Genomic DNA, 57,671 nt, shown 5'->3' on the forward strand with positions numbered 1-57,671 from the left:
TTCGTTCCGAGGGTGCAGGAGTTGGAGCTGAGGGAGTGGGCGGCGCGTGGTCCGGGGAGTTCGAATGTTCATCTGTCGATGGCTGATGGTACGACTCATGCCCATGTTTCGGAGATGCCTCCGGGTTCGTACAAGAACGGTCATCGGCATGGGCCTGACTTCCATATCTTCCCGATGTCCGGGAGTGGGTACTCGCTTTTCTGGTATGAGGGGGAGGAGGGGTTTCGGCGGTTCGACTGGAAGCATGGCAGTGTGTATGCGCCGGCTGACCAGATGTTCCATCAGCACTTCAATACCAGTGCTGGTCCCTCTCGTTATCTTGCCATTGCCTTCGGGAGTATCCGTTACCCGGTGACCCATGAACGGAAGGCGCATTTCGACGAGGTCGACAAGAGCGTCAGGAACGGCGGGTTGCAGATCTCCACCGAGAACGAGGACCCCCGCATCCTCACGATCTTCGCCGAAGAACTCAAGAAGCAGGGCATCCCCCTCGCACCCGAATTCGCACGCAGATGGGAGCAGACGCAGAAGAAGCCGCACTGACCCTTGCGCTGTCCTGGGTACCTGGGCAGCTCGCCCATGTCGCCAATTCCTCTCCCTGGAATGCCGACCAGTTGGAACCCCTCACCGTGGGGATCGACATCGGCTCGTCCACCTCGCACCTGATGTTCGCCCGGGTGCACCTGCCCGCCAGGTCCAGGACCTGTCCAGCAGATTCATCGTCGTCGAGCGTGCGGGGCCCTGGCGCTCGCCGGTGCTGTTCACTCCGTACCTGCCGGACGACACCGTCGACGCGGGAACGCTCGGCGACTTCGTCCGCGGCTGCTACGAACAGGCGGCATCGCGAGGTCCGCCGTCGACAGGCGGCGAACTGGTCCACCCCAGCAGGGTCGTCCCCCTGGTGATCAAGTCGCTGCTCTTCTCTGACGGCGAGCAGGCCGCTCCCGACCTCTGAACCGGCCGTCCGCTGCCCCAGGCCCAACGGAGGGCCCTGTGGCCGACAGCCCTAGGCCCTGACCGAAACCAGTCACCAATCCCGATGAGAGGACTTGACCCCGATGGATGATCGCCGAGGAACGGACAGAGCCGAGAACGGTGCGAGGACCCGGGCAGCGGGTGTACCACGATGACCCTTCTGCTGCGCAACGACGAGGTGTTGGAGCTGATGGACCTCCCGAAGGCGATGGAGGTCATTCGGGAGACGGCGAACGCCCAGGCCAAGGACGCGGTCGACGCCAAGGCCCCCATGATGCTCCCCATGGCCGACAGCGCGCTGAGGGTTGTTCTCGGAGCCGTCGGCGAGCCGAGGCGGGCCGGCGCTCGGGTGAATCCCGCGGGCCGGGGCAACGCCAAGACCGTGCCCGCCATCGCCACCGTCTACGACGAGCCGACGGGTGAACTGCTGGCGGTGATGTCCTATCCGTTCGGCACACTGCGCATCAGCGCGACGATGGCGCTGGCCACTCAGTTGCTCGCGCCCGCGGATGCCGACACGATCGGGGTCATCGGCAGCGGACACAACCTACGCGCGGTCCTCGCCGCCGTCGCACGGCAGCGACCGGTCTCCGAGATCCGGGTCTTCAGCCGTAACGCGGCAAGGCGCTCGGCGTTCGCCGAGGACGTCTCCGCACAGCTCGGCATCTCGGTCAGGGCTGTTGGATCGGCGGCCGTCGCGGTCGGCAACGCCCCCGTCGTGCTCGTCGGCACGTCGTCCCTCGAACCAGTCCTGCACGCCGATCTGATGAAGGAGAGGGGCTCGCTGCTGCTCAGCTACGGGCACCCGAACGAGATCGATCCATCGGTGCACAGCGCGAGCGACAAGATTGTTGTCGGCTCGAAGACCCATGAGCGGGGATGGGTCGACCCGTGGCTTCCCGATGATCGCGGGCACCCGCTACTGAGCCTCACCGAGACCGGCGATCTCCGTTGGGAGAGCGTCGCAGAGCTCGGCGACCTCACCTCAGGCAAGGTGCCAGGCCGGACATCGCAGGACGAACGGATCGTCTTCAAGGACTCCGAGGGCGGATTCTGGGATATCGCCCTCGCGTCCGCGATCTACGACAGTGCCCGTATGCGAGGTCTCGGCACCGACTTCACGTTCGCCTGATCCGAGGCGCACAGGGACATCCGCGACGGGGCAACGGCCAGGCCACCCGCGGCCACTGCGCATCTGGAGGGAAGCGACGCCGCTACCCGCGGTCACTCCAGGGGCCGAACCTCGACCGGTCCGCCCCAGGCCGCAGCGGCGATCGCCGCGCTCATCACGCTTCGCCCTGGTGACAACCGCTGCGCCGGTTAGCGGCCCCAAGCCGAGCCAGCGCACCCGCAAGCCAGCGCACCCGCAAGCCAGTCAGAAGAACCGGAAACTGACGATCGATGCATAACAATTCGTGAGCATCTGTCGTAGTGGTGTTAATTCCATAGCCCGCAGCACGTCGAAGCAGACGCTCTCGACAACGGTTGGAAGGACAAGACATGAATGTGTCACCCTCACCACGCGGTGCGGCCCTCACTCGTGCGTCGAAGACCGAGCGAACCCTCGTCTCGGCGATGGTCAGCGTGGCCCTGCTCGCCCTCAGCGCGTGCGGATCGGACGCGGATTCCGGCCAGGACAGACCAGGCAGCAAGCCGAAGGCGAAGTCGATGACCGTCGGCTACCTGCCGCTCGCCGACTATCTGCCGATTTTCGTCGCGGTCGAGGAGGGATACTTCGCCGCCGAGGGGCTGGACGTGAAAACCAAGCAGATGCCGCCGGGATCGCCCGTCGCGCCGACAGTGGGTGGCTCGTTCGACGTCGGGGGCATCCCGTGGTCGGCGTACCTGCTCGCCGCTGACGGCAAGGTCCCCCTGACCCCGATCATGGGGGCCACCAGCGGTGTCCCGACCTACGCCTCATTCGTCGTGCCGAAGTCTTCCACCATCAAGAAGCCGGCTGATCTCGTCGGCAAGACCGCGGCGGTGACCGGAGCCCCGGGCATGTGCAACATGCTGCTGGACACAACGCTGGAGAAGCAGGGCTTCAAACGGGACAAAGCCAACACCAAGTACGTACAACTCGCACCCGCTGAGATGAAGCACAGCCTCGACGACGGTGAGGTCGACGCCGCCTGTGTGCCGCAGCCGGTGCTCGGCGGGTTGCTGGCCTCGGGCGGCTACCGCATCGTTTTCGACGCGTTCTCCGGCCCGTTCGAGGGATTCCCCCTGGTCGGATACAACACCCGCACCGCGTACGCCAAGGCGAACCCCGACACGATCGCGGCGTTCCGCCGGGCTGTCGTCAAGGCCACCGAAACCATTGAGGCCAGACCCGAAGTGGTCACTCGCGTACTCCCCACCTACACGAGCTTCAAGGCCGAGCAGATCAAGAGCCTTGTGCTGCCCGACTTCACCCCCGACATCGATCAGAAGGACCTTGAGGAACTGGCGGGCATCATGCGCGACCTGGGTGTTGTGGACCATGAGATCTCCGTGCCGAAGATCGGCAACTGATGCACGGGCCATTCCACCGAGACGACCGAGCATCGAAATGGTGACGAGAGTGCCCGATACCAGTTCACACGGCGTCGCCACGGGGACCAGCACCCCCACCTCGGTGGCCGGGCCCGTCCGCCGGAACGTCGACCGGCAATCCGCGCGACAGAGGGCACGGAAGTCAATGCGCCCGGTCGTACGGGGAGCGGCCGGGGTGGCGATCTTCCTCGCGATCGCTCAGATCGCAACGTCAGTCGGATGGCTGGGGGACTCGTTCCCCACGATGCTCCAGATCCTCGACGCGGCCTACGGGTTGCTCCGAGACGGCGAGTTCGCCACTGCCATGGGCTGGACCATGGCGGCGTGGAGCCTCACCATGCTCCTGACGGTCCTGATCGCCGTCCCGCTCGGTATCGCCATCGGCTCCCTGCCGATCGTCGCCCGGGCCGTCGTGGTTCCGATCGAGATACTGAGGAACCTGCCGGCCGTGGCGCTCATCCCGATCTTCATGCTCGCGGCGGGGACCGAGACGAGGATGAAGGTCATCCTCGCGCTGCTGGCGGCTCTGTGGCCGACCCTGCTCAACACGCTGTACGGGACGAAGGACATCGATCCAGTCGGAGTCTCCACGGCGAAGAGCTTCCGTATGCCGCGCCGCGCCATCCTGCGCTGGGTGGTGATGCCCAGCATCGCCTCCTTCGTGTTCACCGGCATCCGCATCTCGGCCGGCCTGGCCCTGGTCGTCGTTGTCGGCGCCGAGTTGGTGGCCGGATCGCCCACGGGCATCGGCTCCTACATCCTCGGTGCCAGCCTGGTCGGCGATACGAGGCTGGTGCTCGGCGCATCCGTGCTCGCCGGAGTACTCGGAATCGCCATCAACCTGGTTCTGACCCTCGTCGAGAACAGGTTGTTCGCGTGGCGCCACGGAATGGACGGGGTATCGCGATGACGACCAGAACCCAAGAGGCCGGCCCAGCGGAATCGCTCGCGCCGGTGAAGCCTCCGACGTACGCCCGGGTGGCCGGGGTCGCACGCGACCTGGTCGTGCGCTGGGGCGTCCTGGTCGTAGCGGTGGTGGTCTGGCACCAGTTGGCCCGGTCCTCCACCTCCGGTTACTTCCCCGTGCCGACCGACATCCTGGATACCACCCGCACACTGTGGTTCTCCGGTCAACCGCCCTTTGTGACGGACCTGTTCACGGAGAACGTCGGCTCAAGTCTTGGCCGTCTCCTTCAGGGGTGGGCCCTCGCGGTCGTCATCGGGATCGCTGGTGGCGTGCTGATCGGCTCCTCCGCACTGGCCGCGGACATGGTCAGACCGCTGCTCGACTTCATGCGCTCGATCCCCAGCCCCGCAGTCCTTCCGGTGTTTCTCGTGCTGCTGGGAATCGGCGACAACATGCGTGTGTCCCTGATCGCCTTCGTGAGCCTGTGGCCGGTGCTCCTGAACACGGTGGAGGGCGTTCGGACCGTCGACCGGGTCAAGCTGGACACCGCGCGTGTGTTCGGCTTGGGCCGGGTGGCACGACTACGTCATGTCGTGTTCCCGGCCGCGAGTCCCAAGATCCTGGCCGGCATGCGGGTGGCACTCTCCTTGGGCCTGAACCTCATGGTCATCAGCGAACTGGTCGCCGCGAACAACGGCGTCGGCCACTTCGTAGACGCGTCTCAGGACTACTTCAGGATCGTCGACATGTGGTCGGGAATCATCATGATCGTCATCATCGGCATCCTGCTCAACCTGTCATTCATGGCGCTGGAGAAACGGCTGCTCCGCTGGCACATCGGAGAAAGGGCGTGATGAGAGTGCGCGAACCCAAGACTGTTCTCGAAGTGGAGGATCTCCACTATGAGTACCTTCCGGGAAAAGCGGCGATCGACTCGATCAGCTTCAAGATCGGTGAAGGAGAACTCGTCTCGATCGTGGGCCCGTCCGGCTGCGGCAAGACGACGCTGATGAAGTCCGTCGCGGGTCTGCTGCGTCCGACGAGCGGGACCGTGCGGATGCACGGAGTGGCCGTGTCCCAGGTCCCCGATGACCTGGCCATGGTGTTCCAGGAATACGAACGCTCGCTCTACCCCTGGCTGACGGTGGCCGAGAACGTCAAGCTGCCGCTGCGCTATGTGAAGGTCGACAAGGGCCAGCGCGCCAGGCGAGTGGAGAGAGCGCTGGCCGAAGTGGGCCTTTCGCGCGATCACGCCAAGTATCCCTGGCAGTTGTCAGGTGGGATGCAGCAGCGGGTGGCGATCGCACGCGCTCTTGCCTATCGGCCGAGTCTGCTGCTGATGGACGAGCCGTTCGCCTCCGTCGACGCGCAGACGCGCGCCGAACTCGAAGACCTCGTCGCCGCCGTGCAACGCAACCACGGGGTGACCATCATGCTCATCACCCATGACATCGACGAGGCCGTCTACCTCGGCGATCGCGTGATCGTCCTGACCGGCTCACCGAGCCGGACCATGCGGGAGATCGACGTCGATCTCCCTTCCGAGCGCGACCAGATCGAGACCAAGGCGAGCAGGGAGTTCGTCGCCCTGCGTTCGGAGGTCGCGCACTTGATCCGGCGGGCAACGCGAGGGACAACCGAGACCGTGGAGCCGCCCCCGGAGGGCGCCGCAGCCCCGGAGCCGACCGCGAAGCCGCGCCAGGAACGGATACTGCCGTGACCCCGAAGCGCAACGACCACTCAGGGCCGAGCCGGCCCGTGGCCGACCCGACCCCCCTTGGCCATCGGGTGGTCCAGGTCATCGCGCGGACCGTGGCCGGGCGGGTGTTCGCCATGGACTCGCTGCTCTACGTCAAAGACCCCTCGATCGGTCATGACGACGTGGTGATCGCGGCGTCCTACTGCGGGGCCGGTACGGTCGCGCACGCGCTCTCCAAGGGCGTCAAAGGTGTGATCGCCCATGACGCCGGTGTGGGCAAGGAGGCAGCGGGAATCGCGGGTCTTCCCCTCGCCGATCGCTACGGGGTGCCCGCCGCGGCCGTCGCGGGGGAGACCGGGGGAGTCTCCAACGGGTTGTCCCTGGCCGCGGGGGAGATCGGAAGTGTCAACGCGGCGGCGGCGGCCCTGGGCGTGCGGCCAGGGCAACCAGCGCTACGGGCGGCACAGCTGATGTTGGCGGCCGAGCGCGGACAGGCCCGTGAGATCGACATCGACCTGGACAACACCATCCACGAGATCGTTGGCACCCGCGGTCACCGAATCCTCGTCGTGCGCACCCTGACCTCCCTGCCCAAGGACCAGGACTTCAGCTCGGACGTGGTGGTGACCGGTGTGCACTCGGGCGGCACGAAGGCGGCCCTGCTCAAGACCTGGCCGGTGCGGGGCTGGATAGCCAACGACGCGGGCATGGCCAAGAACCGGTCCGGGATCGCCGGCTTGCGGGACAGCGACGAGATCGGCGTCGCAGCGGCGTCTGTCTCCTGCTTCAGCGCTCGCATCGACGATGCGATGAGCACGTATCACGAAGGGTTCGTCTCCGCCGCCAACGAAACGGCGCGTGCGATGGGCGTGACCATCGGCATGAGTGCCGCGTCGGCCGCCGGATTCATGGCCGGGCTCAGAGACCTTTCGGCCGGTCAGTAAACCAACGTTCAACCGAACTGAGGACGTCATGAGTACAACTGCCAGGACCAACCTCCCGAACAACACGCTGTCCCTCGCGGAGCGCGACCGTCGTCATGCACTGGTCCGCAAGTATCTGCGGGCCGCAGGCGCCGAAGCGATCATCGCCAGCGGGCACAACGCGTTCTATCTCACCAACGGGATCCCGGGTGAGAACTACGCCGTGCTGACAGCCAACGAGGCGCCGGTGACGTGCTTCGTCAACGGTCGGCACATCATCGACATCCCGGTTGCGTACCTCCTGGACGCTCAGGAGTGGATCGAGGACATCCGCCCTGCCAGCGACCACATTCACTCCCCGCGACAGGTGGGCGACACCTCGGAGATCGTCGCCCGCATCAGGGAGCTGGGGCTTGCGAAGGGAGCGAGGGTCGGTGTCGACTCCGGACTGAACCACCTGGTCGTCGAACAGCTCACGGCGGCCATGCCGGACGTGGAGCTCATCCAACTCGCCGATGTCTTCGCCAGCGCTCGCACAGTGAAGAGCGCCGAAGAACTGGCCATCATCGAAGAGGCCTGCCGCATCTGGGACAGCGCCGTGCAGACGATCCGCGGATTCGTGCGGCCGGGGATGCCGGGCGCGCAGGTCGTCCAGGAAGGCATCCGCGCCATGTGGGCCGAAGGCGCCGATGTGGACACGAGGTTCTATCTGTCGTTCGGCAAGCACGCCTCGCAGAACCCGGCGGTCGCCGAGTTGTGCCTGTCCCGTCCGATCGAAGCGGGCGACATGCTCACACTGACGTCAATGGCCCGCTACCGCGGCTACATCGGCCACACCGATCAGCAGATCTCGATGGGTGAGCCCAGCCGACTGCACGCCGACATGTTCGCTTCCATCCTGGAAGTCCGCAGGCATGTGCTGAGTCACGTCAAGCCGGGCGTACTGCACTCGGATCTGGCCGTGGCCTACCGCGAAGCGGCTGAGCAGACCCCGTTCAAGTTCTCCAAGCACTCCCAGATCCATCAGTTCGGCATGGACGCTCCCGAGTACCCGGGCGGCAGCCACCGAATCCAGCAGGAGTTCGTGCCAGGCCGGGAGGAGCAGCCGGACTTCGTCCTCGCACCCGGGATGGTCTACTCGATCTCGCCGACCCTCATCTCTCAGGACGACAGGGATGTGCTCCTCGGCGGCACGGACCTGACGGTCACCGAATCCGGGTACCGAGAGCTCCAGGCCGTTCCCGTCCAACTGCTCGTTGCCTGATCGGAGGGCCCCAGAGCTGGAATCCGGTGTGGCGGTCCGGTCCCCGTGGAGATGGCTCGGTGGCGTCAGCCGTACGCCGCTGCACATGGCGAGGAACTCGCCCTGGAGACCGCTGGGATGGACCTTGTCCGCGCGGCCGTCCGCCTCGGGGGCGGTGTCGGGGTCGGTGTCGGGGTCGGTGCCGGTGTCGGTGTCGGCGAGGACGGCGTCAAACCCCTACCGTACGGGGTGGGCCCGGCGGAAGTCCGCCGGGCCCGAAGCCGTGTTCCTGAACCCTGGGGCAGGTCCGGGGCGGGGAGGGATATGTCTGTCGAAGCCCGAGACCATGCCGCATGGGAAGACGGAGGGCTGCCAAAGCCGGTGTCGCCGCCAGCCCCTTCCCGCTCTCGTCGCAGGCCGCGCAGTTCCTGAGGGGGCTCGCGTTCGACATGGTGGCTCTACGTCTGCAACAGGATCGCCGAAGACCCCCAACGCCTGCTCCAGGCACGCATCGACGCCGCTTCCCAGAACCCATCCCTGCCACCCGCCGCGCCCTCGCCCGTTCCGCGGTTCCGCTTCCCGGTACCACGGTCGGGCAGTCACCGCGCGGGTCGGCCGGCGGATGAGAGCGAAGCCGCGGCCGTTTGTACCGTCCGGTGCCGCGGGCAGAATTGCCCGTGGTACAGGGATGGCGGTAGAGGCGGGAAACAGTCCCCGGGTTGCCTGCCCTGACGACTGAGGAGCGGCATGGACATCGGGGTCTTCCTCCCCATCGGCAACAACGGCTGGCTCATCTCGAAGAGTTCTCCGCAGTACATGCCGACCTTCGAACTGAACAAGACCATCGTGCAGCGGGCCGAAGTGTACGGACTGGACTTCGCGTTATCGATGATCAAGCTCAGGGGATTCGGCGGCGAGACGGAATTCTGGGATCACTGCCTTGAGTCGTTCACTCTGACGGCGGCACTGGCTGCCGTGACCGAGCGGATCAGGCTGTACGCCTCCGCACCCGTTCTCGCCCTTCCCCCGGCGATCGCCGCCCGGATGGCGGTGACCATCGACTCGATCGCCCCCGGCCGGGCCGGCGTCAACATCGTCACCGGCTGGGCGCCCGCCGAATACGCCCAGATGGGCCTCTGGCCCGGCGACGAACACTTCGCCAACCGCTACACGCGGGCTGCCGAGTACGTCACCGTGCTGCGGCAGTTGTGGGGTGAGGGCACCAGTGATCTGCGGGGCGAGTTCTACACAATGGACGGCTGCGTGCTGTCGCCGCGCCCGGCGAACGGGCACATCGACATCCTCGCCGCGGGGCAGAGCGGCACGGGAATGAGGTTCGCCGCCGAGTACGCCGACGGGAACTTCATCCTGGGCAGCGGGGTCAACACTCCGCTCGCACTCTCCGACGCCACCGCCACGCTCGCCGAACAAGCGCGTACGAGCGGCCGCGACGTCGGCGCACTCGCGCTGTTCATGGTCATCGCGGACGAGACGGACCGGGCCGCGCAGGCGAAGTGGAAGGACTACCACGACAACGCCGACCTCGCCGCGCTGGGGTATTTGACGGCACAGACGGCGACGGACCAGGGCGCCGACGATTCCTCGACCGCGAAGACCGTAGCGCTGCCCGAGGGCGCGGTGAACCTCAACATGGGAACGCTCGTCGGGTCCTACGAGACCGTCGCGCGGATGCTCGACCAGATCAGTGAGGTCCACGGCGTCAAAGGGATCATTCTGGTGTTCGACGAGTTCCTCGAAGGCATGGAGAACTTCGGCACACGCATTCAGCCGCTCATGAAGTCCCGTACCTCCGTATCGGCGAAATCGTAGAAGAGCACGAGTTTCCTTCGCGCGGGCCCGTGTGCTCTGAGGTTGCCGGGGGCGGTCGCTACCGGGTCAGCCGGACGGGAGTCCGGAAGTCAGGGCGGACAGTTGAGCAGGAGACGCTGCCCGTGCCGCCCCGGTAGGTGGTGGCGAGCGCGTCCTGCTGGTCGGCGGGGAGCGGACGGGGCGGACCGTCCGGCCCGGCCCGGGCCGCGGGTACGCCGGTCCGTTCGCGTGGGAAGGCGCCCCGGGCGAGGGGAGGTTGGGGCTGGGGAACCGTGCGGGCGGCCCGGGGCGTTACCTGTTGTGCCGGTCCTGTCACGGCATGTTGTGGCGCGTGGTGTGGGAGTGGCGGTTGGCGATTGTCGCCGTACCGCCGGTCTCGGTGGTCCGCCGCGGGGGCTGGGATGGGTTGGTGTGTCCGGGCAGGGCCCGGGCATGGGAGCGGAGAGTCGGGAGTAGGGGTTATGGCGGGTGAACTGCTGGGTCAGGCGTTGCCGGCGCTGGCTGCGGCCGGTGGTGCGGCGGTGGTGCAGGCCGCGGGCACCGATGTGTGGACTGCCTTTCGGGCCAGGGTTGCCCGGCTGTTCGGGCGGGGGGACACCGCCCGGGAGAGCGCCGAACTGGAGCGCCTCGACCGGACTCACGACGCCCTGGCCCCTGGCGGGCCGGGGGAGGGCGCGGTGAGGGATCGGATGGTTCAGGAGGGGGTGTGGCAGGCCCGGTTCGAAACACTGCTCGAAGACCTGGACGACACCGACCGGGAGCGGGTGGCCGGGGAGTTGCAGGCCTTGATCGTGCTGGCGGCCTCGGTCCCGGGCGGTGTTGTGGCGGCCGGGACCGGGAAGGCCACGGCCCGGGACGGCGGTACGGCCACCACCGGCATCCACCAGACCGGCGGCAGTAGCGGGGGCGGGGGGCCGGTGATCGCGGTGAACACCGGCGAGGCCGAGGCCACCGGCACCGGCTCGTCGGCGACCTCGGGCATCGTCAAGTCCTGAGCGCCGCCGTCGGCGCCGGCCTTCACGCTGGCGCCGACGGCGGAAGTCCTGGTCGGTGGCATCTACGGGAAGCGGCGGTCCCCGGGGGCGGGCATGGACGAAACAGAACACCACCGCGCTGCGGAGGCGGGTGGCGAGGAACTGTCCGGTGGGCCGGCTGCGGCGGCTCCTCCCTGGCAGACCGTCATCAACAGCGGCCCCGCGACCGCGACCGGCGGCGGGACAGCGGTCAGCGGCATCTACAACGACCACTCCACCACCATCCTGCCGCCGGACGCCCTGACGGCCGCGGCGCAGACGGAAGCGCCCGCGGGGCTGGACAACCTGCCGTTCCTCACCGGCAATTTCGTGGGCCGTGCCGCGGACCTGGACCGCCTTGACACCGCACTCGCCGCGCCCGGAGCAGTGCTCGTACAGGCCGTGAGCGGGCTCGGGGGCATCGGCAAGAGCACGCTGGCCGCCGAGTGGGCCGCGACTCGCGCTCACGGTCGTCGGCCGGTGCGGTGGATCACCGCTGACAGCCCCGCCGCCGTCCAGCAGGGCCTGGTCCAGCTCGCCACCGCCCTGCGGCCCGCCCTCGGCAAGGCGCTGACCGTGGAGGCCCATGCCGAGTTCGCGCTTCAGTGGCTCGCGACCCACACCGGTTGGCTGATCGTGCTCGACAATGTCAGCGACCCCGGCGACATCGCCCCTCTGATCAACCGGGCGCCGGGCGGCCGGTTCCTGATCACCAGCCGTCTCGCCAACCCCTGGACCGACCCGACGACCCTGGTCCGCCTCGGCATCCTCACCCCGTCGGAGTCCCTCGATCTGCTCACCCTCATCGTCACCGGCCGAGGGCGCCGGGATCTGGAGGGTGCGGCCGAGCTCTGCGAGGAACTCGGGCATCTGCCGCTCGCGGTGGAACAGGCCGCCGCCTACATCGCCGAGGCCGGCATCACCCCCCGCGCCTATCTGGGCCTGCTGACGGAGTATCCGGCCGACATGTTCCGCGACGGCGAAGAGGGGCGGGCGCCGGAGCGGACGGTGGCCCGGATCTGGCACCTCACCCTCGACCGGCTCACCACCACACCCCACGCGGGCCGCCTGCTGCGCACCCTCGCCTGGTACGCGCCCAACAACATCCCCCGTACGCTCCTGACCTCGCTCGGCACGCCCCCCGAGGTCACCGGCGCGGTCCGGCGCCTGGTCGCGTACAGCATGATCACCGCCACTCCGGACACGGTGTCCGTCCACCGTCTGGTCCAGGCCGTCGCCCGCACCCCCGATCCGGACGACCCTCACCGCGGGGCCGACGACATCGACACCGCCCGCGACACCGCCACCACCAGCCTGTACACCGCAATCCCGGACACCTGCGACGACCCGGCCCACTGGCCTGCCTGGCGCACCCTGATCCCCCACCTCGACACCCTCGCCGACCGCCTTCCGCCCGATACCGGCACCGACACCCTCGCCCGACTCCTCGGCGAGGCGGGACTGTTCCTTCACGGGCAGGGGCTCCTCACCCGCGCCACCAAACACCTCAAGCGCGCCCTCACCGACCGGGAACGGGCCCTGGGGCCCGACCACCCCGAGACCCTCAACGCGCGCAACAACCTGGCCTACGCCTATGAGTCGGCGGGGAACCTCGGCCAGGCGATCCCCCTGCATGAGCGGAACCTCGCCGACTTCCAGCGGGTCCTGGGCCCTGACCACCCCGACACCCTCGCCGGTCGCAACAACCTGGCCTACGCCTATGAGTCGGCGGGCAGTCTGGGCCAGGCGATCGCCCTCTACGAACAGAACCTCGCCGACTCCCAGCGGGTCTTCGGCCCTGACCACGCCCACACCTTCACCGCGCGCAACAACCTCGCCAGTGCCTACCAGTCGGTCGGGAACCTCGACCTGGCCACCCCCCTGCACGAACAGACCCTGACCGCCCGGGAGCGGGTCCTGGGCCCCGACCACTCCGACACCCTCAGCTCACGCAACAACCTCGCCTACGCTCATCAGGTGGCGGGGAACCTCGGCGAGGCGATCCCCCTGCATGAGCGGAACCTCGCCGCCCGGGAGCGGGTCCTGGGCCCCGACCATCCCCACACCCTCAACTCACGCAACAACCTCGCCAGTGCCTACCAGTCGGTGGGAAACCTGGACCGGGCCGTCACCCTGCATGAGCGGAACCTCGCCGACTTCCAGCGGGTCCTGGGTGCCGACCACCCGGACACCCTCACCGCACGCAACAACCTCGCCTACGCCCACCAGTCAGCGGGGAACCTCGGCCAGGCGATCCCCCTGCATAAGCGGAACCTCGCCGCCCGGGAGCGGGTCCTGGGCCCCGACCACCCCCACACCCTCAACTCACGGCACAACCTTGCCGGCGCCTATGCGGCGGCGGGGGAGCTCGGCCAGGCCATCCGGTTCTACGAACAGAACCTCGCCGACTCCCAGCGGGTCCTGGGCCCTGACCACCCCGACACCCTCACCGCACGGGAAGCCCTGGCCTGGGTGTACGAACAGCAGCGGAAGTAGGAGATGTCAGGGGCCGGAGCCGGAGCCGCCGTTGCGGGAGCCCGGGTTTGGCGCGGATGCGCCCTTGTCCGGGCGGCGGTTGTACGGGGCGCCATGGGCAGGACGTCAACCGTGCTCGGACCGGTTTCCGCCGGCGTCGCGGGCCCCGGTCGCCCCCTCGGTTCCTCGCCCACTACGGGGTGGGGATGAGCTTCGGGTCGCTCCGGTTCCGCGGTTGCCTTCCGACCGGAGTGCGTGACCGGATCTCGGCCATGGTCGTTGGGCCGGGTGTTCATGTGCACGAGGCAGCCCTGGCGAGCCCTGGCCCATGGCGGGGCGCGGCTCCACCACCTGCCCGACCGCATTCCCAACAGCCACGGAGACAGCAATGACCATCCCCCTTGACGGGTTGACCCAACCCGCGGTGCGCGCGTTCGTCGGCGCGCTGAACGCTGGAGACCGACAGGCGTTCGCCGAGTCCCTGGCACCGGGCGCCACGATGTCCGACGACGGCAGCGACCGTGACCTCGTCGACTGGACCGAGAAGGAGATCTTCAGCTCCGGCGGCCACATGGATGTCGAGACCCAGACCTCCGATGGCCTCGGCCTCGTCGCGAACTTCCGCAATGACACCTGGGGCGAGATGCGAACGGCGTGGCGGTTCACCACGGACGAGGGCAAGGTGACGCGCTTCGAGACCGGCCAAGCCTGAGATCTCGTCCTGACCGCCCCGAAGCGATCGGGTGTCCCGGCAGCCGGCGCCGGCGCACCCGACCACTCCTCTTGTCGGCCCGGTACGGGCTCTGCCCTCCCGGTGCTCTGGAACCACACTCCACTTCCCCTGCCTGTCGCCCAACGGCGGAGTGCCCCTGACGGGCTGATCGCCGAGGCGGCCAAAGGCAGTGGGGCTGCTCTGAGGCCTTCGGGCAGGAGTTCAGCAAGGCCTCGGTCGCTCGGGCGCCGGCCTCGGAGCGACGCCCCCGCCGCCTTGGACGCAAGCGCCTGGCCGAGCCCGGCGATCGCAAGCCGCCCAGCGGCTTCCTGATGGCTGTCGGCGGCTTGCCGTGGGAGCCCTCCCACCACTCCATGGGGCATTCGCCGTGTTTTCCCTAGACGAGCCCCTGTTTCGTGCCGTAACCTCACCGCAACGCGCACTCAATGTGCGCACTGCGCACATTGAGGTGTGAAGCATGGTTGAGGCTCAAGAGAATCCCGGGCTCCTGAGGCATGTCGTCGTGGTGGAGACCGGTGCCCGTACCGCCGTCGCAGCGTGCGGGGGACTACTCGCACAGCTCGGCGCGGAGGTCGTGCTCATAGAACCGGCACACCCACGGGCAGACCACAAGTGGACGGACAGAGCGGCGACGGCGGCCGGTAAGCGGAGTGTGGTCATCGATCACAGGACTCCCGAGGGCCGAGAGATCTACGCGGAGTTGATGCGTACCGCGGACGTCGTTCTGCGCTCCAGCGACCTCGACGGCGAAACCGGGCGCGAGTGCTACGACGAACCTCACCGCCATGGCGGTGAGGAGGACGCGGACGTGTCGACGGCAACGCGGCCCGGGCATTCCGCGCGACAGATCTCCTGCGACATCACCGCTTTCGGGCACAACGGGCCACTCGCTGGAGTCGGCGGTTCCGAGGCGCTGGTCGAGGCGGTCACCGGAGTCGCCGAGACCACCGGGCGACGGGACGGGCCGCCCGTACTCCTCGGCGTTCCGCTCCTGGAGATGGAGGCGGCGGTCTACGCCGCCTCGGCCGTCATCGCCGCACTGCGCGCCCGCAGGCTGCACGGATTCGGCCAACGCCTCGACATCGCCCTGTACGACGTCGCGGTGAACGCGCTCGCGGCGTTCCTCCCACTGCCCCTCACCGGGCGGGTGGCGACCCGCAACGGCAACCGGCACCCCACGCTGTCGCCATGGAACTCCTACTCCGCCCGTGATGGCTGGGTGGTGATCTGCGCACCGACGGACGAACAGTGGGGTCGGCTCTGCGGGGTGATGGCCCGTCCGGAGCTCATCCACGACCCCCTGTTCGCAACGACCACCCAGCGGATGGAGAACGTCGACGCCATTGACACGGCGGTCGGTGCCTGGACCGTCTCCCGCTCGGTCCAGGAGTGTGTCGACGCACTCACCGAGGCGGTCATCCCCAGCGGCCCGGTGGTTCCCCTGGCAGAGCTGGCGGACGAACCCAACCTGCGGCACCGCTCGATGGTGCGGACCGCGCACGACCCCGGGGCCGACCGCCCGGTCCTGCTGCCGGGATGCCCGGTGCGGTGGAGGGCGGACACACCGCCCCCGCGGGTCCCGGCACGCGATGGGGACCGGGAACACATCAGGAACCTCGTGGTGAATCCCGACGCCGCGCCCGGCCAGCAGCAGCCCGCGCAGACTCCATGGGCGCGCCCAGCGGGTCCAGACGACCTCGCAGGCTCCACGCCCCCTGGGCCCTCGGCCCCGGCGCGACCGCTCGACGGCATCCGGGTGATCGAGATCGGAATGAACACGGTCGGACCCCTCGCGGGCAAGCAACTGGGCGCACTCGGCGCCGACGTCATCAAGGTGGAACCACCCCGAGGGGACTCCAACCGCCACAACGCCCCCTTGCGCCCGGACGGCCAGTCGTATGTGTTCGCTCTGCTCAACACGGACAAGAGGGGGCTGGTCCTCGATCTGCGCGATGAGCACGACCGTCAGTCGCTCTGGGACCTCCTCGCGTCCGCCGACGTCCTCATCGAGAATCTGAAACCGGGCTCACTGGCGCGGCTCGGCTACGGGCCGCAGCAGGTGCGAGCCAGCCTGCCGCACCTCGTCTACTGCTCGATCAACGGCTTCGGCCACCATACGGTCTACCCCGGGCGGCCCGCCCTGGACACCGTGGTGCAGGCGATGTCGGGTCTGATGAGCACGACCGTGGTGGAGGGGGTGCCCACCAAGGCCGGGATATCCGCATCCGACCAACTCGGCGGGCTGTTCGGAATGCTCGGTGTGCTGGCCGCCATCGAAGACCGTGAGACGCACGGCGGGCCGGGGGCCACCCTGGACCTGGCCATGCAGGACTGCACGGCATGGGCAACACACCGAAGTTGGAACACACCGGCCACCTCAGGGTCCCTGATCGTGGCCGGCGAGGCCGGGGCGGTCCTTGACGAGGGCGGCCGACACACGCCGATCGCCACGGTCGATGAGGTCCTCGCCCAGCAACAGACCACCGCACGGAACCTGATCATCGAACGCCCGACATCCGACGGCGACCACTGGACCGTGCTCGGCTCCCCACTCCGGTTGGAATCCACACCCGCCGAGGTCCGAACGGTGATGCCCAGGCTCGGATTCCCCGACCCCGGCCTACTCGCCGAGTTCGGCCCGCGAGCCGGTTCCGCCTCCAACAGCCCCGCGGGAAGGGGACGCTGACCATGCCCGACCCCCAACGCCTGGCCGCACTGCGGGACGAGATCGCCATCGTCGGCGTCGGCGAGAGCGACTACTCCCAGGACTACGCCCTGGCCCGCCGCGGTGAGCGCTACTCGGACGCCTACGGGTACGCCGCCACCGCGTTCCGCCGAGCCCTGGACGACTGCGGACTGACCCGCGACGACATCGACGGCCTCATCGCCGGACCGGCCACCGCGAGCGAACGGCTCGGTGAAGTGCTCGGTATGGACGTGCGTTGGGCCGACCAGGCAGACGCCGTCCAAGCCGTACTCAAAGCAGCCATCGCCATCCACGCGGGCGTGGCCGAATGCGTGGCCCTCGTCTACGGCAACGATCAACGCACCGCGGGGACGGCCTACGGAGGCCGCGACGCCATGGGCGGTGAGCGCCATCTCGCGTACACCTACTACGCCCCCTGGGGCCTGACCTCCCAGGGAGCGCTGTACGCGCTGCTCGCCAACCGCTACCAGGCCGTCACCGGGCTCACCGAACGTGAACTGGGCCAGGTGGCCGTGGCCCAACGCGCCTTCGCACGGCTCAACCCCAACGCCGTCATGCGCGGCCCACTCCACATCGACGACTATCTCTCCGCCCCCTACATCTGTGAACCGCTGCGGCTCTACGACTACTGCCTGGTCAATGACGGGGGAGTAGCCCTGATCGTCACCACGGCCGAGCGGGCGGCCCGGCTCGGACGCCCCGCGGTGCTGCTGAGCGGGATCGGGCGCGCGGACCACAACCGGGACGCGACGAGCCTGCGGCCACGGTTGGTCGACTTCTACCGCCCGGCGCAGCGCACGGCAGCCGAGCAGGTCTACACCATGGCGGGAGCGGGCCCATCCGATGTGGATGTGCTCCAGATCTACGACAGCTTCAGTGTGCATGTGCCCCTCGCCCTGGAGGGCTTCGGCTTCTGCCCGCAGGGCGGTGCCGGGGAACTGCTCGCCGACGGCGCTCTGGGACCGGGCGGCCGGCTGCCGGTGAACACCGCCGGCGGCCATCTCTCCGGCAGCTATATGCAGGGCTGGGGCCACCAGGCCGAATGCGTGCGACAGCTCCGCGGAGAGGCCGGTGAACGGCAGATCCCGCACGCCAGGACCGCCCAGTACGTCTCCGACGTCGCGGGCAAGGTGACCTCGCTCATCTACCGGAGGGCGGACGCATGACCCCACCACAACGCCCCGCGCCGCAGCCGGGCATCTACGACACCCCGTACTGGCGGTACACGGCCGCGGGCGAGTTGCGCTTGCAGCGCTGCGGCGGGTGCGAACGCTTCCGCTATCCGCCGGGGCCGGTCTGCCCCGACTGCCTGGCTCAGGAGAGTTCCTGGGAACGCCTGTCCGGCGCGGGCACACTGCTGGCCTGGACCGTGTTCCACCGGCAGTACTTCCCCGCGATCGAGGTTCCCTACCTGGTGGGCGCGGTTCGCACACCGGAGGGACCGATCCTCATCGGCAACCTCATCGACACCAGCGCGGCCGAGCTGAGCCATGACATGCCCCTGCGGGCCGTGTTCGAGACCCTCCCCACCGGCCGACCAGCCGACGCCGACACCCACACCGACTCTCCCGGCGAGGGCTGGCGCCTGTGCCAGTGGACCCCGCTGGAGACCCGTCCACTCCACAAGGAGCGAGCATGAACGCAGTCAGCGCACCGGAGTCCACCACTGTCGAGGGCATATCGCGGGGACGTGACTTCGGCGTCCGCGACCGGGTCGTCGTCATCACCGGCGGCGGACAGGGCATAGGCCGTGCCTACGCACGGGAGTTCGCCGCGGCGGGCGCCATCACGGTGATCGCCGAGATCAACGGGGACTCCGCCCGCCAGGTGGCCGAGGAGATATCCCTCGCGGGTGGCACCGCCCTCGCGGTGGAGACCGATGTCGCCGACCCCGACTCCGTAGCGGCACTCATCGAGAAGGTCGTCCACCAGTTCGGCCGTGTCGATGTGCTGATCAACAACGCGGCGATCTTCTCCAGCCTCGCGATGCGCCCCTTCGACGAGATTCCGCTCGACGAATGGGACACGGTGCTCGCGGTCAATGTCACCGGCGCCTTCCTCTGCGCCCGCGCCGCCGCACCGCATATGCGCGCAGCGGGATGGGGTCGGATCGTCAACATCGTCTCCGGTGCCGTGCCCCTGGGCGTCAGGAACTATCTGCACTACGTGACATCGAAGGCCGCCCTCGTCGGTATGACCAACTCCCTCGCCAGGGAGTTGGGCGGTCATGGCATCACCGTCAACGCCGTACAGCCCGGTGGCACATTCACCGAGGTGCCCCGCGAGACGGTCACCGAGGAGGGCAAGGCACGGCTCATCGCCTCCCAGTGCATCCAACGCGAAGAAGTGCCGATGGACCTCGTCGGGCTGGTGCTCTTTCTGAGCACCCCCGCGGCGGGCTTCATCACCGGGCAGACGATCGCCTGCGACGGCGGCCTCACCCACACCTGACGCGGCCGGACCACCCGAACACTCGATCCCGGAGGAACTTCCATGACATCCCAGCCCCCTCACCACCGACTCTGGCTCGGTGGTACCGACCGAACGGCCCTGTCCGGCGCGGTGTTCGAACGGCTCAGCCCCTTCGACGGCACGCCCGCCGGCGTCTTCGCTGACGGTGACGAGAACGACGCCGCCATGGCCGTCGACCTCGCCCGTGACGCGTTCGATCGCGGACCGTGGCCCACCGCTCCCGCCCGTGTCCGCTTCCAGGTGCTGAGCGCGACGGCCCGGCTGCTCACCGAGCACGCGGGAACGGTGGCCGAGCGCATGGTCCTGGAGTCCGGCAAGCCCATCACCCTGGCGCTCGGTGAAGTGGCCGCCGCGGCACGGTGCCTCGACTACTACGCGGGACTCGCCCTGTCCGCCGAGGGCTCGGCCGTCAGCGACCGCAACCCGAACGCGCTCGGGCTCGTCCTGCGTGAACCGATCGGGGTCGCCGCGCTCATCACGGCCTGGAACTTCCCGCTCCTCGGCGTGGTGTGCAAACTGGCCCCGGCGCTGGCCGCCGGCTGCACCGTCGTCGCCAAGCCCTCCCACCTCTGCCCAGGCCCGGCGCTGCTGCTCGCCCGCTTCCTCACCGAGGCGGGACTGCCTGACGGTGTCTTCAACGTCATCACCTCCCAGCGCGAGCGCGGCGCGGTGGTGGGCCGCCATCTCTCCGCCTCGCCGAAGGTCGACAAGATCGCCTTCACCGGTTCGACCGCCAGCGGGCGGGACGTGATGCGGTCGGCCGCGATCAACACCAAACGGGTCGCCCTCGAACTCGGCGGCAAGTCCGCGAACATCGTGTTCCCCGACGCCCCCTTCGAGGACGCGGCACAGACCGCCCTCACCGCCTTCACGTTCAACAGCGGGCAGCAGTGCTCGGCCGGCAGCAGGCTGCTGCTGCACCGCGACATCCACGACGAGTTCCTCGCGGCACTCACCCGGCACGCCCGCGCCCAGGTACTGGGCGATCCGCGAGATCCCGCGACCACCATGGGCCCGCTCATCAGCGAGCAGCAGCGGGAGCGCGTACTCGGCTACATCGACCTCGGACGGTCCGAGGCCCATCTCGTCACCGGCGGCGGGGTCCCAGGCGATCCCGCACTCAAACAGGGCCACTTCGTGGAGCCGACGGTGTTCGACCAGGTCGACAACTCCTCCCGGCTCGCACAGGAAGAGGTCTTCGGCCCGGTCCTCGCGGTCATCCCGTTCGAGACCGAGGAGGAGGCCGTCGCGCTCGCCAACGACAGTGCGTACGGACTTGCCGGAGGGGTCTGGACGCGCTCCCTGGACACCGCGATCCGAGTGGCGAAGGGCATCCGCACCGGCAAGGTCTTCGTCAACAGCTACAACACGGCCGGCATCGACGACATGCCGCACGGAGGCTACAAGGACAGCGGCACCGGCCGTGAGTTCGGACAGATCGGTCTTGAGGAGTTCCAGGAGCTCAAGACCGTGCAGATCCTGCTGCGATAGGGAGGTCACACAGATGAACATCGCGCACTGGCTCGCCGCCACGGCCCTTCGCACCCCCGCCGCCCCCGCTCTGCTCACCGGCGACCGCATCGTCTCCGACTACGCATCCTTCGCCGCCTCCTCGGCGTCCGTGGGCGCCTGGCTCAGGACCGAACACGGTGTGGCCCCAGGTGACCGGGTCGCACTCCATCTCACCAACTCGGCCCGGTACCTTCAGTGCCTGTACGGCATCTGGTGGTGCGGCGCCGTCGCCGTGCCCATCAACCGCAAACTCACCGCCGGTGAGACCGCGGCCGTCGTCGAGGACGCGGGCGCCACCGTCGTCTTCACCGACTCCGATGCCACCGACGGGAGCGCCACCGGCACCCCGGACATCGAAACCACCGCATCCGATGTCGGCCGCGCGACCGTGGTACCGGTGGCGGACGCCCCTTGGCGCGACGTCCCAGGGCCGCGCGAACCCGTCGAGCGCGGACCGGACGACCTCGCATGGCTCTTCTACACCTCGGGCACCACCGGCCGCCCCAAGGGCGTCATGCTCACCCAGGGAAACCTGCTCGCCATGGCCCTGTGCCAGGTCGCCGACGTCGACCCGGTCGGCCCCGGTGAGGCGGTGCTCTACGCGGCCCCGCTCTCCCACGGCGCCGGACTGTCCGGCCTCATCCACGTCCGAGCGGGCTCCCGCCATGTCTTCCCCGCCACCGGGAGGTTCAACGCGGACGAGGTGCTGACCCTGGCCGAGAAGCTGGGGCAGATGTCCCTCTTCGCCGCGCCCACCATGGTGCGCAGGTTGGTCACCGCCGCCCGGGGGCGGCGGACGGACGGCAGGGGCATCAAGACCGTGATCTACGGCGGCGGGCCCATGTACCTGGCCGACCTCCATGACGCCATCTCCGTCCTGGGGCACCGCTTCGTACAGATCTACGGCCAGGGCGAGTCACCCATGACCATCACCAAGCTGTCCAGGGCCGACCACCAGAACACCGAACACCCCCGATACGAGCAGCGCCTGGCCGGTGTGGGCACCGCGCACAGCGCCGTCCGCGTACGGGTCAGCGGCCCCGACGGCCAAGCTCTGCCACCCGGCCGCACCGGTGAGATCGAGGTCAAGGGCGCCACCGTGATGGCCGGCTACTGGCGCGACCCCGGGGCCACGGCCGCGGCTCTGCACGACGGCTGGCTGCGTACCGGCGACCTCGGAGTGCTCGACGAAGACGGCTATCTCACCCTGGCCGGCCGCTCCAAGGAACTGATCGTCTCCGGTGGTTCCAACATCCACCCCCGTGAGGTCGAAGAGGCGCTGGTCACCCACCCCGGCGTCGCCGAGGCCGCCGTGGTCGGCGTCCCCGACCCCGAATGGGGGGAGCTCGTCGTCGCGTTCGTCGTACCGGCCGGCGGTGACCACGCCGACCCGGCCGCCCTCGACGCCCACTGCCGCGGCCTGATCGCCAATTTCAAGCGTCCCCGCCGCTACCACCTGGTCCCAAAACTCCCCAGGAACGCCTACGGCAAGGTCGACAAGAGCGCCCTCCACCCGATCCTCGCCACACCATGACACCCGCCTGCCCCCGCCCACACCAACACCAACACCAACACCCCGGAGAAGGCCATGACCCAGGACCAGCAAGAGGACATCGTCTACGAGGACATCAGCTACGAGGAGAAGGACCATGTCGCGACCATCACCTTCAACCGCCCGTCCAAGCTGAACGCGTTCCGAGGACACACCTACCGCGAGGTGACCGACGCCCTGCAACGTGCCGGCTGGAACCGTGACATCGGCGTCATCGTGCTCACCGGCGCCGGGGACCGCGCCTTCGCCGTCGGCGGAGACTCCACGGAGAAGAAGTCCGACCGGGTCGGCCGGGGCCGAGGCGTCCTCGGTATCCCGGTGGAGGAGATGCAGAGCGCGATCAGGGACGTGCCCAAGCCCGTCATCGCGAAGGTACGCGGCTACGCGATCGGCAGCGGCAATGTGATCGTCACCCTCTGCGACCTCGCGATAGCCGCTGAGAACGCGGTGTTCGGACAGGCCGGACCGAAGATGGGCTCGGTCGACCCGGGCTTCGGGACCGCGCTGCTGGCCAGGACCATCGGTGAGAAGAAGGCCCGGGAGATGTGGTTCACCTGCCGCAAGTACCCGGCCGCGGAGGCCCTGCGCATGGGGCTGATCAACCAGGTGGTGCCCGACGCTGAACTGGACGAAGAGGTCGACCGGTGGTGCCGCGAGATCAACGCGCTGAGCCCAACGGCCCTGGCCATCGCCAAGCGCTCCTTCAACGCCGACAGCGAGAGCATCAGGGGCATCGGACTCCTCGGATTCCAAGCCCTCGCCCTGTACTTCGGTACGGACGAGGCCAAGGAGGGCGGCGACGCGCTGCGCGCCAAGCGCCGGCCGGACTTCCGCGGGGCGATGGCGTGACCACCCGGACACCACCGCGCCCCAAAGACCCCGACGACACCGGCGCGCATCCGCCCGAGCGTCCCCAGCGAACCACCCCCGAAGGCGACACCGCAGCGCCCCCGCGCATCGCCTTCCTCGACGACGACCACGTCCTGACCCTGGTGCGGCGGCTACTGACCGCCCGGAACACGTCCCAGTGGCAGGAAGTCGCAGACTTCTTCGCCCCCGACCTTCCCGATATGACCGCCGTACGCGCGCTGCGCTCCGGGCTCGACCCGCACGGCGACGCATCCATCGTCTGCCGCCCCGAGGACGCCGACGTCCTGATACTGCGGCGGGGAACCGCGGACCGAGCCCTGCTCGAAGCGGCACCCCGGCTGCGCATGGTGCAGCGACTGGGCACCCGCTCCGCCGGGATCGACCTCGATGCCGCCCGCGAGCGCGGCATCGAAGTGTCCTGCCTGCCCAGGCCGAGCCTGGTGCGCACCGCGGAGCACACCCTGCTGCTGATGCTCGCCCTGGTCAAGCGGCTCCCGGCCGCGGACAGCGCCGTACGCGCCGGCAGCGGGCGGCCGGGCAGGGAGGTCACCTACAACTGGGCCGGGCTGAGCGGGCTCGGCGGTCTGGAGGGCCGCACCCTCGGTATCGTCGGCCTCGGCGAGGTCGGCTCACTGGTCGCCGAACGAGCCCGAGCCTTTGGGATGCGACTGCTCTACACGGGCCGCGCCCGGCAACCCCGCACCCGTGAAGAAGAGCTCGGGGCCTCCTACCGCACACTCCCCGACCTCCTCGCCGAAGCGGATATCGTCACCCTGCACATACCCGGGCCAGGCATCCACGCACCACTGCTCGGGCCGGCCGAGATAGCGATGATGCGACCGGGAGCGCTGCTCATCAACACCGGCCGCGGCCGGCTCATCGACGAACGCGCCCTGTGCCAGGCACTGGCCGATGGACGGCTCGGCGGTGCGGGACTGGATGTGCACCAGGTGGAGCCCCGCCCCGGCGGCGATCCGCTCTGTGCGCTCGACAACGTCGTGCTCACCCCGCACATCGCCGGAGGCTCCCGGTTGGGAGTGCTCGACGAGGTGGGGCAGATCCTCGACAACGTACGCGCCGTACTCGCCGGAGGCACGCCGCCGCACGGTCGGGTGGTGGGCGCGTCATGACCTCGCCGAACCATGCCCGTACCGCCACCGCTCTGGACCACGCCCGCGTCACCACCCTTGACGCCGTGGACTTCACCGCGATCGTGCGGCCCGGTGACACCGTGCTCTGGACCCAGGGAGCCGGCGAACCACTGCCACTCATCGAGCGGTTGCTGGCACAGCGCCATGCCATCGGCGGCTTCCACGTGGTCTTCGGCGGCGCCGGTTTCACCGATGTGGTCCGTCCCGGACACGCCGATGTGCTCAGCTTCACCGGCCTGGGCGCCGTCGGCTCCCAGCGGGCGCTGTGCCGTGCCGGGGCGATGGAGATCCTGCCCATCCATCTGTCCGAGCTGTCCCGGCTCATCACCTCCCGTACGCTGCGGATCGATGTCGTACTGGCACAGGTCAGCGAGAACGCACGGGGTGAACTGAGCCTCTCCGCGGCCGGTGGATGTGCGGCGGCGGCGCTCTCCTCAGCGCGTACGGTGATCGCCGAGGTCAATGAGCAGGCCCCGTGGACCTTCTCCCAGCACCCTCTCGACGCGGGGCTCATCGACCTGGCGGTACACACCTCCCGCCCGCTGGTCGAGGTACCGAGCCGCCCCCCGTCCACCGTGGACCTGGCGATCGCGGCCCAGGTGGCCGGACTGATCTCTGACGGTTCCACCGTGCAACTCGGGATCGGCAGCGTGCCGGGGGCCGTCGCCGGACTCCTCACCAGCCACCGGGACCTGGGCCTGCACAGCGGAGTGATCGGCGATGCGGTGGTCGACCTGATCGAGTCCGGAGCGGTCACCAACACCGTCAAAACGGTGGACCACGGGGTGAGCGTGACCGGGGGCCTGCTCGGCACCCGGCGGCTCTTCGACTTCGCTCACCACAACGACCGGTTGAGGGTGGACCCGGTCAGTCACACCCACGACCCGAACGTCCTGCGCCGGCTGCCCCGCTTCACCGCCATCAACTCCGCACTGGAGGTGGACCTCACCGGCCAGGTCTCCGCCGAGGTCGCCGGATCGGCCTATGTGGGCACGATCGGCGGACAAGTGGACTTCGTACGAGGCGCCCTCGCCTCGCCCGGCGGCCGTTCGATCATCGCACTGCCGTCCCGCACCACGTCCGGAACGAGCAGGATCGTGCCCCGGCTCTCCTCCGGGATCGTGACCACCGGCCGGGCCGAAGCGGACGCGATCGTCACCGAGTACGGCGTTGCGGAACTTCGCGGCAGCCCCATCAACGAACGGGTCCGCCACATGATCGAGATCGCACACCCGGACGACCGAGAGGCGCTGCGCCGACAGGCGTACGACCAGGTCGCTGGCTACTGGGAGAAGCAATGACAGTGAAACTGCACGTCCTCGACGGAGGAACCATCGAGATCCTGGACTGGGCCCTGTTCCAGCCGGACGCGGGCGAGCGGGTCCGCCGCACCCTCGCCGACTCCTGCTATCTGATCGTCCATCCACACGGAACCCTGGTCTGGGACACCGGACTGTCCGATGCCTTCGCCAAGGAGCCGGACGGGCACACCGTCGGGGACATCGCGGTCTTCCATGTGAACGACTCATTGGAACGACAACTCATCGAGGCCGGACATCCGGCCGACACCATCGACTTCCTGGCGCTGTCCCACTTCCACCCCGACCATGTCGGCAACACCCCCCTGTTCTCCGGGGCGACCCTGCTCGTCCAACAGGACGAGTACGCGGCCGCCTTCTCCGCCTCACCCGGCGACCACGGATTCGACCCCGGAACGTACGCCTGTCTGCGGGAGCACACCGTGACCGCGCTGGACGGCGACCACGATGTGTTCGGCGACGGATCGGTGGTGATCCTGCGCCTGCCAGGACACACCCCCGGAAACCAGTCACTGCTGGTGAGGCTGCCGGACACCGGGCCGGTACTCATCTCGGGCGACCTTGTGCACAGCCTGGAGAACTGGACACAACGCACGGTCCCCCCACTCAACGCGGACCACAACGAGTCCCTCCGCAGCATGGACCGCGCCGCGGCGCTGCTCGCCGAGGAGAACGCGGTCCTGTGGGTGCAGCACGACCACACCCAGCAATCAGCGCTGCGCCGCTCCCCGCACCACTACACCTGAACCGGAGATCCCCATGAAGACAGACACCCTGGGCGTCGCGGTGGTCGGCGCCGGCGCCGACCACTGGAGCGGCGCGGCGCACATCCCCGCGATCACCGCGCTGAACGACGTACGACTGAAGGGCCTGGTGACCTCATCGCCCGAGTCCGCGTCGGCCGCCACCGCACGGTGGGGGGTGCCCGCCACCCATGACCTCGACCGGGTCCTGGACGACAAGGACGTGGACATCGTGGCGGTCACCGTCCGGGTGCCCCGGCACGCGGAGATCGTCAAGGCGGCGATCGGGGCGGGCAAGCACATCTACTGTGAATGGCCTCTGGCCACCGGCTCAGGCCAGGCCCGTGAACTCGCGGAACTCTCCGCCGCCCACCCGGAACAGGTCCATGTCACCGGCCTTCAGGGGCGCTACTCACCGCATCTCGGGACGGCCGCCGCGCTGCTGTCCTCGGGGCGCGTCGGCAGGCCCCTGTCAGCGAACCTGCGGCTGCACCTACCGCACGGGCTGCTACCGAGGCCCGCCCACCGGGCGCATCTGCGCCACCGTTCAGTCGGCGCCAATGTGCTCACCATCCAAGCCGGCCACACGCTCGACATGTTGGGTGTGATCCTGGGCAGACCTCGGGTGGACAGTGCACGATTGTGGTCCGCGGTGCCGGAGTTCCTGGTGGACACGGGGGAGCGGTTGCCACGTGACGCACCGGACAGCCTGATCACGGTGCTCGACCACGCGGGCGTCGTCACCGTCGCCCATATCTCGCAGACCGGCCCGCGCGAGACCTTCGCACTGGAGATCCTCGGTACGGAGGGGGCCCTGTCCCTCACCGGCACGAGTCAGCCGCAGTTCGGCGGGTTGACCCTCGCCATCACCCCGCTCGGCGGAACGAGCGAGGAGATCGCGCCGCACGACGGTCTGCCGTACCCCTCGCCGCTGCCCGCCTCCCACCCCGGACACAATGTGGCCTCCGCCTATGCCGCCCTCACCGCCGCGGTGCGCGACGGACACCGGGACAGCCTCATCCCGGACTTCCAGGCAGCCGTCGACCTGCATGTACTGCTCGAAGAGATCGAGCGGACCGCTGCGGGGAAGCGTTGACACTCCCTGCGTTAGTACTGATACTGAGGCACTTTTACGCACGCGGTAGGCGCAATGCGCTCAAGGAGTTATTGATTCCACCCTGATTGACCTCGTGAACAACGCGGACGGTGCATATGACCCCGATCCTGGAATTCCACGACATATCCAAGGTCTTCTTCAAGGGCAGCCAACAGATACACGCGCTGTCCCAGGTGACCGCCGAGGTCGGCGACGGTGAACTCCTCGCCATCGTCGGCCCCAGCGGCTGCGGCAAATCGACCTTGCTCAACCTCGCCGCCGGACTGATGAAACCCGGCACCGGACGGCTGCTCTACCGGGGCCACCCCCTCACCGGGGTCAACACCGAGGTCGCCTACATCACCCAGAAGGACAATCTGCTGCCCTGGCGCACCGTCGAGGACAACATCGCCCTCCCCCTCGGCCTCGGCGGACGTGCCCGTCTCGGCAAGCACGAGCGGCGCGAACGGCTCGCCCGCCAGATCGAACTGGTCGGCCTGAGCGGCTTCGAGAAGCACTACCCGAGCGAACTGTCCGGCGGCATGCGCAAGCGGGCCCAACTCGCCCGCTCCCTCGTCTACGAGCCCGACGTCCTCCTCATGGACGAACCCTTCGGAGCGCTCGACGCCCAGCTCAAACTGGTGCTCCAGGCCGAACTGCTGCGCACCTGGGAAGGCACCGGCAAAACACTCGTCTTCGTCACCCACGACCTCACCGAGGCCATATCGCTCGCCGACCGAGTGATCGTGATGTCCTCCAGGCCAGGCCGGATCAAGGCCGTCGAACGCATCGAACTACCCCGGCCACGCGACCCCTTCACCATCCGGTTCGAACCCGGCTTCGGGGAGTACTTCGACCGGCTGTGGTCGGCGCTCCGCGAGGACATCCACCAGGGAAGCGAGGCATAGCCATGATCGAAACAATGCTCGGCAGCAAGGGCAGCAAGGGCAGCAAGGGCAGTAAAGGGAACAGGGGCAGCACGCCCACCGGCACCGCGGACCCGGTCGACGAGGTCTTCCTCGTCGACCCCAGCATCCGTGAACGCCGCAGAAGGACCCTCATCGTCGTCGTCGCCCGGGTGGCGCTCACCCTGGTGGCGCTCCTCTCCTGGGAGATGGCATCCGGTCGGTTGGTTTCGGAGTTCTGGATCAGCAGTCCGGGAGCCGTGTGGTCGGCGCTGGCCGAATTCGCCGGGGACGGTCAACTCCTGCCCGCGGTATGGGCCACGCTGGTCGAGACGGCACTCGGCTTCGTCGCCGGAGCCGCCACCGGGATCGCCGTCGGACTGCTCTTCGGCGTCAGCTCGCTCGTGGCCCGGACGCTCGACCCCTTCCTCGTGGCGTTCAACTCCATCCCACGCGTCGCGCTCATCCCGCTGTTCATCCTCTGGTTCGGCATCGGCCTGGAGACCAAGGTGCTCTTCGCGGCCACCCTGGTGTTCTTCCCGGTCTTCATGAACACCTTCGCCGGGGCACGGGACGTCGACCGCGACCTGATCGATGTGATCCGGGTGATGGGCGCCTCCCGGTTCGACGCGGTACGGCAGGTGCTCATCCCCTCGGCTCTCGTCTGGGTCTTCGCCGGACTGCGGATGTCGGTCCCGTTCGCCCTCATCGGCGCCGTGGTCGCCGAGATGTTCACCTCCAACGAGGGCCTCGGCTACCTGATCTCCGTCACTGCCAACCAGTACGACACCGCGGGCTCCTTCGCCGCGCTGCTCGTCACCACGGCCCTGGGTCTCGCGCTCACCGGAGCGGTGAGCCTGCTGGAGCGCCGCACCCTGCGCTGGCGCCCCGCCACCGGCTGACCGCCGCTCCGCTTCCCCGCCGGCCCTGACCGGGCCGCCCACCGGGGCCGCCGACGCCTGAGCCGTACGGCCGACCCCGCACCCACTCGTGTACGAAAGGTCATCCCATGCTGCCCCAACGCCCCGGCACCCGCCCGTCCGTCCCCAGACCCTCCCGCCGCAGCGTCCTCGGTTGGGCGGCGGCCGGAGCTGCCACCGTTCCCCTCCTCACCGCGTGTTCGAAGCCGCCGGCTCCCGCCGGAGCCGGCTCCGGCACCGTGGAACTCGTACACGCGGCCAAGGACTCCCTCCTGCTGTGGTCGGTGAGTTACCTCGCTGAGGACGACGGCTACTACAAGAAGGAGGGGCTCACCGTGAAGCGGATACCCCTCGGTGGCGGTCCGGCCGCCATGACGGGACTGCTCTCAGGAGAGGGGCACGCCAACCTCTCGGCACCGGGTGAACTCCTCTCCGCCGTCGCCAAGGGCAGACGGCTCAAGGTCCTCCTCGCACACACCAACTCCATGCCGTCGATCCTGGTGCTCAGCAAGAAGTTCGCCGAACGCGTCGGTGTTACGGCGGACAGCCCGCTCGCCGAGCGCCGGGCGGCCATCGGCAAGGTCCGCGGCGGGCGTTTCGGCATCACCGCCCCCGGCAGCATCACCGACGGGTTCACCAGACTCGCCCTCAGACAAGCCGGCCTCGACCCGTCGAAGGACGCCAGAATCGTCCCCCTCCAGACCGCGGCCAACTCCCTGGCCGCGCTGGCCAACGGCCAGATCGACGGTTTCGTCGGGGTACCGCCCGCCGCGGAGAAGGCCGTGCTGGAGTTCGGGGCAGTGCAACTGCTGGTCAACCAGCGCGGTGAGATCGACGGCGCGGACCGGGTCCAGGGCATGACGCTCCAGGCCCGCGCCGAAGACGTGGAGGCCAACCCCGACCTCTACCGCGCCCTGGTCCGCGCCGACGTCCGCGCGATGCGCGCCCTGATCGAGAACCCGCAGGAGGCGGGCAGACTCCTCCGCAGGACTCGCTTCAGCCAACTGGAACAGCCCATCTGGGACTACGCCTGGAAGCTCGTCCAACTCTCCTGGCGGTCCCCGATCGTTCCCCGGGACTCGCTGGCGGCGTGGTTCGACAACCGACTCGTCGCCGACACCGACGGCAAGGCATTCGCCTACGACGAGGTCCTCGACATGCGCTTCGCCGAGGAGGCCCTCACCTCCACCGGCTGGAAACCGGTTAACCAGACATGACAAGGTAGACAGCGCAATACGCATAGTGTTGTCGTATTGCGCTCCAGGTCAACGCATTCCGCACACCCACTGACCGGCATCACCTCGCCGTGGAGGCCCCGTGACAACGAAGCAGACCCAGGACCCCGAGGCATCGGTGGCCAGGCGGTCAGTGGTCCAATCGGTGACCCGGGCCTTCGACCTGCTCAACCTCCTACGGGACAGCACGGCCCCGATGTCCGTACAGGAAATCGCCCGCAGCGCCGGCCTGGACCGCACGGTGGTCCACCGGCTGCTGCGGTCCCTGCTCCAGCAGGGCATGGTCGTCGAAGAGCGCGGGCTCTTCGGTGTCGGTCCGGCATCCATCCTGCTGGCCAATCGCTACCTCGACGATCTACTGGTGCGCAGGCTCGCGCTGCCGTACATGGTCGAACTCCAGGCGAACGACATCGCCGATCAGCCCTGGACGGCGAACCTGTCCGTCGCTGTCGGCGATGTCTCCGCGGTGATCGAGCGGATCTGGACCCCCAGCACTCCCCTTGATCTCGTGCTGAGCGTGGGGGACACCTTCCCCATCGACAGCACGGCGACCGGCCGCAGCATACTGGCCTACTACGAGCCGGACCGGCTGGTCGAAACGATCGGCGCCGAGCGGGCGGCTGAACTGGCCGGCACCTTCGCCAGCGTTCGTTCGGCGGGTGGCGTAGGCCTGTCCCGGGGTGAGGCGGTGCCCGGCGTGGAGGCCATCGCCGCGGTGGTCCTCTCCCGTCGCCAGGCACCGGTCGCGGCCATCAGCGTGTCCGGGGTGGACCTCGGTGACCAGATGAACTCCGTCTCCCCGCTGGCCCAGACCCTGCGCCGGGCGGCCGCGTCGATCGGACAGATGATCGCCTGACGGTCGATCGACTCCTGCTCGATCGAGAGACGGCAGGCGTACGTCATGTGAGGGACGGGCCCGCTCGGGGGCGGCGGGAGCGGTACGGCCCCGAGGTGCCGTCGTTCACCGCTGTCCGTCCGGCGGTCCCTGGGCGGGGTCAGTCCGTCCGCCCTCGGACACCCGTCGCCACCACGGTGTCGTGGGGTACGCGGGTAGCCGGCAGCAGCAGGGCCATGACAGCGGCGAGTAGGAGGAGGACCGCCGGGCCGGGAAGGGCCTCCAGCAGGACTCCCGTCAGCGCCGAGCCCAGCGGAGGCGTGGCCATCAGGAGCAGACCGATCGCACTGTGCATCCGGCCCTGGAGGTGAGGTGGGGTGCGGACGGTTCTGGCGACCGTCATCACCGTGCTGGACGCGGCGGTGGCGCAGGCACATCCGGCCAGCAGTGCCCCGAGTACCGGACCGGAGCCGGTCATGGCCATGGCAGCCACGAGGGCGACACACACAACCCCTGTCCCGAGCAGGACCCGGCCGAAGGGGACGTTCCGCTGAAGCCAGGGGGCGATGAGCGCCCCGACGATGCCGCCCGCGGCCGAAACACCGGTGATCAGCCCCACTGAGGTGCCCGATCCGCCCGCCCCGGCGAGCAGGACGATCACCGCCAGATAGACACCGTCGAGGACGAAGTTCTGGCCGGAGGCGACCAGGGTCATCCGGCGCAGGGCCGCGTCCTGCCACAGGAGCCGCAGTCCTGCCGTCAGCGACCGGAGTAGACCCTCATCCCCGTCGTCTGGCCTGAGTACCGTCAGTTCGGTGCGCAGGAACAGCAGGCTCAGGGCCGATACGGCGAACGTGGTGGCGTCGAACCAGAACGGCAGGCCGGGCGAGACCGTGTAGAGCGCGCCCCCGATGACGGGGCCCAGCAGGAGGGCCGCCTGTCCGCGCACACGGTTCACGGCCATCGCCGTGGCCAGTTTGGCCTCGGGCACGATCTGCTGGGTCGACGCGAGTCCCGCGGCGTTGAAGGGCGCGGTGAGTAGCCCGAGCAGCGCTCCGATGGCGAGCAGGGCAGGTAGGGACGCCGAGCCGAACTGGACCAGGGCGGCGAGCAGCGCGCCCCCCACCGCGCGTCCCGTCTCGCAGAACAGGAGCACTGTCCGCCGGTCGAAGCGGTCGACGACGGACCCCGCGGGCAGGCAGGCTACTGCGAGGGAGGCCGTCCACGCCGCCTCCACCAGGCCCACCGCGACGGGCGATCCGGTGGTCCGCAGGACCAGCAGGGGCAGTGCGAGGGCCGAGGCACCGGAGCCCAGCAGTGACAGTCCCTGGCTCGCGCCGAGGAGTTGGAAGTCCCGATTGCGCAGCAGGCTGTCGGTGTCCCGGCGGGTGCCGTTCCGCAGGCTCACCGCCGCTCATCGGCCGGTGGCCAACTGATCAGCGGCAGTGCGTCCTGCGGCCGGCCCCTGGTCGCCGCGTGGACGGCCACGAGGACTCCCGCGGTGCCGGTGGCCAGGTCGGTGGAGAGTCTGAGCATTCCGTCGAGGGCGAAGCCGGTCCGATCGCGCAGCCGGATGGCGTGCAGGCGCAGGGCTCGTAGTTGGGTCTGGCGGGCGGTTTCGGAGCCGTCGAGGCAGGCCAGGGCGTACAGCAGTCCGGCATGACCGTTCATCAGCCCGGGTGCGAGCATCAACTCGGCGTTCAGCCCGGCTCGGACGCGGTCGAGCAGCCCGGCGAAGTGAGCGTCCTCGCGGTGGCGCACATAGGCGTGGAGGGCGATGCCGATTCCGGCGCTGCCGCCGTCGAGTGCGGACAGCCACCGCTGCCCCTTGCGGACCTGGACGACGGGAGACGTCTTGGGGCCCGCCGGGTCGGTGGGGACGGGGCCATCGGGTCCGGGCGGGACCCCGCAGTGCGCCAGGTCCCGTGCCAGCGCCTGTTCGGCCGCCTTCGCGTACCGCTCCTCCCCGGTCCGCGCGTACAGCTCGATGAGGAACAGCGCCGCTCCGGACCAGCCTTCCAGGAGCCCGGTTCCGTTGACGGCCGGTCCTGCGCCATCGGCCAGGGCGCGCTCCAGGGGTGCTGCGACCCTGGCGGCCTCCTCCGGGTGTCCGAAGTGCAGCCAGGTCAGACCGATGCCCGCGAGGCCGCTGCCCAGCCCCGCTCCACAGCGGGCGGTGTCGATCCGTGACATGCGGTCGAGTGCTTCACGGGCGGCTTCCGGGCGGCCGAGTTCGGCGAGGACGTAGGCGATGCCCCCCAAGCCGTCGTAGAGGCCGGGGCGGATCCAGCGGGCCCGCTCGGTGGCACTCAGGAGCCAGTCGATGTGCTCGGCCGGAACGGGGTCGGTGTCGTCGGCGCTCACGTGCAGGGCGTGGAGCACTCCGGCGGCGCCGTGGGACAGCGTGCACGCCTGCTGGTCGAACTGACGGATGTCCCCCGGGAAGAGACGGTCGGGCCGCTCCGGCGTGGCACTCGCCAGGATCGCGTCGCGCAGGCCCGCCACGGCCAGCACCCCGCCGTCGGCTTCGATGCTGTCTTTGCTGTCGCCGTCGCCTCCGGGGTGCGAGGTCGGAGCGGATGTGGATGAAGGGGCGGCCAGTTCGGTACGGAGCCGGGTGATGAACCCCGCCGGCACGGGGAACCCGCTGCTCGCCCATGCCGTGAGCGAGTTGGCCTTGGCGCTGTCGAACCGCATCAGCGGGGTGAGCGGGCAGAACAGGGCGAGCCGCAGACAGGACAGCGCGTAGAGGTCGATCGCGGTGCCGGAGCGGGCCCATGGGGCGGTGAAGCCCGCGGTGCTCAGTCCGGGCGCGACCGGAACCCGCCCGCCGTCGGTTCCGGATTCCGGCGTGTGGTCGAACGCCGTCTCGAAGTCGACGAGGCAGATTCCACCGTCGGGCCGGACGATGACGTTCCCGGGTTGCAGGTCGCCGTAGACCACGCCCAGGGCGTGCAGGGCGCCGATCGCCGCCTCGATCCGGTCGGCGACGCCGAGCGCCCATGCGGTGTAGTCGGCCAACGCGCCGGGTCCGGGCGGGGTGGGCCGGAAGAGGGGGTGTCTGCGACCGATCGCCTCATGGAGCTGTTCGCCCTCCACGAACTCCTCGACGAGGAAGTGGTGCTCCCAGTGCTCGATCCTCCCGTGGACGCGGGGAACGCAGTCCAGCCCGGCGAGCCGTTCCAGTACTGCCTCTTCCCCCGTCAGGCGTTCCACGGCGTCGCGCCCGAGGGAGTCCACGCCGGCGTAGGGGCGAGCCTCCCGAAGCAGGACCGTGCGCCCGGTGGACTTCTCCACCGCCCGGTAGACCCCACCGCTGTTGGAGAAGTGCAGGGCCTTCTCCACCCGGTACGGGAAGGCGCCCCGTGGCTGTGCGTCCGCCCGCCGCACGGCGGCGGCGACAAAGGCGGGGACCTCGACCCAGGACGGCACCTTGAAGGAGGTGCCGCGTACGTCGGGAACGAGTTCCCCCTCCGGGGTACCGATGGCGGGCGTGTAGCCGCCGTCGGATGTGAAGCAGTAGCGGGTGCTGAACCCGCCGTAGCGCAGGTACAGCGGCCCCCGCTCCCAGCGGAGGTCGCTGAGTACGTACGGTCCGCGGATTCCCGCCAGCAGCGGATCCAGTTCCTTGAGGGTCTGTTCGAGTTCCTGGGTGTCCGCGGGGTAGATGGTCACGACCTTGCCACTCGCCGAGCGGGCGGCCTGTTTGCTGTTGGCGAGTTCGACCATGGTCCTGCTGCGCAGGAACTTGAAGGTCAGATTGTGGGCGACGCAGTGGTCCCACACCCGTTCCAGGGCCGTGGGCGCCGCATCGGCGGTCGCGGAGACATGGATCTTCCAGCCCTGCGGGGGCAGCGTTACGGACCCGGGCCGCAGATGGACCCAACCGCCGCTCTCCCCGCGACGCCAGCCCGGGGGTGCGGGGCGGTCCGAGTGTGCCCATCGGGTGTCGTGATCGCGGACCCGGTCGAGGGTGTCGACGTGGTACGGGTCCGCCGCGAGGTCTCCCTGGGCCAGCATGCGATGAGGTCCTTCCCCTTCGTCGACGCTCCCGGACTCCCGGGAAGGTGTCCCACCGGCCGGCGGCACGATGGCCGCCGGCCGGTGGCACGGGTGGACCGGCTACTACTCAAGACCGGTCGTGCTGGTGTAGCTGTTGTTGCAGGGCCACAGGGAGGGGGTTTCCTCTTCCATCTCCTGCAGTTCGAGGATCTCCGACATGTCTCACACCTCCTTCTCGGTCTCGTAGGGGCGGGGCCGCGTCCCGAGGAAGGGCAGGACCTCGCAGGTCCGGTCGCCTTTCGCGAGAGCGGAGTTGAGGGCGAGCAGGACGCCAGCCGATCCGGTCGCCAGGTCCGCGGAGAGCCGCAGCAGGCGGTACCCGGGGAACACCAGGGCTCCCTGGTGGAGCCGGGCATGCCATCCGAGCCGACGGATCTGACGGTTCAGGAGGGGCCGGGCCACCGCGTCGCAGCTGCGGCGGACCTCGTGGCGGCGCTCGGGGCAGTCCGGGGCATCGGGCGCGACGGGTGGTTCGCCGAGGGCGGCCAGGGTGGCGATGACTCCCGCTCTGCCGCGCAGCAGCCCGGAGTTGTGGACGTGGACGGGGGCGCAGGTGCGTCGGATGCCGTCGAGGAGGGCGGCTGCCCGGGGGTCGGGCCGGTGCCTCAGCAACTGGTGCAGGACCAGTCCCGCACCGGCGCTCCCGCCCTGGAGGTAGGGCAGGCCGCGCGCGCCGTCGTCCAGCATCACCGTATGGTCGGCCAGGGTCCGGCAGCGGGCGAGATCGAGGTCGAGCGCCCGGCGAGCGGCCGTCAGCAGTCCGGTGTCGCCCAGGTGTTCGTACAGACGCAGCAGAAGGAGGGCGATGCCGGCCGGGCCGTGCAGGAGTCCGTGCGGTGGGTGATGGCCGGGCAGGGTGGGAAGTGGCCCCCGATCGATCAGGGCGACGAGTCGACGGGCTCGTTCCAGCGCCTCGTCCAGCAGGGTCTGCTCCCCGGTGGCCCGCGCGAAGTGCAGCAGGGTCAAGGCGATGCCGGCCTCTCCCCGCTCCAGGTCCGGGCCCAGGGCGCGGTCCGTGGCCCAGTGGCACCGGTCGAGCAGTTCCAGGGCGGCGTCGCGGCGCCCGATGAGGTCAAGCGTGTAGGCGATCCCGTGGACTCCGTCGTAGAAGCCGGCCTGGGAGGGCGCGGAGCGCTCCGCGGCCTCGGTCAGCCAGTCGGTGTACTCCCGCGGGATCCGGGCGCCCGAGCGGTGCAGCGCGTAGAGCACTCCAGCGGCTCCATGGCCGAAGGAAGGTCCGCCGATGTCGTCCGGGCCGGTGGGAGTGGAGGGAAAGAGCCGGTCGGGTCGGTCGGGGGTGGCGGTGGTGTGGATTCCGTGCACCAGCGCGTCGCGCAGGGCGGGCCAGTCGGGCGGATCACCCGCGAAGAGTTCGGCGGCAGGGTCCCGTGCGGGCTCGCGGGCCGGTGGTCCGACGGCCGGTGGGAGGAGCGGCTCGTAGTCGGGCGGCTGAGGCAGCGGGTAGTGCCGTTGCACCGCGTCGGCCAGGGTACGCAACCGGCCGGGACATCGATGGTGGGGCACCGGCAGGAACAGCCAGAGCCGCAGGGCCGCCAGCAGATACCGGGCGGCGTGCGCGCCCCGCAGATGCGCCGGCACGGTGAACTGCTCCGCCTCCGCATCCGGGCACACATCCGGTGCGGGGCCCCGAAAGGCCCGCTCAGCGTGGCCGGCCTCGCTCCGGTGCCCGGCCATCATCCAGCGCACGGACTCCCGCTCGGTGAAGAAGGGGCCGGTCAGCGCGATCCCGCCGTCGGGGCGCAGCAGGATGTGCCGCGGATGCAGTACCGGGGGGAGCAGACCCCGAGCCAGGACGGCGTCCAGTGCCGCCGCCACACGATCGAGGATGTCCACCGCCCAGTCCGCGTATCCGGGGGCTTCCTCTCGTGCCCGTGTCTCGGAGGTGAGCGGGCAGGCGCTGGTCGCCGCATGGAGCAGCGGGGCGCCGGTGAGGTGGCGGGTCGCCAGGAAGACGTGCCCGCCGTAGCTGCCGGTGTCCACGATCTGCGGTACGCAGTCCAGTCCCGCCAACCGGGCCAGCGCGTCGGTCCGGTGGCGCAGCCGGGTGACGGCGTCCTGGCCGTGCCGGTCGATGCCGGCGTACGGGCGGGCCTCGCGCAGTACCACGGGGGTGCCGTCGGGTTGGTGGACGGCCCGGTAGACGCCCCCTCCGGGGGTGAGCCGAAGCGCTGCCTCGACGGCGTAGGGGAATCCGTCGGGGGCGGTGGACACCGGTGGGGCGTGGACGCGGACCGGCGGGGTGACACCGTCGGGCAGGGTGAAGGAGGGCCGGAGAGGTGTGCGCGGGTCGGTGACGAGGGCGCCGTGGCGGATGTGGAGCGGGCCGTGGCCGTATGGCAGGCCGCTGAGGATCCGCGGGCCCGGTAACGCGTCCAGCAGGACGGCCAGTTCGCGCAGGGAATCGGCCAGGGCCGCCTCATCGGGTGGGGCGATGACCGCCACCGTGCCGGCCTCGGCGCGATCGGTACCGCTGCCGTGGTCCGCGTTCAGCATCCGTACGGCTGTCGCGCTGCGGGGGAAGGCGAAGGGGTAGCGGCGGTCGACACAGTGCCCCGCGACGATCTCCACGGCGCGTGCCGCGCCGGTCGGGATACCGGACACCACGATCCGCCAGCCGGGGGTGTCCGGTGCCGCCTGGGACCCGGGCCGCCACGTCACCCACCAGCCCGTCTCATCGCGGTCCCAGCCGGGGGGCGGAGGGCGGTCGGCTGCCGGGAGCCGCGCGCTGGTGTCGGCGATTCGTTGTGGTGCTTCGTAGACATCGGCGTCGGCGAGGGCGAACCGTTCGTATCCGGTGAGGCTCAACACGACGGCGCCTGAGTCTCGGCTCCGGCGGCGGTGTGCGCTTCCCGGGCGCGCCGATCGATGAGGAGCCGGACCTCGTCCGACGCGAACCGGAGGTCCAGGCGGCGGGTGGCCTCCACCCAGTCCGCCATGGTGCGCACCGCGGACAGGGCCTCCACCACGAACGGGTCGCGCCAGCGGGCGCGGGCCCGGTCCCACAACAGGTCCGCCGGCTCGTGCAGGAGGTTGCCCACGGTCCCCTCGTACAGCGGCATCGCCCGGACCTCTCCGTCCGGCTCGATGTGCATGATCTGCTGGTCACCGCCGGTGGCGAGCCGGTCGGGGAACATGCCGAGGTTCAGATTGTCCGCGGTGAACACCTCGACGGTGGAGGGCGCCAGCGCGCGCAGCCGGGCGAGGAGGGCGGGGTGGGCCAACTCCGCCAGTCGGTCCCATGTGAGCAGTTCCGTGCGGGCGAAGTCGGGGCGGTTGGCGAGCCCGGCGGGAACGGCCGCGTTGAACGAGAGGGCCGACAGATGGGGGAACCGGGGCGCGATGTCGGTGCAGAACCGTTCGAGCTGTCCCCTGTTGCTGTTCACGACCACCGCGTCGATGCCGAAGCGGAGCGGAGGCTGACCGGCCTGCCGCCGTTCGCGGGCCACGGAGTCGAGGAGCGCGAGGGTCCTGAGCGCACGCTCGTGGGAGCCGACCCGGCCCCGTATCCGGTCGTGCACCTCGGCGGTCGCCCCGTCCAGGCTGACCAGCACCTCGCGGAACAGGTCCGCCAGGCGCTCGGCCATGGGCCGGGTGAGGGTCCAGCCACTGGTGTTGACGCCGAGCCGGATACCGGCCTGTACCAATTGCTCCGCGACCGTGAGGACACCGCGAACCAGCAGCGGTTCACCGCCCGACAGGGCGACCACCCGGGGCTTGAGCGTGATGATGGATTCGACCACCCGCACCATCTCGGCGGGCGCCAACTGACGGGATGGCCGCCGCCCGGATTCCGAGTAGCAGTGGGAGCAGCGCAGCGGACAGGCGTAGGTGATGTCCCAGACGATCACGTCAGGCGCCTTGGCCGTATCAGCCGTACTCATGGAACCGCCCTCCTTCCCGTTACGGACGGGCCGCGGCTCCTTCACCGCTGCGGCCCTGCTTCTGGCGGCACGCCAAGCATGCGACGGGCGGTGGGGTCGGCTGCAGCGTGCAGGCCACCAGTTCGACATGGAGGTTCTCCGCCATCGCGATGGGCGGTCTGCCGCCTGGACACGTGTTTGGTGGCCTGGAAAGGCGGTCTGTCGCCTGGACACGTGTTTGGTGGCCTGGAAAGGCGGTCTGTCGCCCGGAAAGGCGGCTCCGGATACTGGGGAGGTGATCTTAAAAGGGCTGCTGATACGAACCGTCGCGGTGGTGGGAGGGAGCTGTCTGGCGTACGCGGCGTTCGTCGGCACCTTCGTCCTGCAGAACCGGTACACCTTGCCGTGGATACTCGGCTCGGTCCTGCCCTGCTACCTGGCGGGGCTGTTCGCCGTCCGGCACGCTCCGTCGAGTCCGGTAGCGCGCCGACTGCTGCTCGTCGGGGCCTGGCTGTCACTCAACATCACGGTGCAGTACACGAACCGGTGGCTGCTCATGGAGGCGGACCAGGTCCGCCCGCTGCTGGCCGTCACCCAACTGACCCAGATCACCGCCCTGGTGGCGAGCGTTCTGATGGTGCGGCTGCTGGCACTGCTCCCCGACGGGACGTACCGCTTCTCCTACGAACGCGTGGTGCTGCGCCTCCTATGGGCCCTGTTGGCCCTGCCGGTGGTGCTGCCCGCGCTGGGCGTCGCCCCGCGTACGACCCATCTCGTGGTCTTCTACTACCCGGAGGCATGGCTTCCGGGCTGCGGCGCCGTGCTGTTGGTGATCCGCTGCCTCCTGAGCCGCCGGGCCACCGGGGTCCCCCCGGAGCGGGCCGAGGCGAGCAGCGGCAAGCTGCTGACGGTGGTCTGTGCCGGAGCCCTGGTCCTGCTCGCCAGGGCCTCTTCCCGGCTGTTCCGCGCATGGCAGGGGGACGAGGGCTACCTCTACTTCATCGGTACGGTGCTGGGCGCGCTCCCGTACATACTCACCTCGCTCGTGGTGGTGTACGCGGCCTTCCGATACCGCATCCTGGGCGTGGACATCCCGGTCCGCCGCTCCGTCGTCTACGGCATCCTCTGGCTCATCATCAGCCTCTGGTACCTGGGCATGGCGATCACCCTCGGCCTCACCGCGGTCCAGTACTTCCCCATCGGGTTCGCCCTGCTCGTCGCCGTCCTGTCCACGGCGCTGTTCCAACCCCTGCGCACCCGGCTCAACAGGCTGGCCCGACGCTGGGTCTTCGGCCGGCGGCCGTCGGGCTTCGAGCTGCTGACCCAGTTCGGCACCACCCTGGGAAACGCCCACGACCTGGCGCGCCTGGCCCCCCAGTTGGCGAGTGAGCTGCGGAGCGGCCTGGGGCTCGGGTGGGTCGAGGTGCGGCTGCGGGCTCCCGGTGTGTCCGACGCGGTGTACGGCCGGGCCGGCGCGCGACAGGGAGGCAAGGCCGGCTCCCACCCGCTGCGCTACGGCGAAGAGGTCCTCGGAGTCATCGAGTTCGGCCTCAAGGACGGCGGCCGCATGACCGACGAGGACTACCACGTACTGCGCTCGCTCGCCCAGCAGGCCGTCCTCGCCGTCCACAACGTCCATCTCAATGCCGAACTCACCCTGCGGGTGGGGGAGGTGCAGCAGCAGGCGGTCGAACTCGACGCCTCCCGGGCCCGGATCGTGCAGGCGCAGGACACGGAGCGCCGCCGTATCGCACGCCGTCTGCACGACGGGCTCCAGCAGCAACTGGTCACCCTCCTCGTCAAGGCGCGGCTGGCCCGCGTGAGGCTGCAGCACGGTGGAGACGTCGACGCGGCCCTCGCCGAGGTCCAGGACGACCTCTACCGCGCCGTCGAGGAACTCCGCGACCTGGCACAGGGCATCCACCCGCCCGTCCTGAGCGACCAGGGGCTGGTCGCCGCCGTGACCTCCTGCGCCCGCAGGCTGCCGTTACCGGTGTCCCTCCAGGTCCAGCCGGGCCTCGAAGGCACCCGTTTCACCACCGAGACCGAGGAGTCGGCCTTCTACCTCGTTTCCGAAGCCCTCACGAACGTGCTCAAACACGCGGGCGCCCGCACGGTGGTGCTCAGGCTCGCACTGGAACGCGACCACCTCGTCATCGAGGTCAGCGACGACGGCCATGGAAGGGCGGCCGTGCCCCGCAGCGGCTCGGGACTGGCCGCCATGCGCGACCGCGTCGAGGCGGTCGGAGGCCGCTTCGACATCCACAGCGCACCGGGCCGGGGCACCGTCATCAACGCCCGGCTCACGGCGCTACCGCGGGAGACCCCCCAGACAGTGAAGGAGCGCATCAATGGCTGAGGAGCGCCTGCGCGTGGTCATCGCCGAGGACTACTACCTGCTCCGCGAGGGCCTGCGCCAGCTACTGGAGGAGTGCCGCCTCGTGGAGGTGGTGGCCGCCGTGGGTACCGCGGACGAACTACTGGCCGCCGTGGACCGGCTGCGGCCGGACGGAGTGATCACCGACATCCGCATGCCACCCGGCCACCGCACGGAGGGGATCGCGGCCGCGCACGCCATCCGCACATCCCACCCGGGAACCGGAGTGGTCATCCTGTCGCAGCACGCCAACGAGAGCTATGTGTTCGACCTGTTCCAGCACGGCACGGACGGACTGGCCTATCTGCTCAAGGAGCGGGTGGGCGAGCTGGACCAGCTGCTGCGCGCCGTGCGCGAGGTCGTCGCCGGACGGTCGGTCATCGACCCCCGGATCGTCGAGGTGCTGTTGCGCACCCACTCGCGCGCGGCCGATGCCCCGCTGGCGGCCCTGACCCAGCGCGAGAGCGAGGTCCTGCGGCACATGGCGGAAGGCAAGACGAACCGTGCCATCGCCGGGGCGCTCCACCTGGCCGACTCGACCGTGGAGAAGCACGTCAACGCCGTCTTCACCAAGCTGGGTCTGAGCGAGGAGACCAATCTCCACCGCCGTGTCAGCGCGGTACTGGCCTACCTCCACCACACCTACGCGCCCGAACCCTGACCAGCGGGCCCGCCGTTGCCCGATGTCAAGGCCCGCGACCCGGTCCCGGCACTGGCGAGCGGGGAGCCAGCGACCACATCCGCGACCCGGCCAACGAGCCCCGCAAGGGCTTGTCCTACGCCCTGGAACCCGTACCACCCGCCAGCCGTACCGCCCGCAGCGCAATGTACAACTCGGCACAGGAGTCCGCGTCCGTGGTCCGGCGACCGGTCAGGGCGGCGATCTGGTTCAGTCGGTACAGCACGGTGTTGCGGTGACAGTTCAGCCGCTCGGCGGCCCGCGTGGTCGAACCGCCGGCGGTGAACCAGGTCTCCAGGGTGTCCAGTAGCAGTGTCTGCTCAGCGTCGGGAAGGCCGCGCAACCGTCCGAACACCGTACGCGTCACCTCCGCGGCGATGTCAGGTGAGGCCGCTGCCAGCAACGCGATCGGCGAACTGCCGTAGACATGGGTGCCGTTGGTGCCGGGCGGCAGGCACTGGGCCGCCATCTGGGCCTCCCGCCAGGCGCTGGGCGCCTGCGCCGGAGAGGCGAAGGGGCGACTGACACCGACACGGGACATGGCCGACCGGGCGAGCTGCTCGCCTGCCGTGGTCGCCGCGTGCTCGTTCGGCAGGGCGAGCAGCCCGACCCGGGAGCCGATCTGCTGGATCCACTCCGAGCCGATCCCCGCGGTCCGCAGCCGGGTGTCCACGGCCGGAAGGGGCTCGGTGCCGTCGTTGATCTCGGCGCACACCACCAGGAAGGGACCCTGCCGGTCCAGACCCAGCACCCGCACGGTCTCCCACGCTCCGGCGCCGTTCCCGGCGCTGCCGTCGAGGAGGGTGGTGAGCAGGACGCTCCGGGCGGCCGCGTCCCGGCGTGACTGCTCCTCCACGGTGGTCCGGTACGCCTCGGCGGCGGCGCCCGAACACTCGTCGATCACCACCCAGATACCGGACGCCATGTGGAGCAGCTTGGTGGCGCTGCCCTCCGCCATGGCCATCGCGAGCAGCCGGTCCCAGATGAAGCGCCCAGCCAGCCGGAAGGCATGCAGCAGAGCGGCGAGCGGGATGCCCTTCTCCGCCTTCAGCCGACCGGCCGCGCGAGGCGCGTCCAGCGGCGTTGGACGCCCCTGGAGCGCGGTGAGTAGCGTCCGCAGATTGTCGTGCACGGCGCTACGCAACTGATCATGGCTGAGCAGGGTGCTCTCGACGTACTGGTGCTCACCGCTGAGGATCTCGGCGGTGAGCTCGTCGGTGAGGGGGTCCACCGAGGCGAGCAGCCTGCCGACCAGCTCCGCGATGTGCTCGTCGGCACCCAGCGCTGTCGTCATGGGAAGAGCGTAAACCCTCGCCGATTGTGCACAGGCACAATGAGCAGCCCATTTTTCCCGCCCACCGCCTATGGCGGTGCGCCCATAACGCGGCAAACATACCGGTCAACGACGTTCCCCATGATCCGCAGATGTTGCGTTCGCACAGTTGTAGCGGGATCAGGGGCCGGATCAGAGCTGGTCAAAGGAGATCGGATGAACACCTACGACTACGTCGTCGTCGGGGCAGGCTCCGCGGGCTGCGTCCTCGCCGCCCGGCTGTCCGAGGACCCCGGGACACGGGTGGCGCTGATCGAGGCCGGCGGACCCGACACGGCCCAGGAGATCCATGTGCCCGCCGCCTTCAGCCAGCTGTTCAAGAGCGACCTCGACTGGGACCTCGACTCCGAGCCCGAACCCGGTATCGGAGGCCGTCGCGCCTATCTGCCGCGCGGCAAGGTGTTCGGCGGATGCAGCTCGATCAACGCGATGATCTACATCAGGGGCAACCGGGCCGACTACGACGGCTGGGCGGCAAACGGCGCGGACGGCTGGTCCTACAGCGACGTTCTGCCCTACTTCCGACGCTCCGAGGACAATCTCCGCGGTGCGGACGCCTTCCATGGCACGGGCGGCCCGCTGACCGTCTCCGACAGCAGGTCGAACCACCCCCTGGCCAGCGCTTTCGTGGAGGCCGCCATCAGCGCCGGGCACCGCCGCAACGATGACTTCAACGGCGAGAGCCAGCTCGGCGTCGGCCCGTACCAGCTCACCCAGCGCGACGGAATGCGGTGCAGCACCTCCGTCGCCTTCCTCCACCCGGCCATGCAGCGTCCCAACCTCACGGTCCTGTCCGGAGCCCGTGCCGACCGCGTGGTGATCGAGAATGGCCGGGCCACCGGCGTGGAGGTGACCCGGAACAGCGGCACCGAGGTGATCACAGCGGCGCGCGAGGTGATCCTCTCCGCCGGTGCGTACGAGTCCCCGAAGCTGCTGATGCTCTCCGGCGTCGGACCTGCCGACACCCTCGCCGCCTTCGGCATCCGGGTACGGGCCGACCTGCCGGTGGGGGAGGGACTCCAGGACCACTACATGACACTGCTGAACTTCCGCACCGACACGGAGTCCCTGATGACGGCGGCGAGTGAGGCCAACGCCGAGCTCCTCCAGAGCCAAGGGCGCGGCCCGCTGACATCGAACATCGGCGAGGCGGGCGGCTTCTTCCACAGCCGGGACGGCCTGGCCGCTCCCGACGTGCAGTTCCACATGGCCCCCGTGCTCTTCCACCAGGAAGGGCTGGGTCCCATCACCGAGCACGGCTTCGCCTTCGGGCCCTGCGTCCTCGCGCCCACCAGCCGCGGGCGGGTGACCCTGCGCGCCGCCCGCCCGGACGCCGCACCCCGGATCACCCACAACTACCTGACCACCGCCGAGGACCGCGCCGCCATCATCGCCGGCATCCGTATCGCCTTGGACATCGCGGCGCAGGCTCCGGCCGCCAAGGTCATCACCGGCCCCTACGACGTCCCGGACTCCGATTCCGACGCCGACCTGCTCGCTTGGGCGCAGCGCTCGGGGATGACCCTCTACCACCCGACGTCGACCTGCGCCATCGGTTCCGTCGTCGACCCGGAGTTGCGGGTGTACGGCGTGCAGGGGCTGCGGGTCGTCGACGCGTCCGTGTTCCCGTCCGTGCCGAGGGCCAACACCAACGCGCCCACCGTCATGGCTGCCGAGAAGGCCGCCGACCTCATCAAGGGAGCCGTGTGATGACGACATCCTCACCCGCAACCGATCAGCGAGCAGCGGCCGACCGTGCCGTCGCCGACCTGGTAAGGGGCGAGTCGGTGTGGGCCGCCTGCGGGCTCGCCCGGCGCCGGGAACTGCTGGAACGCGTGCACACCGCGGTCGGTGAGCAGGCGGCGGCATGGGTGAGCGCGGCTGCCGCGTACAAACGGCTCCCCGAAGGCAGCCAGCTGATCGGCGAGGAATGGATCACCGGCCCGTACCCCGTGCTGACCGGAACCGGGGCGCTGGCCGCGAGCATCCGGGCGCTGGAGGCAGGCGGCAGCCCCGTCGACGCCTTCACCACCCGCCCGGCACCCGGCGGACGGGTCGCCGTACGGGTCCTCCCGCACAGCACTTACGACCGGCTGCTGCTGAGCGGGTTCAGTGCCGATGTGTGGATGCCCCCGGGCGTCACCACCGAGGAGATCCGGAGCAGGGCGGGCCTTGCTCTGCGCCGCCCGGAGGAGACCGCCGGTGTCACCGTGGTCCTCGGCGCCGGGAACATCACCTCCATCCCGGTCCTGGACGTGCTCTATGAGCTCTACGCCCACAACCGGCTCGTCGTCCTGAAGCTCAATCCGGTCACCGACGGACTGCTCACGGTGTTCCGGGCGGTGCTCGCCCCGCTGATCGACATCGGAGCGGTCCGGGTCCTGACCGGTGGGGCCGACATCGGCACCCATCTCGTCCACCACCCGAGCGTGAACCATGTCCATATGACCGGCAGCGCGGCGACCCACGATGCGATCGTCTTCGGCACGGGCACCGAAGGCGCGAACCGCAAGCGCGCCGGCACCCCGCTGCTCGACAAGCCGGTCACCAGCGAGCTGGGCGGCGTCTCACCCACCATCGTGCTCCCGGGGACCTGGTCCGACGCCGATCTCCGCTTCCAGGCCGAACACGTCGCCACCCAACGGCTCCACAACGGCGGCTACAACTGCGTCGCGAGTCAAGTCGTGATCATCAGCTCCCAATGGGCCCAGAAGGACCGCTTCCTGGTGCATCTGCGCGCAGCACTGGCCAAGGCCCCGGAGCGGCCGGCCTACTACCCGGGCAGCGACGACCGGGTGGCGTCGGCGCTCTCCGAGTACAGCGGCGCACGCAGGATCGGCGACCGCGTCCTCATCGAAGGGCTCGACGCCGGGGCACCCGGTTCGGCGCTGACCACCGAGTACTTCGCTCCAGTGCTGGGCGTCCTCGAACTGCCCGGCGCCCCGGGGGCATTCCTGGACGAGGCGGTCGACACCGCGAACGAGAAGTTCGCCGGAACCCTCGGCGTCAACCTCATCGCCCACCCCCGTACCCTCGCGACCCTCGGCCCCGCACTGGATGAGGCGATCACCCGGCTGCGCTACGGAACGGTCGCCGTCAACGCCTGGACCGGTGTCGGCTATCTGACCGCCACCGCCAGTTGGGGCGCCTTCCCCGGGCACACGATCGACGATGTACAGAGCGGCATCGGCGTGGTCCACAACGCCCTTCTCCTGGCCGGCCCGGAACGCACGGTGGTGCGCGGCCCGTTCCGCCCCGCGCCCCGATCGCTCCTGGCCGGTGAGCCGTCGCTGTCCCCGAAGCCGCCGTGGTTCGTGACCAACCGGACCGCCGCGACGACCGGACGGCTGCTCGCCGACTTCGCGGCCGCGCCCCGCTGGTCGGCCCTCCCTGCGATCTTCGCCTCCGCATTGCGCGGCTGATCCCCCGTCCCTACCGCGCAGACCCCGGAGGAACACCTTGCTCAACTTGGCCGTACTACTGGAGGACACCGCCCGGGAGCACCCGGACCGCGACGCCCTCGTCCTCGACGGCACCCGGTTGACGTACGCGCAGGTCGACGAGGCCGCCGCCCGGGTCGCGGCGGGGCTCGCGGCCCGCGGGATCGGCCGCGGCGACCGGGTCGCCCTGAGCTGCCCCAATCTGCCGTCCTTTCCCATCGTCTACTTCGGCATCCTCAAGGCCGGGGCGACGGTGGTGCCCCTGAACGTCCTGCTCACCGATCGCGAGATCACCTACCACCTCCAGGACTCGGGAGCGAAGGCGTACTTCTGCTTCGAAGGCACCGACCAACTCCCGATGGGAAAGGCAGGCAGGGCCGCCTTCGACGCGGCCCCCGGCTGTGCGCACTTCGTGGTGATCGAAGCCGGCCCACACGAGGGTTCCGCCCGCGAAGCGGCGCTCACACTGGCGGAGTTCACGGCGGGGGCGCCCGCCGGGTTCGACACCGTACCCACCCAGGAGACGGACACGGCGGTCGTGCTCTACACCAGCGGTACGACCGGCAGCCCCAAGGGTGCCGAGCTGACCCACAGCAACATGGTGCAGAACGCGCTGCTGTCCAATCGGCTGTTCGGTACCTCCCCCGACGACGTGCACCTGGTCGCGCTTCCACTCTTCCACTCCTTCGGCCAGACCGTGCAGCTCAACGCGGGCTTCGCGAGCGGCGCAACGGTCGTACTGCTGCCCCGCTTCGAGCCCGGAGCGGCACTGTCCGCGATGGAACGCGAGAAGGTCACCTTCTTCGCCGGGGTCCCCACGATGTATTGGGCGCTACTGACCCATCAGACGGCCAAATCGTTCGATCCAACCGGCATCGCCCGGAATCTGCGGATCAGTGTCTCCGGTGGCTCTGCCCTACCGGTCGAGGTGTTGAAGTCGTTCGAAGAACGCCTCGGGGTGCCGATCCTCGAAGGCTATGGACTCTCCGAGACCAGTCCGGTCGCCACTTTCAACCGCCGGGACCAGCCGCGCAAACCCGGTTCCATCGGCCGTCCGGTCTGGGGCGTTGAGGTGCGGATCGTGCGGGACGACGGATCGGATGCAGAACCGGGTCAGCCGGGCGAGATCCGTATCCGCGGCCACAATGTGATGAAGGGCTACCTCAACCGGCCGGAGGCGACCGCGGAGGCAATCGACCGGCACGGTTGGTTCCGCACCGGCGACATCGGCCGACGCGACGGTGACGGCTTTCTCTTCATCATGGACCGCACCACCGACCTCATCATCCGGGGCGGCTTCAATGTGTACCCCCGCGAACTAGAGGAGATGCTGCTCACCCACCCACAGGTGAGCCTGGTGGCCGTGGCCGGAGTGCCGCACCCAAGCCATGGCGAAGAGGTGAAGGCGTATGTCATCCGCGCGCCGGGAGCCACCGTCACCGAGGAGGAACTCATCCGGTGGTGCAAGGAGAACATGGCCGCGTACAAGTACCCCCGGATCATCGAGTTCCGGGAAACCCTCCCGATGACCGCGACCGGGAAGATCCTCAAGCGGGAACTGTCGGCACCGCACTGAACCCTGCGGTTGCTCCGAACGGGGGACCGGCGTCGGGGCCACTCCCACCCCGAGGCCGGTGTGGTGAGACGCGGGGACCTGTTCGGACAAGGCCCATTGGGTGGTGCTGAGTTCACGGTCGGCGCCCACGGATAGGAGCTTTCAGGGCATGCAGTCCGGGGTACGCAGTTGACTCCGATCGGCCAACGCCTCGACCCGAGCGACCCAGTCTCGAACGGGAGTACCGACCTCCCGACTCGGCCACGCGAGCCCAATCCATCATGGGGCGAGATCCACCAAGGGCTGACATCCCTCCCTTAGCTGGTGATCGGCCGTATAGCCTGATGCGTTGTGCCCGTCGCGCCGATCACTTGGAGCAACACGAATGAGCAATGATCAGTTGTACGCCCGCCTCGATGCCGAAGAGGCCAAGCACAAATCAGCGATTGAAGCACTACAGGGCGAGATCGCCGCCCACAACGCCAAGCTGCGCGATATCGATGGCGCTCGCCGGGCCCTGGCGAGCATCTTCGCCCCCCAGGCAGCTGATCCCGTGCCCGCCGCTGCCGCTGCCGTGGAGGTGTCCGAGAGCGAGTCGGCCGACGATGCCTCCGCCCCCGTTGCGGACACCATCGCGGTGAGCGCCGAGCCAGCGGCGGCGACGGACCCCACCGAGCTCCAGGGCGATGCGGACACAGCCGCGATCGCGGACTCGGCGACCGATGCATCGCACGAGGCTCAGAAGCCGGTGAGGAAGCGGGCCGCGAAGAAGAAGCCACAGAAGAAGTCGCCTGCGAAGAAGGCCGTCCCGGCACAGCGCACCGGCCAGCGGAGGGAACAGATCACTTCTGTTCTCCAGGAGTCCGGTGAGCCCATGAGCGCTGCGCAGGTCGCTGAGGCACTCGGCGTGCTGGAGCCCACCCGCGGTCAGGTCGACGGCGTACGAGGCGTCCTCAACAGCCTTGCGGAGGCGGGCCTGGCCAGCAGGCAGGGGCGGGGGAAGTACGCCTGGGCCGAAGGCAAGTAGTCCGCAGCCATGGAGCTCCGCCCCACCAGGGGCGGGGCCTGTGGGCATGCGAGCCACCATCTGCGCCACTGTGCGGGCTGAACCCATAGGACGGCGTTGTGTGTGTGGTTGAGCCCTGAGTAGCGCTACCCGGGCCGGCTTGGTTACCCCGTTTGGTCGCTCGCGCGCAGTGTGACGTCATGACCGTGGCCCAACGGTGTCCGCGCCAACACTGTTGCTGAGCAGCGGACCGGCTGAAGAGTTCCGGTGGTGTCGCAAAGGGTCCTGGTGCGCAGACGCTGCGCAATGTAGCGTCTGCGATAGCTGTCATGGTTCCGCAGTACCGGTCGCCCGTGAGCGTGAGCTTGCGGGCATTGTGATGTTCAGAGTCTCTGAGGGCCAGGGCGATCACCTCCGGTTCCCGCACCGTGCGGGCGCCGACTACGAGTCCCCTTGGAGGACAACATGGCTACGGGAACCGTCAAGTGGTTCAACTCGGAAAAGGGTTTTGGCTTCATCGAGCAGGACGGTGGAGGCCCTGATGTCTTCGCCCACTACTCGAACATCGCCAGCCAGGGCTACCGTGAGCTGAACGAGGGCCAGAAGGTGAGCTTCGACGTCACCCAGGGTCAGAAGGGCCCCCAGGCGGAGAACATCACCCCCGCCTGATCATCAGCCCTACGGTGCCCGCTCCCGGTCCATCCGGGAGCGGGCACCGTGCGTTCTGCTCTCCTGACGTTCGCGGCCGGCCAGAGCCAGCAGGCCTGCGTGCAGCAGGGTGATGGGCCACGGTACGAGAAGTGCACCGACCGGCACCGGCCTTGACCCGTTCAGCCCGCGTCCGGTCCATCGCCTGGACCCACCGTTCATCAGGAGCACCGGCACGACCGACTGAAGAGGTCAAGACCCTGGCCCCAGCTTGGCCGAGCTAGCTGCCCGGCCAACCTCCCGCGGGGTGATCCGCCTCAGGAACCGGGGACAGGGGGATGCCGTAGGAGCGGATGGAGCCTTCAAGCCCTGACCGCAGTTGTGCCGCCCCCTGGTTCGGCAGGGCTGCCTTGCTTGCGGTGTGGCGTCGGCGTCAGCCCGACGCGGTCCAGCGGAGCGTCCAGGGCGTCATCGGGCCCCAGCCGCCGCGCGAGTCCCGCACCATGAGGAAACTGTCGGCGGCCACCGCGACCGTATGCGTCAACGGGCCATGGTGCCCGGCCAGTCGCTCGGTACGCTTCCATGGGCCCGTGACCCGATGCAACTCGCCTCCGGCCTTGCTGAATTCGACGCTGACCGAGCCTGGCCGGTCCGGGGTCCGCAGAATTCGACTTCCCGAGCCGCTGCTCTGGGCCGTCAGCAACTCGGCCTCCTCAGGTTGACGGAGCGTCAGTTTCCAACGGCCGACCCAACTGCCCTGGACGGCCACCGTACGGATCTTCCTGATCGCCGACAGATCGATCAGAGCCTGCGGCCGGCCCTGCTGCCAGGGCCAGCCGCCGAGTATGACGAGCTTCTCCTCTCGGACCCCTTGATCCGACGCGATCTCCGCGGCAAGCCAGAAGTGCGGGTTGACCAGGGCTCCCGTGCCTTCGAACACACAGAAGCCGCCCATCAGCTCCGGAGGAATCCGCACCTCTCGTGCGCCCCGTCCACTTACTTCCATCAGCACCTCCGATAGTCGCCCGGAGTCTTCCGCGTAGGGATCAGCCGGGGCAAGAAGCGGAGGCGAACGTCGATGCCAACCATCAGCGAAGATGCGCGAGTGCACCCGCCCCCAGGAACTCCCCGACAGAGCCGGCCACGACAGGCAACTCCTCGACAGGTCCAGGGCAGACCTCGTCATCCTGAACTCGCACGTCGGGAGAGCCAGGATTTCATCGGCGAGAACATTGCGCCCGCCGTTGCCCCCTGCGCGAGCTGACCGTTGCCAGGAGATCGGCCGCAGCTGGGCGGCCGGCGGACATGGTCCCCCGGCCGACCAGACTCAGAGGTCCAGCACGAGTCGGTCGCTCTGACAGCGCCCGACGCAGATCATCATCGTGCGCCCGGCAAGGCGCTCCTCGTCGCTGAGCACGGAATCCCGGTGCTCCGGTGTCCCGGCGAGTACACGGGTCTCGCAGGCGCCGCAGTATCCCTTCTCGCAGTCGTAGGACAGACCGCTCACGGCTTCGCGCAGGACCTCGATGAGGCGACGGTCAGGCGGCACGGTGAACGTACCTCCGGTGCGGGCGAGCTGGACTTCGAAGGTCCGGTTCTCCGCGGCGTCGAACGCCGTTTCGAGGTCGTCCCCGGCGGCGAAACGCTCCAGGTGCAGCCGGTCGGTGAGGTCCAGACGGGTGCACTCGCGCTCGACGGCCGCCAGCATCGGTGGCGGCCCGCACGCGTATACGGCGGTGTCCGCATCCAGCCCACCCAGCAGCCGGGGGAGGTCCGGCAGCCCGGCCTCGTCCTGCGGGAGGAGGGTGAGCGCGTCGCCTGCGACGGCGGCGAGCTCGTCGGCGAACGCCATCGTGGAGCGGGTGCGTCCGCCGTACACGACGGTGAAGGGCGCGCCACGTCGGGCGGCCTCGCGGACCATGGCGAGGATCGGGGTGACGCCGATGCCGCCGGCGAGGAACAGATAGGACGGCGCCTCGGCGAGCGGGAAGTGGTTGCGCGGCCCGCGTACCGCGAACGTGGCTCCTGGGCGGGCGAGGTCGTGGAGTTCGGCCGAACCGCCCCGGCCCAGGGGCTCACGCAGGACCCCGATGCGCCATGTCGTGGCGTCGTTGGGGTCACCGCACAGCGAGTACTGACGCAGTCGGCCCGAGGGCAGCCGCAGCTCGACATGTGCGCCGGGCCGCCACACGGGGAGTTCACCTCCGTCGGGCAGGCCGAGGCCGACGGCGACGACGCCCTCGGCCGCGGCGCGCACCGCGGTCACCCGTAGCGGGGTGGGGGTGCTCAGCACGCGGACCGTGCCTGCCGAGGCCGTTGCCCGGGGACCGGGAGTGAAGACGGCAGGGGCCGCGTCCCAGCCGGACTGGTTGCCGCGCGTGGGGTAGGGAACGAGCCCCTCCTCGATCACCCGGTAGTCGGGCAGCCGGGTCAGGACCTGCGTCATCATCGCGCGGAACATGGCCCGGGCGAGGTGGGCGCCGGCGCACCGGTGCGATCCGATCCCAAAGCTGAGGTGCCGACTGGCGTCCCGGTCCAGTCGTACCTGCTCGGGGTCGGGGAACACGGCGGGGTCATGGTTCGCGGCGACCCAGGGGATCAGCACCCGGTCGCCCGCCCGCATCGGGCACCCGCCGACCTCGACGTCCTCGGTGACCGTGCGTGCCATCGACTGCGACGGGGCGAACGCGCGGAGGAACTCCTCGGTCGCGCCATCCAGCAGATCGGGGGAGTCGATCAGCCGTTGGCGCTGTTCGGGGTGGCTTGCGAGGTGGACGAGGGTCGATCCGGTCAGCGAGGTGGTGGTGTCGACGCCGCCCGCGATGAGCAGGCCGATCACCGACACCAGTTCGTCCTCGCCGAACTCGCCGCCGTCGGCACGCCGGCCGGCCACCAGTGTGCTGACCGCGTCGGACCGTGGTGCCAAGCGGCGCTCCGCGACCAACTCGCGGATACGCTGGTCCATATAGGCCAGCCCCGCGGCCCCCCGCACGGCGCGCTCACTGCCGGCCGGTGCGGCGAAGATGTCATGGATCGGCCCGGCCAGCTTCGCCCAGTCCTCCTCGGGGAAACCCAACCAGTCCAGGGTGACCGCGGCCGGTAGCGGATTGGTGAGGTCGCGGACGAGGTCGCAGGAACCGAGCTCGATGAAGTCGTCCACGACGCGGGCGGCGTGGCGCTCGATCATCGGTACCAGCTGCTCGATCGCCTCCGGGGTCAGCAGCGGGTTGATCAGCTGCCGGTACGCGGTTGCCCGTGGCGGGTCGAGCTCGATCGGATACTGTTCGAGCCCTGGTCCCTTGGGGATGACGATGCCGACCCCCTGCCCGCCGTGGTCGCTGCGGGCCGAGGAGAACGTCGCGTCGTCGCGGGCGATGCGGGCCACATCGGCGTACCGCGTCGTGTAGTGGAAGCCGTCGTGGGCGGCCGAGCGGCCCACCGGGCAGCGCTCACGGAAGCCCGCGTAGTAGGCGACCGGGTCGGCGTTGGCCGCATCGGAGTGGTGGTCGAAGTCAATGTCGAAGTCAATGTCGAAGTCGGCAGACATGGTGGGCACGCTCCACGTGCTTGGGACTGTGCGCGGTGTTGTCCGGCCGCGCCACCGGATGTCAGCTGCCTCAACGGCGTCGGGTCACCCTAAGGTGCGCCGCTGAGCTTGACAATGCCTGGTGGGCGACGTTCAGAAGGTCAGCACGGCTTTGCCGACCGAGCCGGACCGGACCGCCGCGACGGCCTCGTTGATCTCCTCGAACGGGAAGTAGGTGATCATCTTCTCGACCGGGAACCGACCCTCGGCGTTGAGTTCGAGCAGTCGCGGCAGAAACAGTTGCGGCAGGCTGGCCCCGGCGACGATGCCGGTGACGGTGCGTCCGTTGAGGATGCTGCGCCAGTCGAAGCTCATCGACTCGCTGGGACCGACGCCGATGACACCGGCGCGACCGAGCGGCCCGAGAGCCTCCACCGCGGTACGCAGTACATCCTCGCGCCCGGTCGTGTCGATCACGAAGTCGAACCCCTCGGGGACCAGGGCGGCCAACTGCTCGGCGGTCCCCCCGGCCAGTGAGTCGACGCAGTGCGTGGCTCCGAAGCCGCGTGCCGCCTCCAGCTTGGCCGGGTTCACATCGACGGCCGCGATGACCTTGCAGCCGCTCAGCGAGGCGGCGATGATGGCGGCCACGCCGACGGCCCCCGCGCCGAAGACCGCTATCGACGCCCCGGGGCGCGGCTGCAGCACGTTCAGTACACCGCCGGCTCCGGTCTGGAAGCCGCAGCCGAAGGGGCCGGCCCGCAGCAGGTCCCACGAGGGGTCGATCCTGACGACCGCCCGCTCCGGTGCGACGACATGGCTGGCGAATGACGACTGACCGAGGAAGTGGGCGTTGACCTCCCGTCCCCCGTGGGTCACCGCGGTGGAGCCGTCGGGTCGGCGGCCGGAGAAGTTCACCGCGTCGAAGCCGCGGCAGTAGGCGGGTGAGCCCGTGCGGCACAGGGAGCACGTGCCGCAGGACGTGAAGGACATGGCGACATGATCGCCCGGGCGTACGGAGGTGACGTGTGCGCCGACTCTTTCCACGACGCCCGCCCCTTCGTGTCCGAGCAGCGCGGGTGTGGGGAAGAAGCCGGCGAACTCAAGGTCGGTACCGCAGACGCCGACGGCGGCGACGCGGACGAGCACCTCGTCCGGGCGGGGGTCTTCCAGGTCCACTTCGGTCAGGACGAACGGCTGTCCGGCCTGCTCCAGCAGAGCGGCGGTGGCGCGCACAGGGCCTCCTCAGTGCCTCACAAAGCGAGATTGCATATTGACATGCGTGATGGGGTCGGTCAATGTTCCCCTTATGGCGGCTGTTGACTTTCCTTCTTCCCAACACTTCATCGACGGCGAGTGGGTTGCGGCCCGCGACGGCGGCACGCTGGACGTCCTCGATCCGTCCACCCAACAGGTGATCACCAAGGTGGCCCAGGCGGGCGGCGGCGATGTGGACGACGCGGTCACCGCGGCGCGCCGCGCCTTCCCTGCCTGGGCGGCGACCAACCCGAGTGAGCGCGGGGCACTGATCCGGCGCTGGGCCGACCTGATCATCGCCGAGGTCGAGGCGCTCGCGGCCGTCGAGGCACAGGACGTGGGCAAGCCACTGTCCGGAGGCCGCACAAACATCTACATCGCCCACGGCATCATCGACTACTTCGCCGGCGCCGCCGACAAGCTCACCGGAGTCACGCTGCCGACCCGCAGTCCCGACTACCTGGGCTACACGGTTCCCGAGCCATACGGTGTGTGCGCCGTCATCATTCCGTGGAACGTTCCCGCGGTGCTCACCGCCGCGAACGTCGCACCGGCGCTCGCCGCGGGCAATACGGTCGTCCTCAAGCCCTCCGAGATCGCGCCGCTGGCCCCGTTCGCACTCGCCGAACTCGCCCGCCGCGCCGGTTTCCCACCGGGGGTGATCAACGTCGTAGCGGGCCTCGGCCCCGAGGCGGGTGTCGCACTCACCTCGCACCCGGGCGTCGACCACATCAGCTTCGTCGGTTCCACCGCCACCGGGCGGGCGATCATGACGGCCGCGGCACAGAACCTCGTCCCGGTGAAGCTGGAACTCGGCGGCAAGTCGCCGAACGTACTCTTCGCCGACGCCGACCTCGACACGGCGATCCCCGCGATCGTCACCTCCATCACCGAGAACGCGGGGCAGAACTGCTACGCCGGCGCCCGGCTGCTCGTAGCGGCCTCGGTGCATGACGAGGTCGTGGAGCGGGTCGCCGCCGCCATGGCCGCGGTCAAGACCGGGCCCTGGGAAGCCGACCTGGACATGGGGCCGCTGGTCAGTGCCGCGCAGTTCGCCCGCGTCAGCGGCTTCCTTGAGCAAGCGCCTCGCGAGGGGGCTCGGCTGGTCACCGGTGGCGCACCAGCCGATGAAGGGTGGTTCGTCCGGCCGACCCTGTTCGACCGGGTGGACGCGGGCATGAGCATCGCCCGCGAGGAGGTCTTCGGCCCGGTTCTCGCCGTGCAGTCGTTCCGCGACACCGCCGAGGCGACCGAGTTGATGAACGCGACCGACTTCGGCCTGCTGGCCTGTATCTGGACCAACGACGTCTCCCGCGCGCTGCGGCTGGCGAAGAACGTCCGCTCCGGGCAGGTGGCGGTCAACCAGTTCCATGACGCGGGAGTGATCGGCTTTCCGTTCAACATGCAGAAGGACAGCGGCTTCAGCCGGGGTGGCGGGTACGCGGCGCTGCGCGAGTACACCCAGGAGAAGGGCGTTGCCATCCGGCTGCTGGACCGTTGAGACCGGACAGCATGGGTAGCCACCGCCAGAGCGTGGTCCGGACAAGCCCTGGGGGCGGGGCGGGTCCCCCCCACGACCCCACCGCGCCGGAGCCGGAGCTGACCGAGGCAGTGCCCTGCGGCACTGAGCGCTCGGACGCTCCGGGTGCTCCTCCGGGCGCCGGGGTCGGCAGGTGCGCCCAGCTGTCTGCCCACCGCGGCCCTCGCTGGCGACCAGCGAGGGCCGCGGTGTCGAACCGCGTGCTGGCCGGTGTGGCCGAACCGATGGTCAAACACGCTCGACGGGTGCGGGCGCGGCGTCGCCCGTGTGTACGGGGATGACGGTGGCCGGTGTGCTGCCGAACAGCGACCCCGTGCCCGCACGTGCGGGCACGGGCCGTGCCACCGTCACCGCGCGACTCATCGACGCCGTGCGCGCCGGGGCGAACTGTGCCGCGGCTCTGCCGCAGCACACACCGGCCGACGTCGTCGACGGTTGGGGGCCGGGACGGTGAGCCCTTCGGTGTGCGCGGTGGCCATGGGACCGGGGGTCGAACGGTTGTGACCGCCGGCCGGTGCCTACCGCACGACAGCGACTCCCGCCCGCGCGCCTGGTCCACACCCCTGCCTGATGCGAGTACCCCGTGCGGCAGGAGGCGCGCACACCGTGGACCGCGGTGTCGGTGGCGTTGGGTTCGCCCGCCCGCGGGACCGACTGCGCCGCAGGATGACCGGCGGTGAGTTCGCAGACGGCCGTGTGACGGCGGCCAGCGGCTCC

Annotated in this window: 46 protein-coding genes and 1 pseudogene (1 of these 47 running past the window's edge); 38 read left to right on the forward strand and 9 right to left on the reverse strand. The window is 69.5% G+C overall.

Annotated features, from left to right (window positions below; all coding sequences use genetic code 11):
- From NBG84_RS26850 to rutA, 10 genes and pseudogenes are all read left to right on the forward strand, one after another.
- A pseudogene (locus NBG84_RS26850) lies at positions 1 to 543 on the forward strand (cupin domain-containing protein); the annotation flags it as partial.
- A 211-nt stretch (positions 544 to 754) separates the two neighbouring features.
- Positions 755 to 955, forward strand: a complete 201-nt coding sequence (locus tag NBG84_RS26855; RefSeq protein ID WP_250922194.1) for a hypothetical protein — start codon at positions 755 to 757, stop codon at positions 953 to 955.
- Between the two features lie 171 nt (positions 956 to 1,126).
- Positions 1,127 to 2,107: a hypothetical protein gene (locus NBG84_RS26860; RefSeq protein ID WP_250922195.1), complete on the forward strand. Its 981-nt coding sequence runs from the start codon at positions 1,127 to 1,129 to the stop codon at positions 2,105 to 2,107.
- Between the two features lie 368 nt (positions 2,108 to 2,475).
- Positions 2,476 to 3,489, forward strand: coding sequence for an ABC transporter substrate-binding protein (locus NBG84_RS26865; protein WP_250922196.1), 1,014 nt, complete (start codon positions 2,476 to 2,478; stop codon positions 3,487 to 3,489).
- 49 nt (positions 3,490 to 3,538) lie between these two features.
- Positions 3,539 to 4,420, forward strand: a complete 882-nt coding sequence (locus NBG84_RS41195; RefSeq protein WP_250922197.1) for an ABC transporter permease — start codon at positions 3,539 to 3,541, stop codon at positions 4,418 to 4,420.
- Positions 4,417 to 5,271 (forward strand): ABC transporter permease, encoded by an 855-nt coding sequence (locus tag NBG84_RS26875; RefSeq protein ID WP_250922198.1) that lies wholly within the window; start codon positions 4,417 to 4,419, stop codon positions 5,269 to 5,271. The genes NBG84_RS41195 and NBG84_RS26875 overlap by 4 nt, the downstream gene beginning before the upstream one ends.
- Positions 5,271 to 6,137 carry an ABC transporter ATP-binding protein gene (locus tag NBG84_RS26880; protein ID WP_250922199.1) on the forward strand — a complete coding sequence of 289 codons (867 nt, stop codon included), beginning with the start codon at positions 5,271 to 5,273 and terminating at the stop codon, positions 6,135 to 6,137. Before NBG84_RS26875 ends, NBG84_RS26880 begins: the two co-directional genes overlap by 1 nt.
- Positions 6,134 to 7,060 carry a hypothetical protein gene (locus tag NBG84_RS26885; RefSeq protein ID WP_250922200.1) on the forward strand — a complete coding sequence of 309 codons (927 nt, stop codon included), beginning with the start codon at positions 6,134 to 6,136 and terminating at the stop codon, positions 7,058 to 7,060. The genes NBG84_RS26880 and NBG84_RS26885 overlap by 4 nt, the downstream gene beginning before the upstream one ends.
- Before the next feature lie 28 nt (positions 7,061 to 7,088).
- On the forward strand, positions 7,089 to 8,303 hold the full coding sequence (locus tag NBG84_RS26890; RefSeq protein WP_250922201.1) for a M24 family metallopeptidase: 1,215 nt from the start codon (positions 7,089 to 7,091) through the stop codon (positions 8,301 to 8,303).
- Between the two features lie 726 nt (positions 8,304 to 9,029).
- A complete protein-coding gene (gene rutA / locus NBG84_RS26895) occupies positions 9,030 to 10,112 on the forward strand; it encodes a pyrimidine utilization protein A (protein WP_250922202.1) in 1,083 nt (360 codons plus the stop codon).
- Positions 10,113 to 10,170: 58 nt separating this feature from the next.
- Here rutA and NBG84_RS26900 read toward each other — a convergent pair whose 3' ends face one another.
- The gene (locus tag NBG84_RS26900; protein WP_250922203.1) at positions 10,171 to 10,428 is read right to left on the reverse strand and encodes a hypothetical protein; all 258 of its coding nucleotides are present in this window, start codon (positions 10,426 to 10,428) and stop codon (positions 10,171 to 10,173) included.
- Positions 10,429 to 10,573: 145 nt separating this feature from the next.
- Here NBG84_RS26900 and NBG84_RS26905 point away from each other — a divergent pair, with 145 nt between their 5' ends.
- From NBG84_RS26905 to NBG84_RS41200, 18 genes are all read left to right on the forward strand, one after another.
- Positions 10,574 to 11,107, forward strand: coding sequence for a hypothetical protein (locus NBG84_RS26905; protein ID WP_250922204.1), 534 nt, complete (start codon positions 10,574 to 10,576; stop codon positions 11,105 to 11,107).
- A 93-nt stretch (positions 11,108 to 11,200) separates the two neighbouring features.
- Positions 11,201 to 13,621 (forward strand): tetratricopeptide repeat protein, encoded by a 2,421-nt coding sequence (locus NBG84_RS26910; protein ID WP_250922205.1) that lies wholly within the window; start codon positions 11,201 to 11,203, stop codon positions 13,619 to 13,621.
- Positions 13,622 to 13,988: 367 nt separating this feature from the next.
- Positions 13,989 to 14,312, forward strand: coding sequence for a nuclear transport factor 2-like protein (locus NBG84_RS26915; RefSeq protein WP_250922206.1), 324 nt, complete (start codon positions 13,989 to 13,991; stop codon positions 14,310 to 14,312).
- 478 nt (positions 14,313 to 14,790) lie between these two features.
- Complete coding sequence (locus NBG84_RS26920) at positions 14,791 to 17,019, forward strand: CaiB/BaiF CoA transferase family protein (protein WP_250922207.1); 2,229 nt, start codon at positions 14,791 to 14,793, stop codon at positions 17,017 to 17,019.
- Between the two features lie 2 nt (positions 17,020 to 17,021).
- Complete coding sequence (locus NBG84_RS26925; protein WP_250922208.1) at positions 17,022 to 18,206, forward strand: thiolase family protein; 1,185 nt, start codon at positions 17,022 to 17,024, stop codon at positions 18,204 to 18,206.
- Complete coding sequence (locus NBG84_RS26930) at positions 18,203 to 18,679, forward strand: Zn-ribbon domain-containing OB-fold protein (RefSeq protein ID WP_250922209.1); 477 nt, start codon at positions 18,203 to 18,205, stop codon at positions 18,677 to 18,679. Before NBG84_RS26925 ends, NBG84_RS26930 begins: the two co-directional genes overlap by 4 nt.
- Entirely contained in the window at positions 18,676 to 19,491 is an 816-nt protein-coding gene (locus NBG84_RS26935; RefSeq protein ID WP_250922210.1) for an SDR family NAD(P)-dependent oxidoreductase, read from the forward strand. Before NBG84_RS26930 ends, NBG84_RS26935 begins: the two co-directional genes overlap by 4 nt.
- A gap of 42 nt (positions 19,492 to 19,533) precedes the next feature.
- The gene (locus NBG84_RS26940) at positions 19,534 to 21,003 is read left to right on the forward strand and encodes an aldehyde dehydrogenase family protein (protein WP_250922211.1); all 1,470 of its coding nucleotides are present in this window, start codon (positions 19,534 to 19,536) and stop codon (positions 21,001 to 21,003) included.
- A gap of 13 nt (positions 21,004 to 21,016) precedes the next feature.
- The gene (locus tag NBG84_RS26945) at positions 21,017 to 22,558 is read left to right on the forward strand and encodes a class I adenylate-forming enzyme family protein (protein WP_250922212.1); all 1,542 of its coding nucleotides are present in this window, start codon (positions 21,017 to 21,019) and stop codon (positions 22,556 to 22,558) included.
- A 54-nt stretch (positions 22,559 to 22,612) separates the two neighbouring features.
- Complete coding sequence (locus tag NBG84_RS26950) at positions 22,613 to 23,425, forward strand: enoyl-CoA hydratase-related protein (RefSeq protein ID WP_250922213.1); 813 nt, start codon at positions 22,613 to 22,615, stop codon at positions 23,423 to 23,425.
- On the forward strand, positions 23,422 to 24,576 hold the full coding sequence (locus NBG84_RS26955; RefSeq protein ID WP_250922214.1) for a 2-hydroxyacid dehydrogenase: 1,155 nt from the start codon (positions 23,422 to 23,424) through the stop codon (positions 24,574 to 24,576). The genes NBG84_RS26950 and NBG84_RS26955 overlap by 4 nt, the downstream gene beginning before the upstream one ends.
- A complete protein-coding gene (locus NBG84_RS26960; RefSeq protein WP_250922215.1) occupies positions 24,573 to 25,898 on the forward strand; it encodes an acetyl-CoA hydrolase/transferase family protein in 1,326 nt (441 codons plus the stop codon). The genes NBG84_RS26955 and NBG84_RS26960 overlap by 4 nt, the downstream gene beginning before the upstream one ends.
- Entirely contained in the window at positions 25,895 to 26,662 is a 768-nt protein-coding gene (locus NBG84_RS26965; RefSeq protein WP_250922216.1) for an N-acyl homoserine lactonase family protein, read from the forward strand. The genes NBG84_RS26960 and NBG84_RS26965 overlap by 4 nt, the downstream gene beginning before the upstream one ends.
- Before the next feature lie 13 nt (positions 26,663 to 26,675).
- Complete coding sequence (locus tag NBG84_RS26970) at positions 26,676 to 27,755, forward strand: Gfo/Idh/MocA family protein (protein WP_250922217.1); 1,080 nt, start codon at positions 26,676 to 26,678, stop codon at positions 27,753 to 27,755.
- A gap of 116 nt (positions 27,756 to 27,871) precedes the next feature.
- Positions 27,872 to 28,663 carry an ABC transporter ATP-binding protein gene (locus NBG84_RS26975; protein WP_250922218.1) on the forward strand — a complete coding sequence of 264 codons (792 nt, stop codon included), beginning with the start codon at positions 27,872 to 27,874 and terminating at the stop codon, positions 28,661 to 28,663.
- A gap of 2 nt (positions 28,664 to 28,665) precedes the next feature.
- On the forward strand, positions 28,666 to 29,562 hold the full coding sequence (locus tag NBG84_RS26980; protein WP_250922219.1) for an ABC transporter permease: 897 nt from the start codon (positions 28,666 to 28,668) through the stop codon (positions 29,560 to 29,562).
- A gap of 107 nt (positions 29,563 to 29,669) precedes the next feature.
- The gene (locus NBG84_RS26985; protein WP_250922220.1) at positions 29,670 to 30,797 is read left to right on the forward strand and encodes an ABC transporter substrate-binding protein; all 1,128 of its coding nucleotides are present in this window, start codon (positions 29,670 to 29,672) and stop codon (positions 30,795 to 30,797) included.
- Between the two features lie 100 nt (positions 30,798 to 30,897).
- The gene (locus NBG84_RS41200; RefSeq protein ID WP_250922221.1) at positions 30,898 to 31,671 is read left to right on the forward strand and encodes an IclR family transcriptional regulator; all 774 of its coding nucleotides are present in this window, start codon (positions 30,898 to 30,900) and stop codon (positions 31,669 to 31,671) included.
- Positions 31,672 to 31,810: 139 nt separating this feature from the next.
- Here NBG84_RS41200 and NBG84_RS26995 read toward each other — a convergent pair whose 3' ends face one another.
- The 4 genes from NBG84_RS26995 to NBG84_RS27010 form a co-directional block, all read right to left on the reverse strand.
- On the reverse strand, positions 31,811 to 33,058 hold the full coding sequence (locus NBG84_RS26995) for an MFS transporter (RefSeq protein WP_250922222.1): 1,248 nt from the start codon (positions 33,056 to 33,058) through the stop codon (positions 31,811 to 31,813).
- Entirely contained in the window at positions 33,055 to 35,670 is a 2,616-nt protein-coding gene (gene lanKC, locus NBG84_RS27000) for a class III lanthionine synthetase LanKC (protein WP_250922223.1), read from the reverse strand. The genes NBG84_RS26995 and lanKC overlap by 4 nt, the downstream gene beginning before the upstream one ends.
- A gap of 204 nt (positions 35,671 to 35,874) precedes the next feature.
- Entirely contained in the window at positions 35,875 to 38,541 is a 2,667-nt protein-coding gene (locus NBG84_RS27005) for a lanthionine synthetase C family protein (RefSeq protein ID WP_250922224.1), read from the reverse strand.
- Positions 38,535 to 39,614 (reverse strand): radical SAM protein, encoded by a 1,080-nt coding sequence (locus tag NBG84_RS27010; RefSeq protein ID WP_250922225.1) that lies wholly within the window; start codon positions 39,612 to 39,614, stop codon positions 38,535 to 38,537. Before NBG84_RS27010 ends, NBG84_RS27005 begins: the two co-directional genes overlap by 7 nt.
- 274 nt (positions 39,615 to 39,888) lie before the next feature.
- On the opposite strand from NBG84_RS27010, the gene NBG84_RS41205 reads away from it, so the two are divergent.
- A complete protein-coding gene (locus NBG84_RS41205) occupies positions 39,889 to 41,952 on the forward strand; it encodes a sensor histidine kinase (RefSeq protein WP_250922226.1) in 2,064 nt (687 codons plus the stop codon).
- Positions 41,945 to 42,631: a response regulator gene (locus tag NBG84_RS27020; RefSeq protein ID WP_250922227.1), complete on the forward strand. Its 687-nt coding sequence runs from the start codon at positions 41,945 to 41,947 to the stop codon at positions 42,629 to 42,631. The genes NBG84_RS41205 and NBG84_RS27020 overlap by 8 nt, the downstream gene beginning before the upstream one ends.
- 115 nt (positions 42,632 to 42,746) lie before the next feature.
- Here the strand turns inward: NBG84_RS27020 and NBG84_RS27025 are convergent, their stop codons facing one another.
- A complete protein-coding gene (locus NBG84_RS27025) occupies positions 42,747 to 43,943 on the reverse strand; it encodes a PucR family transcriptional regulator (RefSeq protein ID WP_250922228.1) in 1,197 nt (398 codons plus the stop codon).
- A gap of 195 nt (positions 43,944 to 44,138) precedes the next feature.
- On the opposite strand from NBG84_RS27025, the gene NBG84_RS27030 reads away from it, so the two are divergent.
- The 5 genes from NBG84_RS27030 to NBG84_RS27050 all read left to right on the forward strand — a co-directional run bounded on the left by NBG84_RS27030 (position 44,139) and on the right by NBG84_RS27050 (position 50,652).
- Positions 44,139 to 45,692 (forward strand): GMC family oxidoreductase, encoded by a 1,554-nt coding sequence (locus tag NBG84_RS27030; RefSeq protein ID WP_250922229.1) that lies wholly within the window; start codon positions 44,139 to 44,141, stop codon positions 45,690 to 45,692.
- Entirely contained in the window at positions 45,692 to 47,404 is a 1,713-nt protein-coding gene (locus NBG84_RS27035) for an aldehyde dehydrogenase family protein (RefSeq protein ID WP_250922230.1), read from the forward strand. Before NBG84_RS27030 ends, NBG84_RS27035 begins: the two co-directional genes overlap by 1 nt.
- Before the next feature lie 46 nt (positions 47,405 to 47,450).
- Entirely contained in the window at positions 47,451 to 48,998 is a 1,548-nt protein-coding gene (locus NBG84_RS27040) for a long-chain-fatty-acid--CoA ligase (protein WP_308312116.1), read from the forward strand.
- Positions 48,999 to 49,362: 364 nt separating this feature from the next.
- Entirely contained in the window at positions 49,363 to 50,004 is a 642-nt protein-coding gene (locus NBG84_RS27045; RefSeq protein WP_250922232.1) for a hypothetical protein, read from the forward strand.
- Positions 50,005 to 50,448: 444 nt separating this feature from the next.
- A complete protein-coding gene (locus tag NBG84_RS27050) occupies positions 50,449 to 50,652 on the forward strand; it encodes a cold-shock protein (protein ID WP_250922233.1) in 204 nt (67 codons plus the stop codon).
- A 412-nt stretch (positions 50,653 to 51,064) separates the two neighbouring features.
- Here the strand turns inward: NBG84_RS27050 and NBG84_RS27055 are convergent, their stop codons facing one another.
- From NBG84_RS27055 to NBG84_RS27065, 3 genes are all read right to left on the reverse strand, one after another.
- A complete protein-coding gene (locus NBG84_RS27055; RefSeq protein ID WP_250922234.1) occupies positions 51,065 to 51,637 on the reverse strand; it encodes a hypothetical protein in 573 nt (190 codons plus the stop codon).
- 321 nt (positions 51,638 to 51,958) lie between these two features.
- Positions 51,959 to 54,178: a cytochrome P450/oxidoreductase gene (locus tag NBG84_RS27060; RefSeq protein ID WP_250922235.1), complete on the reverse strand. Its 2,220-nt coding sequence runs from the start codon at positions 54,176 to 54,178 to the stop codon at positions 51,959 to 51,961.
- Positions 54,179 to 54,310: 132 nt separating this feature from the next.
- Positions 54,311 to 55,393 carry an NAD(P)-dependent alcohol dehydrogenase gene (locus NBG84_RS27065; RefSeq protein ID WP_250922236.1) on the reverse strand — a complete coding sequence of 361 codons (1,083 nt, stop codon included), beginning with the start codon at positions 55,391 to 55,393 and terminating at the stop codon, positions 54,311 to 54,313.
- Between the two features lie 73 nt (positions 55,394 to 55,466).
- Here NBG84_RS27065 and NBG84_RS27070 point away from each other — a divergent pair, with 73 nt between their 5' ends.
- The 3 genes from NBG84_RS27070 to NBG84_RS27080 all read left to right on the forward strand — a co-directional run.
- Complete coding sequence (locus NBG84_RS27070) at positions 55,467 to 56,915, forward strand: aldehyde dehydrogenase family protein (protein WP_250922237.1); 1,449 nt, start codon at positions 55,467 to 55,469, stop codon at positions 56,913 to 56,915.
- A gap of 331 nt (positions 56,916 to 57,246) precedes the next feature.
- Complete coding sequence (locus tag NBG84_RS27075) at positions 57,247 to 57,408, forward strand: hypothetical protein (RefSeq protein ID WP_250922238.1); 162 nt, start codon at positions 57,247 to 57,249, stop codon at positions 57,406 to 57,408.
- A gap of 116 nt (positions 57,409 to 57,524) precedes the next feature.
- On the forward strand, positions 57,525 to 57,671 hold the 5' portion of the coding sequence (locus NBG84_RS27080; RefSeq protein WP_250922239.1) for a hypothetical protein. Its footprint extends 111 nt past the window's final position; the window shows 147 of its 258 coding nt (coding positions 1–147); its start codon is at positions 57,525 to 57,527; its stop codon lies off the right edge, out of view.

Origin of the sequence: Streptomyces albipurpureus (assembly GCF_023701525.1) — a bacterium.
Taxonomy (GTDB): domain Bacteria; phylum Actinomycetota; class Actinomycetes; order Streptomycetales; family Streptomycetaceae; genus Streptomyces; species Streptomyces albipurpureus.

Excerpts from the sequence above, each read along its gene's own strand:
- NBG84_RS26860 (WP_250922195.1), top strand. The coding sequence starts at position 1,127 with ATGACCCTTCTGCTGCGCAACGACGAGGTGTTGGAGCTGATGGACCTC.
- NBG84_RS26865 (WP_250922196.1), top strand. The coding sequence starts at position 2,476 with ATGAATGTGTCACCCTCACCACGCGGTGCGGCCCTCACTCGTGCGTCG.
- NBG84_RS26875 (WP_250922198.1), top strand. The coding sequence starts at position 4,417 with ATGACGACCAGAACCCAAGAGGCCGGCCCAGCGGAATCGCTCGCGCCG.
- NBG84_RS26880 (WP_250922199.1), top strand. The coding sequence starts at position 5,271 with ATGAGAGTGCGCGAACCCAAGACTGTTCTCGAAGTGGAGGATCTCCAC.
- NBG84_RS26890 (WP_250922201.1), top strand. The coding sequence starts at position 7,089 with ATGAGTACAACTGCCAGGACCAACCTCCCGAACAACACGCTGTCCCTC.
- rutA (WP_250922202.1), top strand. The coding sequence starts at position 9,030 with ATGGACATCGGGGTCTTCCTCCCCATCGGCAACAACGGCTGGCTCATC.
- NBG84_RS26905 (WP_250922204.1), top strand. The coding sequence starts at position 10,574 with ATGGCGGGTGAACTGCTGGGTCAGGCGTTGCCGGCGCTGGCTGCGGCC.
- NBG84_RS26910 (WP_250922205.1), top strand. The coding sequence starts at position 11,201 with ATGGACGAAACAGAACACCACCGCGCTGCGGAGGCGGGTGGCGAGGAA.
- NBG84_RS26915 (WP_250922206.1), top strand. The coding sequence starts at position 13,989 with ATGACCATCCCCCTTGACGGGTTGACCCAACCCGCGGTGCGCGCGTTC.
- NBG84_RS26920 (WP_250922207.1), top strand. The coding sequence starts at position 14,791 with ATGGTTGAGGCTCAAGAGAATCCCGGGCTCCTGAGGCATGTCGTCGTG.
- NBG84_RS26925 (WP_250922208.1), top strand. The coding sequence starts at position 17,022 with ATGCCCGACCCCCAACGCCTGGCCGCACTGCGGGACGAGATCGCCATC.
- NBG84_RS26930 (WP_250922209.1), top strand. The coding sequence starts at position 18,203 with ATGACCCCACCACAACGCCCCGCGCCGCAGCCGGGCATCTACGACACC.
- NBG84_RS26935 (WP_250922210.1), top strand. The coding sequence starts at position 18,676 with ATGAACGCAGTCAGCGCACCGGAGTCCACCACTGTCGAGGGCATATCG.
- NBG84_RS26940 (WP_250922211.1), top strand. The coding sequence starts at position 19,534 with ATGACATCCCAGCCCCCTCACCACCGACTCTGGCTCGGTGGTACCGAC.
- NBG84_RS26945 (WP_250922212.1), top strand. The coding sequence starts at position 21,017 with ATGAACATCGCGCACTGGCTCGCCGCCACGGCCCTTCGCACCCCCGCC.
- NBG84_RS26950 (WP_250922213.1), top strand. The coding sequence starts at position 22,613 with ATGACCCAGGACCAGCAAGAGGACATCGTCTACGAGGACATCAGCTAC.
- NBG84_RS26960 (WP_250922215.1), top strand. The coding sequence starts at position 24,573 with ATGACCTCGCCGAACCATGCCCGTACCGCCACCGCTCTGGACCACGCC.
- NBG84_RS26965 (WP_250922216.1), top strand. The coding sequence starts at position 25,895 with ATGACAGTGAAACTGCACGTCCTCGACGGAGGAACCATCGAGATCCTG.
- NBG84_RS26970 (WP_250922217.1), top strand. The coding sequence starts at position 26,676 with ATGAAGACAGACACCCTGGGCGTCGCGGTGGTCGGCGCCGGCGCCGAC.
- NBG84_RS26975 (WP_250922218.1), top strand. The coding sequence starts at position 27,872 with ATGACCCCGATCCTGGAATTCCACGACATATCCAAGGTCTTCTTCAAG.
- NBG84_RS26980 (WP_250922219.1), top strand. The coding sequence starts at position 28,666 with ATGATCGAAACAATGCTCGGCAGCAAGGGCAGCAAGGGCAGCAAGGGC.
- NBG84_RS26985 (WP_250922220.1), top strand. The coding sequence starts at position 29,670 with ATGCTGCCCCAACGCCCCGGCACCCGCCCGTCCGTCCCCAGACCCTCC.
- lanKC (WP_250922223.1), bottom strand. The coding sequence starts at position 35,670 with ATGCTGGCCCAGGGAGACCTCGCGGCGGACCCGTACCACGTCGACACC.
- NBG84_RS27010 (WP_250922225.1), bottom strand. The coding sequence starts at position 39,614 with ATGAGTACGGCTGATACGGCCAAGGCGCCTGACGTGATCGTCTGGGAC.
- NBG84_RS27020 (WP_250922227.1), top strand. The coding sequence starts at position 41,945 with ATGGCTGAGGAGCGCCTGCGCGTGGTCATCGCCGAGGACTACTACCTG.
- NBG84_RS27025 (WP_250922228.1), bottom strand. The coding sequence starts at position 43,943 with ATGACGACAGCGCTGGGTGCCGACGAGCACATCGCGGAGCTGGTCGGC.
- NBG84_RS27030 (WP_250922229.1), top strand. The coding sequence starts at position 44,139 with ATGAACACCTACGACTACGTCGTCGTCGGGGCAGGCTCCGCGGGCTGC.
- NBG84_RS27035 (WP_250922230.1), top strand. The coding sequence starts at position 45,692 with ATGACGACATCCTCACCCGCAACCGATCAGCGAGCAGCGGCCGACCGT.
- NBG84_RS27045 (WP_250922232.1), top strand. The coding sequence starts at position 49,363 with ATGAGCAATGATCAGTTGTACGCCCGCCTCGATGCCGAAGAGGCCAAG.
- NBG84_RS27050 (WP_250922233.1), top strand. The coding sequence starts at position 50,449 with ATGGCTACGGGAACCGTCAAGTGGTTCAACTCGGAAAAGGGTTTTGGC.
- NBG84_RS27055 (WP_250922234.1), bottom strand. The coding sequence starts at position 51,637 with ATGGAAGTAAGTGGACGGGGCGCACGAGAGGTGCGGATTCCTCCGGAG.
- NBG84_RS27060 (WP_250922235.1), bottom strand. The coding sequence starts at position 54,178 with ATGTCTGCCGACTTCGACATTGACTTCGACATTGACTTCGACCACCAC.
- NBG84_RS27070 (WP_250922237.1), top strand. The coding sequence starts at position 55,467 with ATGGCGGCTGTTGACTTTCCTTCTTCCCAACACTTCATCGACGGCGAG.